The 57671-nt window shown below is 50.5% G+C and carries 50 protein-coding genes (2 of these 50 cut by a window edge); 42 read left to right on the top strand and 8 right to left on the bottom strand.

Annotation, left to right across the window (positions count from 1 at the left end; genetic code table 11):
- The 7 genes from AC3RCL_RS17140 to AC3RCL_RS17110 form a co-directional block, all read left to right on the top strand.
- Positions 1-911, top strand: partial view of a response regulator gene (locus tag AC3RCL_RS17140; RefSeq protein WP_492530927.1) — the 3' portion only. 736 nt of this gene lie to the left of the window's left edge; only the last 911 of its 1647 coding nucleotides appear in the window; its start codon lies beyond the left edge, outside the window; its stop codon occupies positions 909-911.
- 185 nt (positions 912-1096) lie between these two features.
- On the top strand, positions 1097-2467 hold the full coding sequence (locus AC3RCL_RS17135; protein ID WP_015734992.1) for an ABC transporter substrate-binding protein: 1371 nt from the start codon (positions 1097-1099) through the stop codon (positions 2465-2467).
- 73 nt (positions 2468-2540) lie between these two features.
- Positions 2541-3443, top strand: coding sequence for a carbohydrate ABC transporter permease (locus AC3RCL_RS17130; RefSeq protein WP_015734993.1), 903 nt, complete (start codon positions 2541-2543; stop codon positions 3441-3443).
- A gap of 13 nt (positions 3444-3456) precedes the next feature.
- A complete protein-coding gene (locus tag AC3RCL_RS17125) occupies positions 3457-4284 on the top strand; it encodes a carbohydrate ABC transporter permease (RefSeq protein WP_015734994.1) in 828 nt (275 codons plus the stop codon).
- Between the two features lie 32 nt (positions 4285-4316).
- Positions 4317-5318, top strand: a complete 1002-nt coding sequence (locus tag AC3RCL_RS17120; RefSeq protein WP_015734995.1) for a glycoside hydrolase family 130 protein — start codon at positions 4317-4319, stop codon at positions 5316-5318.
- A gap of 19 nt (positions 5319-5337) precedes the next feature.
- Positions 5338-8412 carry a glycosyl hydrolase gene (locus AC3RCL_RS17115; RefSeq protein ID WP_492530923.1) on the top strand — a complete coding sequence of 1025 codons (3075 nt, stop codon included), beginning with the start codon at positions 5338-5340 and terminating at the stop codon, positions 8410-8412.
- Positions 8413-8555: 143 nt separating this feature from the next.
- The gene (locus AC3RCL_RS17110) at positions 8556-10673 is read left to right on the top strand and encodes a galactose-binding domain-containing protein (RefSeq protein WP_492530921.1); all 2118 of its coding nucleotides are present in this window, start codon (positions 8556-8558) and stop codon (positions 10671-10673) included.
- Between the two features lie 97 nt (positions 10674-10770).
- Here the strand turns inward: AC3RCL_RS17110 and AC3RCL_RS17105 are convergent, their stop codons facing one another.
- Entirely contained in the window at positions 10771-11421 is a 651-nt protein-coding gene (locus tag AC3RCL_RS17105; protein WP_015734998.1) for a hypothetical protein, read from the bottom strand.
- 194 nt (positions 11422-11615) lie between these two features.
- On the opposite strand from AC3RCL_RS17105, the gene AC3RCL_RS17100 reads away from it, so the two are divergent.
- Both AC3RCL_RS17100 and AC3RCL_RS17095 read left to right on the top strand, forming a co-directional pair.
- Positions 11616-12107: a hypothetical protein gene (locus AC3RCL_RS17100; protein ID WP_492530918.1), complete on the top strand. Its 492-nt coding sequence runs from the start codon at positions 11616-11618 to the stop codon at positions 12105-12107.
- Between the two features lie 7 nt (positions 12108-12114).
- Complete coding sequence (locus tag AC3RCL_RS17095; protein ID WP_340966297.1) at positions 12115-12870, top strand: siderophore biosynthesis protein; 756 nt, start codon at positions 12115-12117, stop codon at positions 12868-12870.
- Positions 12871-12884: 14 nt separating this feature from the next.
- Here AC3RCL_RS17095 and AC3RCL_RS17090 read toward each other — a convergent pair whose 3' ends face one another.
- Positions 12885-13766, bottom strand: coding sequence for a helix-turn-helix domain-containing protein (locus AC3RCL_RS17090; RefSeq protein ID WP_340966299.1), 882 nt, complete (start codon positions 13764-13766; stop codon positions 12885-12887).
- A gap of 125 nt (positions 13767-13891) precedes the next feature.
- On the opposite strand from AC3RCL_RS17090, the gene AC3RCL_RS17085 reads away from it, so the two are divergent.
- The 13 genes from AC3RCL_RS17085 (at position 13892) to AC3RCL_RS17025 (ending at position 28713) form a co-directional block, all read left to right on the top strand.
- On the top strand, positions 13892-14674 hold the full coding sequence (locus AC3RCL_RS17085) for a phytanoyl-CoA dioxygenase family protein (protein ID WP_015735002.1): 783 nt from the start codon (positions 13892-13894) through the stop codon (positions 14672-14674).
- Positions 14675-14866: 192 nt separating this feature from the next.
- Positions 14867-16615, top strand: a complete 1749-nt coding sequence (locus AC3RCL_RS17080) for a histidine kinase (protein ID WP_492530915.1) — start codon at positions 14867-14869, stop codon at positions 16613-16615.
- Complete coding sequence (locus AC3RCL_RS17075) at positions 16615-17958, top strand: response regulator (protein ID WP_492530913.1); 1344 nt, start codon at positions 16615-16617, stop codon at positions 17956-17958. The genes AC3RCL_RS17080 and AC3RCL_RS17075 overlap by 1 nt, the downstream gene beginning before the upstream one ends.
- Before the next feature lie 121 nt (positions 17959-18079).
- Positions 18080-19801, top strand: coding sequence for an extracellular solute-binding protein (locus AC3RCL_RS17070; RefSeq protein ID WP_492530911.1), 1722 nt, complete (start codon positions 18080-18082; stop codon positions 19799-19801).
- An 84-nt stretch (positions 19802-19885) separates the two neighbouring features.
- Positions 19886-20776: an ABC transporter permease gene (locus AC3RCL_RS17065; RefSeq protein ID WP_015735006.1), complete on the top strand. Its 891-nt coding sequence runs from the start codon at positions 19886-19888 to the stop codon at positions 20774-20776.
- A 20-nt stretch (positions 20777-20796) separates the two neighbouring features.
- Positions 20797-21684, top strand: a complete 888-nt coding sequence (locus AC3RCL_RS17060; protein ID WP_015735007.1) for a carbohydrate ABC transporter permease — start codon at positions 20797-20799, stop codon at positions 21682-21684.
- Positions 21685-21708: 24 nt separating this feature from the next.
- Complete coding sequence (locus AC3RCL_RS17055) at positions 21709-22995, top strand: Gfo/Idh/MocA family protein (protein WP_340966305.1); 1287 nt, start codon at positions 21709-21711, stop codon at positions 22993-22995.
- Positions 22996-23264: 269 nt separating this feature from the next.
- Complete coding sequence (locus AC3RCL_RS17050) at positions 23265-23798, top strand: hypothetical protein (protein ID WP_036663307.1); 534 nt, start codon at positions 23265-23267, stop codon at positions 23796-23798.
- A 262-nt stretch (positions 23799-24060) separates the two neighbouring features.
- Positions 24061-25218 carry a type III polyketide synthase gene (locus AC3RCL_RS17045; protein ID WP_452520559.1) on the top strand — a complete coding sequence of 386 codons (1158 nt, stop codon included), beginning with the start codon at positions 24061-24063 and terminating at the stop codon, positions 25216-25218.
- Positions 25205-25927 carry a methyltransferase domain-containing protein gene (locus tag AC3RCL_RS17040; RefSeq protein WP_192572104.1) on the top strand — a complete coding sequence of 241 codons (723 nt, stop codon included), beginning with the start codon at positions 25205-25207 and terminating at the stop codon, positions 25925-25927. Before AC3RCL_RS17045 ends, AC3RCL_RS17040 begins: the two co-directional genes overlap by 14 nt.
- A 59-nt stretch (positions 25928-25986) precedes the next feature.
- On the top strand, positions 25987-27138 hold the full coding sequence (locus AC3RCL_RS17035; protein ID WP_492530906.1) for an NAD(P)/FAD-dependent oxidoreductase: 1152 nt from the start codon (positions 25987-25989) through the stop codon (positions 27136-27138).
- A gap of 146 nt (positions 27139-27284) precedes the next feature.
- A complete protein-coding gene (locus AC3RCL_RS17030; RefSeq protein WP_492530904.1) occupies positions 27285-27830 on the top strand; it encodes a DinB family protein in 546 nt (181 codons plus the stop codon).
- An 85-nt stretch (positions 27831-27915) separates the two neighbouring features.
- Positions 27916-28713, top strand: a complete 798-nt coding sequence (locus AC3RCL_RS17025; protein WP_492530902.1) for a polysaccharide deacetylase family protein — start codon at positions 27916-27918, stop codon at positions 28711-28713.
- 105 nt (positions 28714-28818) lie between these two features.
- Here AC3RCL_RS17025 and AC3RCL_RS17020 read toward each other — a convergent pair whose 3' ends face one another.
- Positions 28819-29265: an OsmC family protein gene (locus AC3RCL_RS17020; protein WP_015735015.1), complete on the bottom strand. Its 447-nt coding sequence runs from the start codon at positions 29263-29265 to the stop codon at positions 28819-28821.
- Positions 29266-29473: 208 nt separating this feature from the next.
- A complete protein-coding gene (mscL, locus tag AC3RCL_RS17015; protein ID WP_015735016.1) occupies positions 29474-29872 on the bottom strand; it encodes a large conductance mechanosensitive channel protein MscL in 399 nt (132 codons plus the stop codon).
- 491 nt (positions 29873-30363) lie between these two features.
- On the opposite strand from mscL, the gene AC3RCL_RS17010 reads away from it, so the two are divergent.
- From AC3RCL_RS17010 to AC3RCL_RS17000, 3 genes are all read left to right on the top strand, one after another.
- A complete protein-coding gene (locus AC3RCL_RS17010) occupies positions 30364-31860 on the top strand; it encodes an Lsa family ABC-F type ribosomal protection protein (RefSeq protein WP_492530899.1) in 1497 nt (498 codons plus the stop codon).
- 167 nt (positions 31861-32027) lie between these two features.
- Positions 32028-32402, top strand: a complete 375-nt coding sequence (locus AC3RCL_RS17005) for a VOC family protein (RefSeq protein ID WP_375119678.1) — start codon at positions 32028-32030, stop codon at positions 32400-32402.
- Positions 32403-32601: 199 nt separating this feature from the next.
- Positions 32602-33735, top strand: a complete 1134-nt coding sequence (locus tag AC3RCL_RS17000; protein WP_492530896.1) for an NAD(P)/FAD-dependent oxidoreductase — start codon at positions 32602-32604, stop codon at positions 33733-33735.
- Positions 33736-33862: 127 nt separating this feature from the next.
- Here AC3RCL_RS17000 and AC3RCL_RS16995 read toward each other — a convergent pair whose 3' ends face one another.
- The gene (locus AC3RCL_RS16995) at positions 33863-34354 is read right to left on the bottom strand and encodes a DUF2798 domain-containing protein (protein ID WP_015735023.1); all 492 of its coding nucleotides are present in this window, start codon (positions 34352-34354) and stop codon (positions 33863-33865) included.
- 286 nt (positions 34355-34640) lie between these two features.
- Between AC3RCL_RS16995 and AC3RCL_RS16990 the strand changes: the two genes are divergently transcribed.
- From AC3RCL_RS16990 to AC3RCL_RS16975, 4 genes are all read left to right on the top strand, one after another.
- Positions 34641-35249 (top strand): TetR/AcrR family transcriptional regulator, encoded by a 609-nt coding sequence (locus tag AC3RCL_RS16990; protein WP_492530894.1) that lies wholly within the window; start codon positions 34641-34643, stop codon positions 35247-35249.
- Positions 35250-35251: 2 nt separating this feature from the next.
- Positions 35252-35845, top strand: a complete 594-nt coding sequence (locus AC3RCL_RS16985; protein WP_492536395.1) for a GNAT family N-acetyltransferase — start codon at positions 35252-35254, stop codon at positions 35843-35845.
- A 397-nt stretch (positions 35846-36242) separates the two neighbouring features.
- Positions 36243-39428: a bifunctional cytochrome P450/NADPH--P450 reductase gene (locus AC3RCL_RS16980; RefSeq protein ID WP_492530892.1), complete on the top strand. Its 3186-nt coding sequence runs from the start codon at positions 36243-36245 to the stop codon at positions 39426-39428.
- Positions 39429-39531: 103 nt separating this feature from the next.
- Positions 39532-39903, top strand: a complete 372-nt coding sequence (locus AC3RCL_RS16975) for a winged helix-turn-helix transcriptional regulator (RefSeq protein ID WP_145036095.1) — start codon at positions 39532-39534, stop codon at positions 39901-39903.
- A gap of 75 nt (positions 39904-39978) precedes the next feature.
- Here AC3RCL_RS16975 and AC3RCL_RS16970 read toward each other — a convergent pair whose 3' ends face one another.
- Positions 39979-40542 (bottom strand): NAD(P)H-dependent oxidoreductase, encoded by a 564-nt coding sequence (locus AC3RCL_RS16970; protein ID WP_145036097.1) that lies wholly within the window; start codon positions 40540-40542, stop codon positions 39979-39981.
- A 328-nt stretch (positions 40543-40870) separates the two neighbouring features.
- On the opposite strand from AC3RCL_RS16970, the gene AC3RCL_RS16965 reads away from it, so the two are divergent.
- The 4 genes from AC3RCL_RS16965 to AC3RCL_RS16950 all read left to right on the top strand — a co-directional run bounded on the left by AC3RCL_RS16965 (position 40871) and on the right by AC3RCL_RS16950 (position 43661).
- The gene (locus tag AC3RCL_RS16965) at positions 40871-41686 is read left to right on the top strand and encodes a ZIP family metal transporter (RefSeq protein ID WP_492530889.1); all 816 of its coding nucleotides are present in this window, start codon (positions 40871-40873) and stop codon (positions 41684-41686) included.
- Between the two features lie 304 nt (positions 41687-41990).
- The gene (locus AC3RCL_RS16960; protein WP_492530887.1) at positions 41991-42956 is read left to right on the top strand and encodes a DUF4097 family beta strand repeat-containing protein; all 966 of its coding nucleotides are present in this window, start codon (positions 41991-41993) and stop codon (positions 42954-42956) included.
- A gap of 170 nt (positions 42957-43126) precedes the next feature.
- Entirely contained in the window at positions 43127-43429 is a 303-nt protein-coding gene (locus AC3RCL_RS16955; protein WP_492530885.1) for a hypothetical protein, read from the top strand.
- A 19-nt stretch (positions 43430-43448) separates the two neighbouring features.
- Complete coding sequence (locus AC3RCL_RS16950) at positions 43449-43661, top strand: phosphotransferase family protein (RefSeq protein WP_347177543.1); 213 nt, start codon at positions 43449-43451, stop codon at positions 43659-43661.
- Between the two features lie 134 nt (positions 43662-43795).
- On the opposite strand, the gene AC3RCL_RS16945 is transcribed toward AC3RCL_RS16950, so the two are convergent.
- A complete protein-coding gene (locus AC3RCL_RS16945) occupies positions 43796-45841 on the bottom strand; it encodes a serine hydrolase domain-containing protein (protein ID WP_492530883.1) in 2046 nt (681 codons plus the stop codon).
- Positions 45842-46119: 278 nt separating this feature from the next.
- Here AC3RCL_RS16945 and AC3RCL_RS16940 point away from each other — a divergent pair, with 278 nt between their 5' ends.
- The 4 genes from AC3RCL_RS16940 (at position 46120) to AC3RCL_RS16925 (ending at position 50330) form a co-directional block, all read left to right on the top strand.
- Positions 46120-46899, top strand: a complete 780-nt coding sequence (locus AC3RCL_RS16940; protein WP_492530881.1) for an alpha/beta fold hydrolase — start codon at positions 46120-46122, stop codon at positions 46897-46899.
- A 117-nt stretch (positions 46900-47016) separates the two neighbouring features.
- Positions 47017-47859, top strand: a complete 843-nt coding sequence (locus AC3RCL_RS16935; RefSeq protein ID WP_492530879.1) for a MerR family transcriptional regulator — start codon at positions 47017-47019, stop codon at positions 47857-47859.
- Positions 47860-47970: 111 nt separating this feature from the next.
- Positions 47971-49164: a transposase gene (locus AC3RCL_RS16930; protein WP_487717185.1), complete on the top strand. Its 1194-nt coding sequence runs from the start codon at positions 47971-47973 to the stop codon at positions 49162-49164.
- Between the two features lie 143 nt (positions 49165-49307).
- Positions 49308-50330 carry a serine hydrolase domain-containing protein gene (locus AC3RCL_RS16925; RefSeq protein WP_492530876.1) on the top strand — a complete coding sequence of 341 codons (1023 nt, stop codon included), beginning with the start codon at positions 49308-49310 and terminating at the stop codon, positions 50328-50330.
- Between the two features lie 293 nt (positions 50331-50623).
- On the opposite strand, the gene AC3RCL_RS16920 is transcribed toward AC3RCL_RS16925, so the two are convergent.
- A complete protein-coding gene (locus AC3RCL_RS16920; protein ID WP_492530874.1) occupies positions 50624-52609 on the bottom strand; it encodes a beta-galactosidase in 1986 nt (661 codons plus the stop codon).
- A gap of 135 nt (positions 52610-52744) precedes the next feature.
- Here AC3RCL_RS16920 and AC3RCL_RS16915 point away from each other — a divergent pair, with 135 nt between their 5' ends.
- The 5 genes from AC3RCL_RS16915 to AC3RCL_RS16895 all read left to right on the top strand — a co-directional run.
- On the top strand, positions 52745-53641 hold the full coding sequence (locus AC3RCL_RS16915) for a helix-turn-helix domain-containing protein (RefSeq protein WP_492530873.1): 897 nt from the start codon (positions 52745-52747) through the stop codon (positions 53639-53641).
- Positions 53642-53781: 140 nt separating this feature from the next.
- On the top strand, positions 53782-53919 hold the full coding sequence (locus tag AC3RCL_RS16910; protein WP_492530871.1) for a hypothetical protein: 138 nt from the start codon (positions 53782-53784) through the stop codon (positions 53917-53919).
- 51 nt (positions 53920-53970) lie between these two features.
- The gene (locus AC3RCL_RS16905) at positions 53971-56091 is read left to right on the top strand and encodes a helix-turn-helix transcriptional regulator (protein WP_492530869.1); all 2121 of its coding nucleotides are present in this window, start codon (positions 53971-53973) and stop codon (positions 56089-56091) included.
- A 434-nt stretch (positions 56092-56525) separates the two neighbouring features.
- Entirely contained in the window at positions 56526-57551 is a 1026-nt protein-coding gene (locus tag AC3RCL_RS16900; protein WP_492530867.1) for an ABC transporter permease, read from the top strand.
- Between the two features lie 15 nt (positions 57552-57566).
- A protein-coding gene (locus AC3RCL_RS16895; RefSeq protein ID WP_090913611.1) for a carbohydrate ABC transporter permease crosses the window boundary here: on the top strand, positions 57567-57671 show its beginning. The gene runs 780 nt beyond the window's last position; 105 of the gene's 885 nt are visible here — the first part of the coding sequence; the start codon lies at positions 57567-57569; its stop codon lies off the right edge, out of view.

Here is a 57671-nt window from a genome sequence, read left to right as displayed (position 1 = left end):
GCGAGGATATGGGGATGGCGGAGCAAATATCGGAGGCTTGCCGGCTGAACATTTTTCAATTTACGCATTCGACTATTTCCATCGGGATCGGCATGTGCGTTCATTCAATCGATGAGCTGCCCGATTCCTATCAGCAGGCTCTGAATGCGCTGGATTATCATTTTTATACAGACGGCAATGGTGTAAGCAGTTATTCCGGCACTTCTGCCGAAGAGAAGACCCTCTTGAATTATACGGCTTCGACGGAACAAGAGTTTCTGTTTGCCTTACGATCCGGGCACAGGGAAAAATGCCAGCTGATTCTGGAGCAGATATTTAATGACTTGCTGCAGCGTGACCCGCTGCCCAAGCCGCAGCATGTTGAAAACTTATGTTATGAGCTGTCATCCAAGATCTGCAGAGTCATGTCGGAGCTGTTCCCTCACGAGCGGGTGAAGAGGCTTGAAGGACAATGGAACACGGTGAAGAGTTCCGGCCATGGTTCATTCCAGATCATGCGGGATACGGTAAAAGGGATATGCCTTGAAGCTTGCTCTTGGGTCGAGCAGGAGCGCTCGGACGAATCAACCAAATTAATCTATCAGGCAAAGGATTATATATGTGCGCATCTACATACGAACTTATCGTTGGATACATGTGCGAAGCAGTTTAATATCAGTCCAGGGTATTTCTCGAATCTGTTCAAAAAAGTGCTGAATATCTCCTTCCAACAATTCGTGATCCATCAGCGAATGGAAAAAGCCAAAGAAATGCTGATCGATGATTATCAGGTACAGGAGATCGCACAGAAGCTTGGATACGAGCATCGCCGTTATTTTAGCGAAATCTTCAAGAAGCATACTAACATGACCCCGTCCGAGTTCAAGCTGTATAGTACGGGGAAGCTCAGCACTCCTATGGATTTGGATTGAGGATCATCCTATAGAATACAGCCTTGTTTCCCGTAATTCTGGATGCAAGGCTTGTTTTGTGAAGAACGGATTCATGGGGAAACCTGCCCTCGATGTGTGGTTACCCGCATTATGCGAGTGAGAGGGGCCCTTTATAATGAGAGAGAAAGAAAGAGGTTCCGTAGATAAAAAGGGAGGTAACACGGATGAAAATAAGCAAGAGATTCTTCATGTCCGCGATATGCCTGATGCTTTCTGGAAGTCTGGCAGCTTGCGGCAGCTCGACGTCCACAGATCAAGGGGCGGAAGCCGGATCCAATGACAAGACAAAAATCACCTATTGGACCGGAGATCGCCATGATTCCGAGTTTGTCAAAGAGACCATCGATACATTCAACAAGACGAACAAGGATAACATCGAGGTGGAACTGGTCATCAAAGGTGACGATTTCGATCAAGCACTGGATATGTCCTTCCAGACTTCAGAGCCACCGGATATCATCCGCGTGAAAGAGAACACCATCCAGACCTTCTATAAAAAAGGGTTTCTTGCACCGATCGACGAGTTTCTGACGGATGAAATGAAGGAAAAGTTTCCATTGATGGAGGATCTGAACAGCTTTGAGGGAAAACGCTACAGTCTGCCGAACTACGGCACGACCATGCGACTGATTTACAATAAAGAGCTTTTTGCCAAAGCTGGCATTGAGCAGCCGCCAACCACTTTGGATGAGCTGGTCGAAACCGCCAAGAAAATAACGGAGGCAGGAAAGGCAAGCGGAGCCTATGGATTCGCCCAGAATTTCAAAAATCCTTCCAGTGCGTTAGGGCGTTCTGCGCGCGTCATCGCAGAGGTAAGCGGTTTCGGAGGCTTTGGCTATGATTTTAAGACGGCCCGATATGACTTTAGCGGCTTTAAGCCGATCATGGAGGCGTTCAAGCAAATCAAGGACGACGGAAGCATGCTGCCGGGTGTCGAATCGCTTGATATCGATCCATTGCGTGCTCAATTCGCTGAGGGAAAAATCGGCATGTACTTATCTTTTTCCGCTGAGGCGGGAGTCTACCAATCCCAATTCCCGGCCAAAATCGAATGGGCTGCGGCACCCGTTCCTTCCATAGACGGTCAATTCAATGGCGCTTCCGGTTTCCTTGGCGGTCAGTGGCTGGCCATTAGCTCGGAGTCGGAGCACAAGGAAGCCGCATGGAAGTTCCTAACGTACATGTACGATGAGTCGATCCTCCAACAGTACCAAGAGAAGGGATTCGGCATATCGATGGTTCCTTCGGTTAGCGCTGTTGCCGCGAAGCCTGAAGTGAAAGGGATCGACGGGTTCCTGCCTAATCAATACGACGGTGTTTGGCCGGTCTATCCGACCGTGCCGGTACAAGGAATGAAGTCGGACGACGCCTTCTTCAAATACATCCTCAGCGGAGGCGATCTGGATTCCATCATCGACGATTTGAATACCCGCTATAATGCCGCCTTGGATGCTGCCATTGCGAGCGGGGAAGTGAAGGCGGAGCCGATGGCAGATTTTAATCCGCTGGATCTTGCCGGACAATACGCTAAATAGAAAGTGTCACAGGGGATGGGGCATGCCCCATCCTTTCTTAAATTCTAAAGAGACCGCAAGGAGTTGAGAGGATATGAATAAAGCGAAGAGTGTTGCTTTTTCATACAGCTTTCTGTTGCCGAGCTTTATTCTGACCATGGTTCTTGGCATTTACCCGATCATGTGGGCGATGAGGTATATGTTTTACGATTATAAAGGATTTGGCGCCGAACGATTCGTAGGATTGGCCAATTTCGAACGTGTCGTGAAGGATCATCAGTTCTGGGAATCCGTAGCCAACACGTTCATATACGCCGGAGGCAAACTCCTGCTCTCGATACCGCTTGCCCTGATCTTGGCCGTTATTCTGAACTGGAGGATCAAAGGCAGAAATTTGCTCAGAGCGATTTTCTTTATGCCGACGATCATAAGCACCGCCGTAATGGCGGTCGTATTTTTTACGATCTTTAACTCCTATAATGGCATTCTCAATCAGTTTCTGCTGAAATATCAAATCATCGGAAATGCCATCGATTGGCTGGGCGTGGATTATGCCATGCTGACCGTCATTCTCGTGGCCGTATGGGGGGCGATTGGCAATTACATGCTACTCTTTCTGGCGGGGCTCCAAAACATTCCCGAGGATGTTTATGAGAGCTCTGCATTGGACGGGGCAAGCAAATTTCAGCAATTCCGATACATTACCATCCCTATGCTTGGACCCGTGATGCAAATGATCATCATGTTGGCCATTATCAATGCCCTAAAAGGTTATGAGAGCATCATGGTCATGACCGATGGCGGTCCGATCGGAAAAACCAATGTCATGTTCCTATACGTATATAAATTGTTCTTCCCTCCGGCAGGCTCCACGGCATCCACGCAAATCCAGGAGTTCGGCTATGGCAGCGCGGTAGCTTTTGTTACGGCCGTGATTGTCGGCGTCATTACGATACTGTACTTCTATGGCTCGAAACGCATGAGTCATAACGAATAAGGGGGAAACGTTCATGAGAATCGCATGGAATACTATACTGTGGGCGTTTCTGATCGTCGTCGCATTTTTAACGCTGTTTCCCGTCGTGATTACCTTGCTCGGTTCCTTCAAAACCAATGCCGAACTTACGGCGGGAGCCACATTTCTGCCGGCTGATTGGCAGTTCTCCAACTATATCGAAGCTTGGGAGCAAGCGAATTTCTCAACGTACACGCTGAACAGCCTGTTCGTTGCCGGAGCCGCGACCATCGGAACGTTATTGGTGGCTTCCATGGCGGCTTACGTCGTGAATCGGATGGACTTTATCGGTAAAAAGCTATACGTCGGTCTCCAGGCATTTACGATGTTTGTCGCCATCGGCGCCGTGGTGCTGCGTCCTCAATTCGACCTCATGATTCGCCTTCATCTTCATAACTCGCTGTGGGGCGTAATCCTGATATTAATCAGCGCCCATGCTTCAGCATTCTTCATCCTGCTCAGCTTTATGAACGGGATCCCCAGAGAGTTGGATGAAGCCGCGCGCATCGACGGTTGCTCGCCGGGCAGAACGTTCTGGCGAATCATCATTCCCTTGCTGACGCCCGGGCTTGGCGTGTGTGCTCTGTTTGCTTTTCGCGGGGCATGGAATGAGTATCTGCTCCCGTTTGTGTTTACGCTCAGCAAACCGGAGCTGCAGACGTTGACCGTGGGCCTTGCCAATCTGAAGTACGGTGTTGCTGCCGCTTCCCAGACTCACTTCATGATGGCCGGAGCTTGCCTTTCCATACTCCCGATTCTTATCGCTTATATTTTTGCCAACAAATCTTTTATGCAAATGACCGCCGGCTCTTTAAAGGGTTAGCGGCAACTTACCATAACAGGAGGCTTTTTGCCATGAACTCACTTCATATCGGAAATCTCATCTCAAGTTCCGTGATTCGGCGTCATCCGGATAACCCGATTCTGGATGCGTCCCGCGTTCCATATCCGACAGCGCTTGTATTTAATGCCGGTGTGACCAAATTCAACGGGAAATACGTGATGGTGTTTCGTAACGACTACGGAAGTGTAGAACGCCGGACGCTCGAGCCCCATCATACCACCGACCTTGGCGTCGCCTTTAGCGATGACGGAGTTCATTGGGAGGTGCAGCCAAAGCCGTGCTTTAAGCTGCATGACCAAGAGATCATTCGGGCGTATGACCCTCGGCTCACCGTTATCGATGGTCGATGTTACATGTGTTTTGCTGTGGACACGCAGCATGGCATTCGCGGAGGCGTAGCGGTTACTGACGATTTTGTGAGCTTTGAAATATTGAGTCTATCAACGCCGGATTTGCGCAACATGGTGCTGTTTCCCGAGAAGATTGGCGGCAACTATGTACGGCTGGAGCGGCCATTCACGGTGTACAGCCGAGGGGGAGTCGATCGGTTTGATATGTGGATATCGGAATCGCCGGACCTGAAGTACTGGGGAAATTCCGGTTTGCTGCTCGCTGTCGAAGACGTCGCGTTTGCCAATGACAAGATTGGTCCCGCGGCTCCTCCAATAAAGACGAAGTTTGGCTGGCTTACGTCTTTTCATGCGGTGGATCTTGATCCTGCAAGAGGCAAGAACGGGTGGGAACCCTCCTGGAAAAAACGTTATACCGCCGGATTGATGATGCTGGATTTGGATAACCCCAAAAAAATCATCGGTATGTATAAGGAGCCCTTGCTGACGCCAGAGGTTAGTTACGAGACCGAAGGAGGCTTTCGGAACAACGTGATCTTCCCTGGCGGCATGATACTTGAAGAGGATGGCGAGGTTAAAATTTATTACGGTGCAGCGGACGCGGTGGAATGTTTGGCTACGGCACATATTGATGAATTGATCCAATTATGTCTCAACGATTAGAGCGAGGTGGGATAAGAAAATGACGGTATGGAACCTTCTGCAGCATCCTCCAACCCGTTATCGAACGGTGCCGTTTTGGTCCTGGAACGACGATCTGAATAAGAACGAACTCTTACGGCAGATCGAAGAAATGCACGGGGCTGGCATCGGCGGTTTTTTCATACATGCCCGCGGGGGACTTACGGTACCGTACATGGGTGAGGAATGGATGGAGGCCATCCAGGCCTGCATCGAAAAAAGCCAGGAGCTCGGGCTTGAGGTATGGCTGTATGACGAAAACGGCTGGCCCAGCGGTTTCGCCGACGGTAAGGTGCCTGCGCTTGGCCCTGCTTATCAGCAGAAGCGGCTGGCTTATGAATGGGCTCCGTTTACGGACGGAGAAAACGTGACGTTAGCCTATTATGTTCAGAGCGGTGAAGAGCTGCTGTTACTCACTCCGGATGATCCTTGCAGTCCTGACTTTCGTGTATATTACGAGGTCAATCCGTACTATATCGACACGCTAAGCAAACAGGCCGTGAAGGCGTTCATTACGACCATCTATGAAGCTTACTGGGCACATTTCGGCAATGAATACGGCACTGTGCTCAAAGGAATATTCACGGATGAACCGCAGTTTGGACGGGGGGATTTTCCGTGGTCGCTGGAGCTGGAAGAAGCCTTTGAAACCCGGTTTGGGTATTGCTTGTTGGAAGCACTTCCGTCACTGTTTCTGGAGACGAAGAATTGTCGCAGGACAAGATACGATTATTGGGCGTGTGTTACCACGATGTTCACGGAAGCCTACGCCAAGCAGATCGGAGCGTGGTGCGGGGAGCGGGGGTGGTCTTCCGCCGGACATGTCGTGGACGAGCAGACGCTTATGAGCCAAGCGACTTCAGTAGGCGATCCGTTGCTCTTCTATGAGTACCTTCAAATTCCCGGTTGCGACTGGCTCGGCCGATCCGTTAGCGAAGAGCCGCTTGTTCCCAAACAAGTCAGCTCCGTTGTGCGTCAACTCGGTAAAAAACAAGCCATCACCGAGAGCTATGGCTGCACCGGATGGAATATCAGCTTTCAGGATCTAAAGCGGATTGGGGAGTGGCAATTCGTTCACGGCATGAATCTCATGTGTCAGCACTTGCAGGCCTATTCCTTAAGAGGGCTGCGCAAAAGGGACTATCCGCCATCCTTGTTCTATCAGCAGCCTTGGTGGGAGCACTATCACCGGTTTAACGATTATTTTGCCCGTTTGTCCATGCTGCTTATGGAGGGAGAGCGACAGGCCGAGGTACTCCTGATGCATCCTATTCGGACTGCTTGGGTGGAGCAAGCGGGCTCGGACTCATGCAGGATAGAGCCTTACCATCAAGCGTTTGCCCAGTTGTCCCGTTGGATGTGTCAATCGTTCATCGAGCATGATTACGGCAGCGAGGGAATCATGGAACGTCATGGTAAGGTAGCAGGCGGACGATTCATTGTAGGAGAGGTCGGTTATCGGGTCGTTGTCATCCCTCCTTGTGTTACCTTAAATAAGGTAACCGTGAAATTGCTGCATCAGTTTATCCTTCAAGGAGGAACATTGATCGCTTTTGAACCTTACCCTTACTTGATCAATGGGGAACGTTGCGAGGACATCATGCGTGTCGTAGACGCTGCAATGAAACCTGATATGAGTCGATTATCTTTGGTGAAGATGCTTACGGATACGGTTTCACCTCCCATTTCTGTAACTGACGGAATCGGGAATCCCATTATCTCGGACATGGTTAACGTTCAGACACTTGAGCTGGACGGCTCTTATCTTTATTACCTGGTGAATTCCGGAGAAGAGCGCTATCCGGATACGGTGGTGACTATTCATCGAAAGGGTTCGCCTTTTCTTATTCATTTGGAGAGCGGCGCGATCGAGCCGCTGAACCATAAAGCAATGCCCGACGGCATTCGGTTGAACTTGACGCTGCATCCAGCTCAATCCTATATGATTCGGGTTGTCCCGGATCATGAGGAGCTAAACGATTCTGTTACGGTAACAGAACAGCATGCCGAAGGGCAGATTCTACCATTGGGTGAGCGGTGGAGAATCGATTATATCGATAAGAACAGTTTAACGCTGGATACGTGCAGGTATCGGGTGGAACAAGGCGAGTGGTCAAAACCACGGCCCCTTATTTTTATCCAGGAAGAGCTGCTGAAGATCGGAGCACCGGTGCAAATCGAATTGGAATTCGAGGTTGCCGTTGCATTTGATCCCTTGATGAAACGGGAATTGTATCTTGTCTTAGAGAATCCGGAGAAAACGAAAATCCAGGTGAACGGAAACGAAGTAGCATCCCATAGTTGTGGCTGGTGGAGAGACGTTGCTTTCAAAAAATTAGATATTACAGGCTGCCTTCAGCACGGACGAAATACCATCAGGCTTGCGCTCAATTTTTGGAACTCGCCCGAAACGTATACGGCTATAAAGCGTGCCAATCAATTTGAATCTGAGGCAAATAAGCTTACGTTTGATTCGGAGCTCGAGAGCGTGTATATCATAGGAGATTTTGCGGTAACCTCGGAATCGCCGTTTGTTGATGGAGGGGATGGTGTCCTTTTTTCGGACGGCCCGTTCATTCTTTCCGAACGTCCGCACGAATGTTCGCTGGCAGAAGATTTGGTCAGTCAGGGCTTGCCGTTCTTCGCAGGAAGCCTCCGCCTGGCGCAGACGGTTTCCATCTGTCTGGATAACCGTGCTAAATGGCTGTGGCGGTTTGACGCTAGGCCGAATGCAATTGTCACGCGATTAACCATAAACGGACAAGAAATCCACACTTTCTTATGGGAGCCGTACGAAGTTGATATCTCTGAATATCTCATTTCAGGAGAGAACCTGATTGAACTAGAGTTAATCGGAAGCTGCAGAAACTTGCTAGGTCCGCACCATCATGTGAAAGGGGAACCCCTTAAGGTCGGCCCGGACAGCTTTAAGAATAAACCCGGATGGACGGATAAGGACCTTGATCAGGACAGCCCGATCTATCAAAACCGCTATGCTTTCGTTCGTTACGGTTTGTCACATGTTCCAAGCTTGGTTCCCCAGAATATGAAACCGGAGAGGGTACGTCCCGAATGAATTAGCATATAGGATCTGCCCTTTTTGTGGAATTACCCTCATTAATCGTCCTATCCATGAAGTCTATAATGAAGAGGCGCCATATGGAAGCAGACAGGTATGAAAGGGTTTTTGAAAAACGAACGAAAAGGAGGCAATATGTAATGTCATTCGTCAAAACATGGTTTCGTGCGGCACTTGGATTTACGCTTGCTGCTGCCTTGCTGGCACCATCCGTGAATCTACAAGCGGAAGCATCGGAGGGAGGGGCTGCATTTACTCCAGCTACAATCGTAGCCTACGAGCCATCGGAAAGGTATGAAAGCTCCGTCAATTATACGCTCAAAGCGAACGGAGTACCCGTCCCGGTGGTGAAGGGGTTCAGCGATTATGACTATGCGCATTTTTCCATGTCCGACGGTCCTGTCACTTACGAGTTAACGATCCTGAATACGGACAAGGTACACGAATACTCCATAAGTCCCAAGAAGCTGGGCATCCAAGCCGATAAGATTGAAGGACGAACCATCACTTTCACGACCCAATCGGACGAGTATTTGATTGTGATGATGAATAACCGCAAGACGCGTATGGTCATCGCGGCGGATCCGCTCGAAACGGATGCACCCGCCTCAACCGGCGAGGGCATTTTCAATATTACATCCGCTCCTTATCATGTTGTATCCTCAGGTTCTTCAGCGGCCGAAGTTTCGGTAAGAACCGGGGCCATTCAGCAGGCGATTGACGATGCCAGTCATTACGGTACCGCTCGAGGAGACGGTGCGCAGGGTATTGTCTACATTCCGGCGGGAACCTATGAAATCGGCAATTTGGTATTAAAAAGTAATACGGCCCTCTACATGGAGCCGGGAGCCACCTTGGTCGGTACAGGACGAACCAGCGATTACACCGAGCACTGGTTTAAGGATTCCATGGGACGACCGGCTACCTGGTGGATCTCAACCGCATTTCAATCCGAGAATATCCGGATCTATGGACGGGGCACGATCGATGGCAACGGGCAAGCGCTGCACGACGACAAAGGAACCAATGGCAAGGGAATGATCAATAACCTCGTTGTTCCGATAGCTACCTCCCATTTTGTAATGGAAGGGATCGTGATTAGAGAATCATCGGGCTGGGCGGTGGTCACGGTACGTTCTAACGATCTTGCCTTCAGAAATCTGAAGCTGTTCAACAGTTTGGGGATGGGGGAAAATGACGGGATCGATATTTGCGAATCCCAAGACGTCGTAGTACAAAATGCGATCGGCATTTCGCTGGATGACCCGTTCTCCACGAAAGCCTGGAAAGAGGATACCGATATCGCCTCGGGCAAAGTGCCATGGCCGGGCAATCCGGAGCCCGTTCGCAATGTGTTATTCGAGGATACGATCGCTTGGACCTTATGCTACGGTTATAAGATCGGTCAAGGCGTCATGCAGGATCAATCCAATATCGTATTCCGAAACGGAGTCGTTTATAAAGCGGCTGTGGGATTCGCCATTCATCATAAATACGGCACCGGTGCGGTGAGTGACGTAACATTCGAATCGATGGACGTCGAAGATATCAGCGGCAAGAACGAGGACAATAGCGCATGGATGACCATGTTCACGGTAAATGGAAGCAATAACGGCGTGGGACCCGTCAGAGACGTTAAAGTGAAGGATATTACGGTGCGCGACGCAGGTGAAAGTTTTGCCAAGATCAAGGGTATGGAAGGTGCCGAGATTACGGATCTGATGTTCGAGAATGTTTATATGCCAGGATCAAGCTTGCCGGCAACTACACTGCACGAGATGAACTTCTTGAGCAAAGAGCATTACGGCGATGTCACGATCAGACCCGTTCAGAATGAGGAACCTCTGCCAAAAACCAATTTGGCGCTGCACCGTCCAGCCATGGCTTCGTCCAATGATGGATTGGAGGATACCGCGCCGTACGTTAACGACGGAAGTTTAACTACGCGCTTCGGTTCGAAGCGGGGCGTGGACCCCGGCTGGATCTATGTGGATCTCGGAGAGACGCGAACGATAAACGAAGTCAGGCTCTATTGGGAGGCCGCTTATGGGAAGAGCTACCGGATACAGGTAGCCGACGATCCAAGCGATGAGGCGAATTGGAGAGATGTATACAGCACCACGACAGGCAAGGGCGGTCTTGAGACGATAACTTTTGACGAAGCGGACGCGCGGTATGTACGGATGTACGGAACAGTCCGGGCTACAATATACGGATACTCCATTTGGGAATTTGAGGTATATGGGCCAGAAGAGTGAAGACTAGGGGGACGGTGGGCAGTTGATTAATAAGCAAAGGACACATTCTCTTAATGAGGTGTGTCCTTTGCTTATGTTGGCAGGCAGCCCTCTTCGTTTATCGAAGCGATAAATATTCCAGCAGGGCATCCATTTGCTCGCTTCCCAAAAGATCCGACAGTGGCGGCATCACATGGGCGAGAAAATCAGGCTTCGTCTCATAAGTTTCTTCGTCGCTGGTTTCACCTTGAAAAAGCAGAGCGCCTTCAATGAGGATGGACAGCGCGTGAAAGCAATCCGCAAGCGAATTCGCGATCAGTTTAGGCTCGCCACCTTCGAAAGCGGCATATACGGGTGAACCACTGGCTTGAACATCTACAATCAGCGGATCATCGTTCACATTGGCAATGACAACGTGATGAGCTGGCCAATTGCTCGATTCTATGGTTTCCCCCCTATCGCTAATCCAGCGATAGCCCATTTGCTGCCGGACCAGATGCTCGGGAGAAACAAAGTAAATGACAGCCGATTCGCCGATCTCAACCGCCGCGTTTTTCATTTTATGGGTTCCTTCGGCCATAGCGTCAATCATCTCATAATGGCTATATAGATAGGTCAGCTCAGGGGACAGCGTGATACGGTCATCCACGGGCGGCAGCCGGACCTCGGACCGCTGCCGTATTTCATGATCGGTGAAGAGCCCGAAACCCCGATTATACAAGTCCTGTTGTTCTATGAATCTAGTTAAAGCCGCTTCCAGTTTCAGCATTCATTTCATCCCTTCCAGCATGTTAACCGAATTATAACACGCCGAGTCATCGCGGTTAAGCGCGAGAAATTCTATCTCTGATTTGATATATGGTAGAATATCCCGTATGTAGAGAATCTATTAAACGAACGGAAGATGGTATCACGAATACGAATAGGACGTTGATTCTGCAGCAAGCAAGGAGGCGGCAAGGGATGAAATATGAATTCAATATAACGGCTTCGATCTCCGAGCTTGTATGGTATCCGGATGAGCTGTCTGACGAGTATAGGGTACACCCTAACTTTAAAGCCGTGATGGATCGGCTTGGCATAGCGGTTCCCGTAAAGGAGATCTATGAGCGGTATTTCGATAGTCCGGTGAACACCGGTCATGTTCTGGTATTCCAGGAGACGGAGGGCCCGGCTTCCTGCATCGTGCTGGACACGTATCGCGACCCGTTCGATCAGCTGGATATGATCCAGATGGGTTGGCGAAGCCAAGGCGAAGATCACGAGCTTCGCCGGCTTTCCCGCAAATTCTATGATGAATGTGAATTTGCGGTCCGTTATCAGGAAGGTCAATCGGTATTGTCCGAGAAGCTTCGCGAAGATCGATATCCACGGACCTTCCGGTATCATGCGGTATTCGAACAGAGAATGAAGCGATACGTCAATTACGCGGATTCCCCTAATTTGAAGGAGTGAGCAAGCTATGAATATATCGGAATCTCATATTCGTCCTTTTCCGGCTTACGAGGATGTATTCGAAGGCGACGTGGAGCGGTACAGGAAGCATTTTCTTCCGATTCTTTCCCTGAATCTGAAGTGCCTGTTTCCGGGCGAGGATCAGTGGCTGCACTTTGTGTCCGTCAAAGAAATATACGACGGCAGCGTTGGCGAAGAAACCGCGTCCGAACACCGGCCGTATACCAAGGAGGATATGCTTGGTTTTGATGTAGTGAACGGAAAATACCGCTTTGAAGCGGATTGGAACTACTTTTTGCTCGAGCAGGAACCGGAGCATGAGACGCTGGCAGAAGCGTACGCCGACAATGAGCGGGACTTTATGGCCCGCAAGCGGTTCTATGAAGAGAAGGGGCATATTTTCCCTTACTCGTCTTTTGGTCGTGCTGCGGAATCTGCGGACGCGCTGATTCAAGAATTCAAGGAAAAGCAGGAGAAGGGCTGGGGATTAAGCTTCCCGGAGATCCATGGTCTGCTGGATGACATTGGCTTTATGTCAGAAGAGGTACAGCGGGATCTGCAGGAAGAGGGGGAATCTCTTGAGGACTGGCTGCGCTTCGAGCAGACCAATCTGTCGCATGTGCCGCGTACGCCGGAAGGAGAGACTTTTACCTATGTCGGCCGGTTGACGGGATATTATTTTCAGGCGTACGGAGCAGACGCGCTGTATTTGTTCTATTCGAAGAAGCTGGGCAAGGCCGTCGTTTGTTTGGAATATACTTGAGCTGCGGCTCTCGCTCAATGATCTGTCCCTAAGAACCATTTGGCACGATAAGCCGCAGGAGAGATGCCTTTGAATTGGGTGAACAGCCTTGTGAAGTAATGAACGGAAGAGAATCCGGTTCGTTCCGCAATCAGCTTGATGGGATCATGGGTTTGCTGCAGCAGAAGCTCGGCTGCCCGGATCCGTTCGGTGCGAACCATGGACGAAAAGGATTCATGGATGCTGCCCGCAAGCAAGCGGGACAACTGCCGCTCCGACACGTTGAGGTATGTCGCCACTTCCGGCAAGGATAACGGTCCGCTCAGATTATCTCGAATGTACAGTTTTGCCCTTTGGACAAGCTGCACCGTGGTTGAGTAGCTCGGAGCCGCATCGAGGTTGCGGGCAGCCCCGAACAGGGCAGGGAAGGATTCGAGCAGCGCATGCGCAAGTTTGGGCAGAAGCGAAGCAGGCAGCGAGTCTTCGGCTTCCGAACGAACCAGCATGGATTTCCATAATTGGATGGCCGGCGATTCGCTGGCAAACTCGGTCCAAACGGTACATCGACGAAGCGCTTCCAAATATGCCGCCGTAACATCAGTGGCTGATGGTTTCTCCATTGCGTCATATGCCACGAACAACAGATTCAGATCGTGAACGTCCTTGATCTGATGGAGCTGACCTGGACGTGTACAGAAAGCGACCCCAGGATATAAGGGGTAAGTCCTGTCGCCTTCGAGATACACGCCGGTTCCGCCGTTTACATAACAAATTTCAACGAAAGAATGCCGATGCAAGGAATTGGCCGTCAAATGACGAACGGTTCCCCAGTAATGGACAAGGAACGAGAGGCTCTCGCCTTCTAACCGGCCTGCAAAACGATTAAGCCGTTCCTCGCTTTTGCTCCAATGGTACAAGGCAATAACAGCTCCCTTCTGGCGTAATTTTGCAAAACGTCGTCTTTCCCGTGCAAATACGATCCCGCTTGCCCTCACTATAATTAAACTAGATATTCCATAAAATATCGAGAGGGTGCATGGCGATGATTGACGAGAAGGATGTGCAATTTTACAAAGAGAATGGGTATTTGCTGGTCCGAGGCGTTTATAATCAACAGGAAGTCGAAGATATGCGAACGGCCGTTGAAGGGATTATCCAAAGGGCGGCACGCGCCAAATCGGATCAAAACCATGCATGGCAGGGCGATTTCCTGCCGCCTGAACAGCTTAAGAAGCTGGTTCTGAAAGGATTTCACGACGTGCAATATCATGATGCCGCTTTCATGCGTGCCGCGATCCATCCTCGAATGACCGAAGTGCTGAACGGGATCATCGGACCGAACGTGCAGCTGCATCACTCCAAAATGCTGGTTAAGCCGCCTTCTAACGGGGCCGCATTCCCCATGCATCAGGATTATCCGTATTTCCCTCATCGGGATCACACGATGCTTGCTGCCAGCGTTCATCTCGACGACGCCGATATGGAGAACGGCTGCCTCTGCGTTGTTCCCGGCTCTCATAAGCAGGGCGTATTGCCGCATGTCGGCGCTTACTATTTGAACCATAAAGAGCATCCTTTATCTTCGGGGACTCCATGTCCGGCCAAGGCAGGCGATGTATTGTTCTTCAATTACTTGACCATCCATGGGTCGGACGTGAACCGGAGCGAGCGTACGCGCCGAAACATCCTGTTCCAATATCGCGATGCTTCGGATGTGCCGACCGCGGATGTTCACTTCGATTGGGGCATGGGCTTAATGGTCAGCGGAACCAACCCGGATTTTAACAATGTGAAGCCGAAGTATGAAATCATCAGTGCGAAATGACCACATAACAGCACCGATCCCTGTGCTGAATGATAAACCAGCTTAAAAGCCCCTTACGGGGCTTTTTTTTATGCCTGGAACTCATGACTGTCATGTTTGCACCTAATATGTAAAAATAATTCGTTGTAATGTCAGCCGGCCCCCCTATACTAGATGATAATGGATGGAGTGATAACGAATTGGGGGAAAAGCATGAAACTTCAGGCTGCGGGCAAAGCATCGAAATGGTTTGTTTATCAAAAAATCGTCATCGTATTTATCGTATTGTTACTTCCTCTCATCTCGATGAATATTTGGTTGAATTATAAGGGAATGTCCGTCACCAAGGAGTCTATCTTGAACTCCGCGGCCGCGGGTGCGTCCTTCTATTCCACGCAGCTCGATAAAGAAATGTATTTTATCCGGAATTTGCAGCTGCAGCTGTTAAATGACAAGGATCTGCAGAAGCTTAGTTTCCGAGGCAGCATGCTGGAGGATTACGAAGAGGTGGAGCTCATCGACCAGGTCAGGGATCGGCTGGCAACCTTGATGGTTTCCAGCGAATATGTCGTGAGTGCCGGCGTGTACGTGAAGGATGTCGGGAAAACGATCTCGACCACGACGGGGGTGACCAATACCCCGAACAAGGAAATGGAACGGATATCGTCCATGATGGCGGTGATGCCCAAGCCTTCATTCTATAGGAGCGGTGACCGGATCTTTCTGATCGAAACCGAAAACAACGGGGCTGTCTGGTCATACATCGAGATTTCCCGGCCCAAGCTGCTCGGGGCTTTAAGCGAAATCGCCAAGCTGTATCCGGAATCCGAAGTCCTTCTGGGGAGTAGAGAAGGCAGCACCATCTTGACGACGGCGCCTGCGGCCGATGAGTCAACAGAGATCTTGAATCATGTCCTGGACAAGCCGGATACGGATCGAAATGCGCCGGAGACGGGGGAATTGGGAGGCGTAGATTATTTTATCATTCAGAATGAAGTCGGCTCGCTGGATCTGTCCTTGGTCATGTACGTGAATCAGAATGAAATTACCCGCCCCATAAGCCAATTCATTACCTGGTTCTATACGCTGTTTATCCTTGCCGTGATTGTGATGGTGCTCTATTCGTTCTCGGTCAATCTGATGATCCACAGGCCTTTGTCCAAGCTCGTTAAAGCCTTTCATATGATCGAAACCGATAATTTGAATATCCTGATCGAGTCCAGAACCAAGGATGAGTTTCATTACGTGTTTAACGGTTTCAACAGGATGGCCTTGAAGCTTAAACAGTCGATCGAAGAAAACTATGAACAAAAAATAGCACTGCAGCACTCGCAGCTGAAGCAGCTGCAATCCCAGATTAACCCGCATTTTTTATATAACAGCTTTTTTAATGTGTATATGATGTGCAAGGTCGGAGATTCGGATAGTGCGGCGGAGCTCTCGCAAAAGCTCGGCAGCTATTATCAGTACATCACGAGAAGCGGCTCCGACGAAGTGCCTTTTTATACGGAATACAGGCATGCTCTGGATTACTGCGACATACAGGGCATTCGCTTCTCGAACCGGATTTCATATGAGCATAGGGAATTTGCGGACATTCCCCAAGGTATCACCGTACCGAGACTTATTGTTCAGCCGATCGTGGAGAATGCGTTTGAGCATGCATTCGAGGATGGCATGGAGGAAGGCATGCTGTACGTCAGCGCTGATTATCGGGAGGGCAGACTGCGTATCACGGTGGAGGACAACGGGAATTTGCTTACGAATGAGATGCTGCAGCGTCTGCGCGGCAAGCTTGCCATGGATTCGAAGCATGTGGAGCAGACCGGATTGGTCAACGTGAACAACCGGCTTCAGCTCAAGTATGGGCCCGGCAGCGGATTATCCGTCTCGCGCAGCGTCCATGGCGGTTTAAAGGTGGATTTGATCATTATGATTCATGAATCAGAGGAGGCATCGTGATGTACAGACTGTTGATCGTGGACGACGAGCCCGTCATCGTGAACGGCTTGGTTCAGCTTTTTCAGGAGCAAACGCAATACGACCTGGATGTATGGAAAGCCTATTCCGCCAAGGAAGCGGTGGAGATCGCCATGAGAGTGAAGCTGGACATCTTGGTCAGCGATATACGAATGCCCCATAAGAACGGGCTTCAGCTGATTGACGAAATTACGTATTATTGGCCGCACTGCCGAATCATTTTTCTGACCGGTTACAGCGAGTTTGAATATGTGCACGAAGCCCTGCGCAAGAACGTGGATAACTACATCCTGAAAACCGAAGGAATCGATCCGATCTTTCAAGCCGTCCAAGAGGCTTCCTCCAGGCTGGATGAAGAGAACCGACGCAGAATCCAGGCAGAAAAGGCTAAGATGCATTTTCAAATGGCCGAGCCTCTGCTCAAGCGCGAACTCATACAAAAGGCATTGAAGGGGGAAGACCTGGGTTCCCTGTTGTCGCAGCCCCGTTATGAAGAGGTGGGGTTCGGTATCGACGCAGATCGGCCGGCATTCCTTCTCGTTGGAAGGGTCGGAATGGCCCCGGAGGCCAAGACGAAGAATGCGGTGCAAGCCGTTCAGATGATGTTCATCAACGACCTGCCCAGCTCGTTTGCCTGCGAGCATGCCGTACTGGATGAAGACTTGCTGGTATGGCTGCTGCAGCCGGGCGAGGAGCTTCTGGACCGTTATCGGAGGTTTGAGCCGGAGGACTTGCTTCATTGGCAGGGCATGATGTCGTATATGAGGGGCATCCTGGAGCAGGTGCAAAATGAGTGCGAAGAGCTGCTTGGCGTTCAGGTTTCTTTCGGGATATCGGGCAATCTTCTGCATCAATGGAACACGGCGGGAGAGCAGCTTCATGCTTTGCGGACCATGCTGCACAGCAGGGCGGCGCTGGGACAAGAGATGGTCGTTGCCGATATCGAAAAGGCCAAGGAACACGAAGCGATGATACATGGAAACAGCCAGTTGAGGCAGGATGACATGAAATTCGATGTGATCGACCGGATTCACAGATACATACTGGAGCATATATCCGGGGACGTTTCGTTGACCGCCATAGCGGAGGAAGTGCATTTTAACCCATCCTATCTTTCGCGCTACTACAAGCAGCTGACAGGTCAAAATCTGCTGGAGTATATTCAGGCGAAAAAGATGGAAGGGGCGCTTCATCTGATGCAGCATACGAACATGAAATTACAAGAGATTGCCGTGCGGCTCGGGTTCGAATCCCCGTCGTATTTCACGACGTTTTTTAAGAAAAAGATGGGCGTAACCCCGCAGGAATACCGAAATACACAATAAGTAAAAAAAGTGAAAGGGATGTAAAAAACTTAAAATTGATAGCGCTTTCGTGCGGAATCTATAATGATATCTAAGCAGCACGGATATCAAGAATATGCCAGATAAAGGGGATATAGCCATCATGAAATGGACCAAACTAGCGAAAATGATGTTGATTAGCACGATGACGCTTTCGGTAATGGCGGCATGCTCGAATCAGGGGAACGAATCGGAGGGGACACCGAACAAAACCTCTGCCGAGGAGACGAACTCCAATACGCCGCCGGATCCTCTTGGCAAATATCCTGAAACGGTAACGGTCACGCAAGTGCTTGGCTACAATCCGCCCGAGGACCCGCGGACGCCGCAAGGGATTACGCCCGAACAGAATGCTTACTTCAAAGATCTCAAAGACATGCTGAACATTGAAGTCCAGTACAAATGGACGGTGCCTTCCAGCCAGTTCGAGCAAAAGTTTTCATTAGCCATGGCTTCGGCGGATCTGCCGGACATTATGGAGCTGGACCAGAAGAACTTCGAGAAGCTGAAGAAGCAGGACATGCTTGCCGATCTCACCCAAGCTTATAACGACTTCGCTTCGCCGGCATTGAAAAAATACATGGAATCCGACGGCGGTTTTGCGATGAAGACGTTTACCTCAGACGGAAAGCTGCTCGCGATTCCCGGTTTCGAGGATCCGTTCCTGTCCACCCAGCTGCTCTGGATCCGGAAGGACTGGCTCGATAACCTGAATCTGCAGGCGCCGAAAACGATGGATGAGCTGGAGCAGGTTGCTAAAGCCTTTGTGCAGCAGGATCCCGATCAAAACGGCAAAAACGACACCTACGGTATCGCCATGCAAAAGAATCTGTTCTTTTGGGGCTTTGACCTGAGGGGCTTCTTCAATGGATTTGGCGCTTACCCTTCCATCGGGGACAATCAATCGGCCTGGATCAAGGACGACAGCGGCAAGCTGATCCCCGGGCTCATACAACCGGAAGTCAAGACCGCGCTGGGCAAGCTGCAGTCCTGGTACAAGGAGGGAATTCTGGACAAAGAATTCGCCTTGAAGGACGAGAACAAGTCCGTTGAAGATATTACGGCAGGCAAGGTGGGCATTTCTTACGGGGAATGGTGGTATCCGAACTGGCCGTTGAATCTGAATGTTGACAAGGATCCCAAGGCAGACTGGATTGCCCTTCAGATTCCCGGACTCGACGGGCCGGGCAAGTCCATGGTTCCCAAAATCCGCAGCAACAAACTCGTGGTCGTGAACAAAAAAATGAAGAATCCGGAAGCCGCCATCAAAATGATCAACTTCTACATCGAGATGGGCAACAAGAAATACATGGACCAGAACAAAGCGGAAAAAGGATACGTCTATAATTGGTTCAACCCACGGATCTATAATCCGGCACAAATCGAAACGATCTATACGGAAGTAAACAAGGCTCTCGATGCAAACCAAACGGAAATCACGCTGGATGACGAGAACTACAAAAATGTGGCGGACGTCTTCAAGGCGACAAAGGATTATCTTGCAGGCAATACCGCGAATGCCTCGAAAGGCGTAAACTGGGGCCAATATTTCAGCCGGGCGGCGAAAGACGGCGGCTGGGGCATGACGCGGCAAATCAAAGAGAATCATGCTTACGTAAATAACGAGTTCTACGGACTGCCAACGGCAACTCAAGTCGAGAAGGGCTCCCAGCTTGATAAGCTGATGCAGGAAACCTTCACCAAGATCGTCATGGGGGCTTCGCTGGACGAATTCGATAAATTCGTTCAGAGCTGGAAATCGCTGGGCGGGGATCAGATCACCCAGGAAGTCAATGATTGGTACGGCCAGCAGGGCGCCAAATAATCTTGGATTGATAAAGCGGGAGGAGAAGCCCTTGAGGAAGCCGGCAGACTCCTCCCGTTTGAAATGGACGGGGAGGTTTCATCTGTGAGAACGCTGAAAAAAGAATATTTGCTGCATTTGATGCTGGTGCCGGGAGTCATTGTCACGTTGATTTATGCATACGGGCCCATGGCCGGCCTTGTGATGGCCTTTCAGCAATTCGAGCCGCTGGCTGGGTTCTTCCGCTCGGATTACGTCGGATTCGATAATTTCCGCTATGTCTTCGAACTGCCCGATTTCAAGCAGGTTCTGTGGAATACCATCGTGATTTCCGTATTTAAAATGGTTTTGTTTTTACTGGTGCCCCTGATATTGGCACTGCTCCTCAACGAAGTCACGCGAAGATGGTTTTCGCGCTTTATCCAATCCGCCATCTTCCTGCCGTTCTTTCTGTCCTGGACCGTGCTCGGCGGCGTCATCATCGAATTGTTCTCCTTGAATGGTCCGGTGAACGGCCTTCTGGGCGCGCTCCATATGGAACCGATCATGTTCATGCTGGATAATAACTGGTTCCGCGGGATCGTCATCGGATCGGATGTATGGAAAGGGATGGGTTACAACATGATCGTCATGCTTGCAGCCATCACCGGAATCCATGCGACGCTGTATGAGGCAGCAGAAGTAGACGGAGCCGGAAGATGGAAGCAGATGATTCACATCACGCTGCCGGGCATGGCGCCGATTCTCATTTTGCTTGGCGTGTTGAGCCTTGGCGGCATTCTTAACGCAGGTTTCGAGCAGATCTTGATCATGTACAACCCGACGGTTTATGAAGGGGCGGATATCATTGATACCTTCGTTTATCGACTGGGCATGTTCAGCCAGCAGTTCGGTCCTGCCGCCGCCGTCGGTTTCTTTAAATCCGTCATCTCTCTGGCGCTCGTGGCCGTGACGTACTATGCGGCTTACAAATATAACAATTATCGGATCTTTTAGGCCGGAGTGGAGGTAGGAAGATGCATAAACCAACGATCAGCAGAAGACTGTTTGTAATCACGAATACGCTGGTGCTGTCCCTCATCACCTTGCTCGGTATCATTCCGTTCGTTCATTTGCTCTCGATTTCGCTAAGCTCGAATACAGCCGCAATGGCGGGAGAGGTGAGACTCTGGCCCGTGGGCTTTAACCTGGACGCTTACCGGTACTTGGGCGAAAAGGTAGAGTTTTTCCGTTCGTTCCGCGTCTCGCTTACCCGGGTCGTGTTGGGGACGGCGGTGAATATGCTTCTTGTATTCATAACGGCGTATCCATTATCGAAATCGAATCATCAATTTAAGTTCCGTACGCCGTATGTGTGGTTTTTTGCCATAACGATGTTTTTCGGCGGGGGATTGATTCCCACGTACATGGTCGTGAAGAATACCGGACTCATCGACTCCGTGTGGGCTTTGATTCTGCCCGGAGCGCTTAACGTATGGAACATGGTTCTGATGCTGAACTTCTTCAGGACAATCCCGAAGGAGCTGGAAGAAGCGGCAACGATTGACGGTGCGGGACACTGGAGAATACTATGGCGAATTTACCTGCCGGTTTCGCTGCCGTCCATTGCGACGATCGGTCTGTTCACCATCGTGGGGCACTGGAATGCTTGGTTTGACGGTATCCTGTACTTGAATTCGCCGGAAAAATACCCGCTGCAAACCTATTTGTCCACCCTCATTATGTCGATCAATTCCCAAATGACCTCGATTTCGATCGAACAGATCAAGGCGATGGAGAATTTGAGCGAAAAAACGCTTCGAACGGCCCAAATCTTCATGGGCGCACTGCCGATCATGGTCGTGTATCCGTTCCTGCAGAAGTATTTTGTCAAAGGGATGACGGTCGGAAGCGTGAAAGAATAAGACCTACGGAGGGAGAGGAAACGGATGAATAAAGTGAAGGTCGCCCTGATCGGAGCCGGACTGCGGGGGATCAATTATATGGACTATGCCCTGCAGCATCCCCATGAGATGGAGGTGGTCGCCGTCGCAGAACCGAATCGGCAGCGGAGGGAACAGTTTCAAGTAAGGCATGGGCTTAAAGACGCGGCATGCTTCGAGAACTGGAATGATTTTTTTACAGCACCCAAGGTCGCGGACGCCGTGTTCATATGTACCCAGGATAAGCAGCATTTCGAGCCGACAATGCGGGCGCTTGCGGCCGGCTACCATGTGCTTTTGGAAAAACCGATGTCTCCGGATCCCGAAGAATGCATCCGGATGGGTGAGATGGCTTCGCAGGCCGGTTTGGTATTTTCGATCTGTCATGTGCTTCGGTACGCGCCGTTTTTTTCCACCATCAAGGAGCTGCTGGAGCGAGAGGCTATCGGCCGATTGATGTCGATTCAGCATAACGAGAACGTGGGTTATTGGCATCAGGCGCACAGCTTTGTGCGGGGGAATTGGCGGCGGACGGAAGATTCCAGCCCAATGATACTGGCCAAGTCCTGCCATGATCTGGATATGCTGCTCTGGCTTGCCGATTCGGATTGCGTCCGGGTGTCCTCCTTCGGCTCCTTGAGCCATTTTACGGCTGCACAGGCACCGGCAGGCGCACCCAAGCGCTGCTTGGACGGATGTCCGGTCTCGGATGAGTGCCTCTATTATGCACCTGATCATTATTTGACCGAGGACACGAATTGGCCGACCTCGGCGATCAGCGACGATATGAGTTATGATGCCCGATATCAAGCGCTGCTGGAGGGGCCGTACGGCAGATGCGTATACCATTGCGACAATGACGTGGTGGATCATCAGGTCGTCAATATGGAGTTTGCCAACAGCGTGACGGTCGCCTTCACGATGAGCGCGTTTACGCGAGATGTCAGCCGCACGATCAAGCTGATGGGAACCCGCGGGGAGATCCGCGGAGCCATGGAGAAGAACGAAATAGAGATCATTCACTTTGGCAGCGGGAAGGTCGAGCGAATTTCTTTTGCGGACCGGGGCGGCCATGTCGGCCACGGCGGCGGAGATATGGGTCTGATCAAGGATTTTCTGAGATTGGTGCAAACGGGAGGAAACAATCAAGGACTTACATCGGCAAGCCGTTCCGTTCAAAGCCACCTTATGGCATTCGCGGCTGAGCAGTCGAGAGTGGATGGAAGGATCATCTATCTAAATGAGTTTGCGCAGCAGTTCAGTACGCCTATCAGAACGATGTCGGGGAAATAATGTTTAGATCTTGAAGCCTGATTGCAGTCGCAATCAGGCTTGTTTGATATAGTAAAGAAAAGACGCCGCGCCCAAGCACCTGGATATGGTAAAATAAACCGGGTGCCATATCAAAAAACAATCTACGGTGCATAAACCTGAACTTGGAATGGAAGAGGCACTCCGAAACACGGATGATCATCGATGGCATACGACCAGCCGGCCAAGAGCCGCTAACGGAACTTGGCCGAATTTCTTGAACGGTTGTTCAGCTGATAGGAGGACGATTTTTGAAATATCTGAAAGATGTTCAGGAACCGGGAATGGGGACCTGGTATTTTGAAGTGGATCACGACGGAACGGCTTACAGGCAGATGGTTCATGATGAGGACGGCAGCTGGATCACGTCGAACAGAAAGCATGACTCCCGTCATTTTTTGCTGGCGGAGCATCCGCTTGATCCGAAAGAACCCTATTATGAAGAAATCAGTCAAGCTGCATTCGAAGAGCTCTGGCAGAAACAGCTTTTGGTCTGGATGGAGGACTGGCAGCGGATCCAGCGCATGTTTCCTATCGGCGCACGAGTAGAAGGCTGGATCGAGGCCTTTTTTCCGCAAGGCACTTTGATTCATTTGCTAGAGCCGCATGCGGTCGGTTTGACGGACACCTCCGCTCTGGAAGCCGGTACCCCTCCCGAATGGATGTACCCTCGATATCGTGTGGTTGCCGAGGTATCCGGTTACGACCAATCCAACCAATGGGTTCTTCTTGCCCATGCGGAAGTTCTGGGAAGTCAGGATGACGAAGCTGAACCCGGCAAGTAATATAACCGTAGATCCATTGCGTTCATCCGTTCAGGATCAACAGCCATTGCTTTTCCTTTGATGACAAGGATCGTCGAGTCTGAAAAACCACGTGATCGTGGTTTTTTTTTGTTTGCGGATGCGATTTTACAAGTGATTTGGTTTGAATTGGATATGATTTGCCATGTTCGGGTTATCCTAACCTCAAATAGAAGTTAAACGAATTCAAAAAGCCCCCGGGTGGGTAATCATGTATAATTCCAAGACTGCAGGAGGTTTGAGCATGAAGCAAACAAACGGTAGATCCGATGTCGCGATTCTCGGGATGGGCACGGCATTGCCGGTGCATTCCGTAGCTCAGTCGGATATCGCAGAATTAATCGCATCCACGCTGCAGGACAGACCCGATCTGGCCCGCTTTGCCCGAAGAGTATTTCGATCCTGCGGTGTCGAAACTCGTTATACTTGCGAATCCAACTATCTGGATCCCTTGGAGAAGTGCCGATATTTGAACTCCCATGACGCGTCCGTCATTCCGACAACCGAAGAGCGTATGGATACATATAAGAGAGAGGCCCTTCCGCTTGGCGTGGAAGCTGCCGAGAAGGCATTGAAAGATGCCGGCATGTCTCCGGATCGAATTACGCATCTCATAACGGTCAGCTGCACGGGTCAATACCAGCCGGGGATGGATGTTCTGTTGATCCGGAAGCTGGGGCTTTCTCCGCGGGTCAATCGCTTGCCGTTAATCTTCCAAGGCTGTGCCGCTGGTCTTAAAGCGATCCAAATGGCGCGGGATGTTGTGAGCGGGGCGCCGGGTTCGCAGGTGCTGGTCGTGTGCGTCGAGCTTTGCACGCTTCACTTCCAGCCGGTTCGGGAGAGGGAAGCATTGTTTGCGGCCTCATTCTTCGGCGATGGTGCCTCGTCCTGTGTCATCGGTCAGCCGGAAGCAGAGCATCGGCATTATGTGGAGCTCGGCACGGGATATTCCGTCCTGCTCCCGGATTCAACGGAGGATATGACGTGGGAGGTAGGCAATACGGGCTTTGATCTTTTCCTGTCGCCGCGTATTCCCAAATTGCTCGGTACTCATCTGGAGGATGAGCTTCGTGTTCTGCTGGGAGGCGACAAGCTTCCGGAATTATGGGCGATCCATCCGGGCGGCCGGGGCATCGTAGATTCGGTGCAGGAAGTAATGCGCTTGACCGACGAGCAAACCCACTACAGCCGGGAGATTCTAAGAACGGCAGGCAATCTCTCCTCCGTGACGATTATGTTCGTGCTGAACGCGATGCGCCAGAAGATGAAAGAACGTAATGAAGCTTCGACGGAAGGAGTAGCCATGGCTTTCGGACCTGGCTTAACGGCGGAGCTTATGCGTTTTACCTATGTAAAGGCTTATGCGCCATCGGTAAAGGAGCAGGACCATGTCCTTCTTTAGAACACTGTCGATCCGGGCACAAGAAGATGAGCTTATGGATGACTTCACCATGGGCGGAGAAGAGCTGAGCGAAGCGCTCCGGCATTTAAGGCGGTTGAATCGCATATTCGCGGCACCGGGCCCGACCTTGGACGGCGTGGTGAAGCTCTGGAAATCGATCGGCTGTCCGTATACCCTTAGCATCATGGATGTTGGCGCGGGTTCCGGCGATGTGAACCGGAAGCTGCTGCAATGGTCGGATCAAATGGGCGTGGAGCTGAGCATTACCTTAGTCGATGTGACGGAAGAAGCTTGCGAAGAGGCGAGACGGCTGTTTCGTCATGAACCGAGGGTTCATGTACGCCGCGCGGACGTTAAGGAACTGCCCGATGCGTCGGCTGATATCGTGACCGGATCCCAGTTCATCCACCATTTTCAGGGACAACAGCTCATGGAGATCGTGTCGCATATGCTGCGAACCTCCGTTCATGGCGTCGTCATTAACGATATCCATCGGCATCCTGTGCCTTACGCGGCCGTCTGGATCACAACGCGTCTCATCTCACGCAATCGTTATATTCGTCACGATGGGCCGTTATCGGTTGCCAAGGGGTTTAAAGGGAGAGATTGGAGAGAGCTGAAAGAGCAGCTTAATCACGCCACTTTGACCTATCGATGGAAGCCATTGTTCCGCTATTCCGTTGTTATCCCGAACGATAGGAAGACATAATCGGTTGCCGAAACCGATGATTAAATTCTTCATGCAAGCAAAAAGGCGGGTGTTCACATATGTCAAAGCAAGCCGATGTGATGGTCATCGGCGCGGGAGTTGCCGGCACGAGCTGTGCCCTGCAGCTTGCCAAGCAGGGGCATCGTACGATCCTGCTGGATCGCCAATCCTTTCCGCGCCACAAAACCTGCGGTGAATTCATGTCCCCAGAGACTCGAGAGATGCTGGAATATCTGGGTGTCCATCTTCAAGTCCAAGAGGTGAATCCCGCTGCGATGAATCATGCCTCTATCGTGATGCCTCATGGCGGCGTCATCACCGCTCCGTTACCGGGTAAAGCTACCGGCATCAGCCGTTACGAGCTGGATCGCCTATTGCATGAGAATGCCTTGAGCGCGGGTGCGGAGATTGTAACGGGGTCTACCGTGACCGAGATCCGGAAGCGGGGCGATCATCGATATGAAGTCGAAACGAGGCAAGGGAACGAGCAGATTCGGTATGAGGCAAGAGCCGTCATTGGAGCCTACGGCACTAAGAAGCCGCGCGGTGTTGCTTCAGCCGAAACATATCGCGATGATACCGTATATGTCGGTGTCAAATCGCACTTTGCCGGCATCACAGTGCCTTCCAGGGTGGAGTTGTATTTTTGCGATGGCGGTTATGTCGGGATATCGCCGGTCGAGAATGGGAAGGTCAACGTGGCTGCATTGCTGACCTTGAAATCGGTACAAGGAAGCGGCAAATCGGTACCCGAAATTCTCAAAGCCGCATCGCGCTCGAACAATAGGTTAACTGAACGATTGGCTGAAGGAGAGGCGGTTGAGGGCACCCAGGTATCGATTGCCCCGCTTCGTTTATCCGACAAACCGGAACCTTGGTCGCAATATCCGCACATCGGCGATGCCATGCTGATGCTTCCGCCGCTTTGCGGAGACGGAATGTCGGTTGCCCTGCGTTCATCACTGCTGTGCTCCGGCTGGACCGACAAATATTTAAACGGAGAAATCAACTTCGCTCAATGGCAAAATCAGTACACGCACGACGCCAATCGCACCTTTGCGCAGCTGCTTCGAAGGGCGAGAAGAATTCAGAATCTGGCTTTTGCCAAAAGCAATCGCTTCTATCCCGGCATCGTCCGAATGATCCCCGGACTGGCATCCTATGTCGTCAAAGCCACCCGTTTATCCGAATCGGGCATGGGCACCAGATAAGCCGCATCCTTGCGGCTTTTTTGTTTGCTAATGTTCAGACCCATGGATTGACTGGTGATAAACAATAGCTTATTATATCCCTATATTAATAGACGAATATTAATAACGTCTACATTAATGTTAAATCGATAGAGGAGGGATGTAATATGCAGGACGAAAATAAGGCTAACCCGCCTTGTATCCTTCGAAACACCCTTGATTTCCAGTTCCAAATCGCTTGGCAGTTGCTTGATCTGCATCTCACGGGCCTTCAAGACGAGGAGTTTTTTTGGCGGCCTGCCTCGATAGGGCTTCATGTTTATCGCGAATCTGGAATCTGGCGCGCGGAATGGCCGGAATCCGAGGAGTATGACATCGGCCCGCCCAGCATATCCTGGCTGACATGGCATATCACCTATTGGTGGACGATGGTGCTGAACCATTCGTTTGGCAAAGGGACGATGACCCGCAACGATATCCATTCTGCTGGGAGCGTTCAAGAGGCCAGAGAGCGGATTAACGATTTGAGACTGCGGTGGGAACGTGAAGCGGCGGCGTTGACGGACGATGCTTTTCTTTCGACGGAACGAACCCGGTGGCCTTTCACGGATCAACCCTTTCATAAGCTGGCGGCCTGGCTTAATATCGAGCTGATGAAAAATGCGGCTGAGATCGGCTATGGTCGCTTCCTATATGCCGTAAACAGGAAATAATAGATGTATCCCCGGTGTCAATCATCGTATAATGAAACTTAATAGGATATGATGCGAGTCAATATCTTAAATGGGAGGAACTTGAATGCGCATACAATATGACCGTTTTCCGAATGGCGCCAAGAAGGCACTGACGCTTAGCTTTGATGATGGCCGCGAACATGATCGAAAATTGGTCAAGAAGCTGAATGAGTACGGAATACGGGGCACGTTTCATTTGAACAGCGGAACGCTTGGCAAAGACGGATACATCGACCCTTCGGAGGTGGCATCCTTGTACCGGGGGCATGAGGTATCCGCGCATACCGTGGATCATCCCTTCCTGGAGCAAATACCTACCGAACAAGTGGTGGAGCAGGTCGTAGAGGACCGGAAAACGTTAGAAGCTTTGGTTCATTACCCCATTAAGGGAATGAGTTATCCGTTCGGCACTTACAGTGAACAAGTGGTCGGCCTTTTAAGATATGTCGGCATGGAATACGCTCGCACGGTAAACAGCCATGGCTCGTTTCATAAGCCGGATGATTGGCTTCGTTGGCATCCGACTTGTCATCATAAAGAAATGGTGGAATACGCGGAGAAGTTCGTGGATATGCAGCAGATTTTCTCCAGGATGGCCATCCTGTACGTGTGGGGCCACAGTTACGAGTTCGAGAACGACCGGAATTGGGATCTCGTGGATCGATTCGGGGACATGATCGGCGGCCGGAATGATATCTGGTATGCCACGAATGCCGAGATCTATGCATACTGCAGTGCCTTGGACCAACTTCGCTTCTCGGCAGATAGCCGAATGATCCATAACCCCAGTGCCTTAAACGTGTGGATTAGCGTAGACGGCGAGCCTTTAGAGATCAAAGGTGGTCAGATGGCGCGATTGTAGATTTGGAAAGTAGAGCCCAGCATAGACTCAAGTTCTTAAGCATAAGATAAAAGAGGGATGCAGGACTGCTGTGTGCAAGTCTTGCATCCCTCTATGTACATGAGTTCAGTTTTCGATGACGATGCGATTCAGCTTAAGATTCACCGGCGCAGCAATCGTATCGCCCACAGGGCATTTACTCTCCAGGAATGCCACGAACGACTCCACCTTATCGGCGGGCGATGGTGTCTTGATGTAAAACGTATATCGAATGTCGGAGTATCCGGGGCGCACCTCGGAGCGGTTAAAAAATCCGTCCAGATCCAAGTCGCCTTCGACGTCTACCCTGAAATCCTCGAGCACTACATCGAATTTCGGCGCATAAACGCGGGCCACGATCGATTGGCATGCACCCAAGGAAGCAAGCAAGGCTTCGACGGGATTCATTCCGGTATCCGTACCGCCGAGACTTTGAGGCTCATCGATGACCAGCTCGAATTGTCTTGCTTTCGTTATGACTTTTACCCCTTCTTGCAATTGAGCGGTAGCTTTAAACGTTTGAACATTTGGCATGTGGAATCTCTCCTTTTCCGGGCAGCCCAAGGTTGGACGGTTAATTGCCATTTAAAACATACTATATTAGTAGGGTTAGTATGAATTATAATTCTAGCGATTCGGATCTGTCAATATCATATAAGGTCGGGATCGCCATGTTATCCGTAGTGGATCAAAAAAAAGAACGTGTTTTCATCTTGAAAACACGTTCTAGTGGAATCCTGTTTTATTTTTCGGAGGCCTGGTTTTGCTGTTTCAGCAAATCGCGAATCTCAGCTAACAAAACTTCTTCCTTCGACGGAGCCGGCGGTTCTTCGGCTTTGGTCTCTTCTTTGCGTTTGAAGCGGTTGAGCGTGCGGATGAACATGAATATCGAGAAGGAGACGATCAGGAAGTCCACGACGGTTTGAAGGAAGACTCCGTAAGTCAGCGTTGCGTCCCCGATGGTAGCCTTCAGCCCTGATAAATCCACACCGCCAAGAAGCAAGCCAATCACCGGCATAATGATATCGCTCACGAGCGAGGATACGATCTTGCCGAAGGCTGCCCCTATGATCACCCCAATGGCCAAATCCAGCACATTACCCTTGAGTGCGAAGGTTTTAAATTCTTTTAACAAATTCATAATCGGTCACCTGCTTTTCGATCCATATGATTAGGCAGCTAGCTGCCACTCGAATTATCCTAACAGCAACCCGCTATTTGCGCAAGATCGGAAAGTCGGATATGATCCATGGCCTTCGTTCAGAATTTAGATATGGCGAGACTCCCGAGCAGGTTGACCAATGGGAGGTTTTCATGTTAAATTTTTTTATATTCGGACTATAATGAGTGATTATACAGAGGAGGGATAAAGCGATGACTGAATTAGAGGTTGTAGATGTTTATGTGAACCTGTCGAAACGGGGAACACTAGACAAGGTTCACATCATAAACAATCAGATACCGGAACTTTATCCTTCTATATTCATATACAGGCATGCTTAGCGATGACTTGATCAATCGCTTGGTTTCTTTATGGTATAGTTAGGTTAACGTTAGCGTGGATAGCACCGGGGATCTGGTGTTATTCGCGCTTTTTTCGTTCTGAAATATCGCCATAGAGGAATGAGTAAAATGTCATTAATTAATGTAACGAACCTAACCTTTGCTTATGAAAGCAGTTATGATCCTATATTCGAGAATGTGAGCTTTCAAATCGATACCGATTGGAAATTAGGATTTACCGGAAGAAACGGCAGAGGGAAAACCACGTTCTTGAACCTGCTGCAGGGCAAGTATGAATACAGCGGGAATATTTCGTCCGCCGTGAGCTTCGACTATTTTCCTTACCATGTCGAGCACAAGGATTATCTTACCCAGGATGTAATCGAAGAGATTTATCCGGAGTATGTTCATTGGCAAATCGTGCGCGAGCTTAACCTGCTGAAGGTATCGGAAGATGTTATGTACCGGCCTTACGCATCATTGTCGAACGGAGAACAAACCAAAGTGATGTTGGCGGCGCTCTTTACCAAAGAGAACCGCTTCCTGTTGATTGACGAGCCGACCAATCATCTTGACATGCATGCGAGAAAATCGGTCAGCGACTATCTCAACAAAAAAAGCGGGTACATTCTGGTATCTCACGATCGAGCATTCCTGGATGACTGTGTCGACCACATCCTGTCCATCAATAAAACCAATATCGAGATTCAAAAGGGCAATTTCTCCGCATGGTGGGAAAATAAAAAGCGACAGGATCAATTTGAGCTCGCCAGTGACGAGAAACTCAGGAAAGACATTAAACGAATAACCGATTCTGCCAAAAGAACGGGAAATTGGTCGCATGAAGTAGAAAAAACGAAAAACGGCACCAGAAATTCCGGCTCCAAAGTCGATAAAGGCTATATTGGCCACAAGGCAGCAAAAATGATGAAACGCTCGAAAAACCTGGAGCAGCGGCAACAATCCGCTATTGAAGAAAAATCGAAGCTCCTTAAAAACATCGAGAGCTCCGAGAGTCTTGCGATTTCCCAGCTCGAGTATCACAAAAAGCAGCTGGCCGAGCTGGAGAATGTATCCATCTCGTATGGCTCCAAGACGGTGTGTGAGAACGTAAGTTTCACGATCGAACAAGGGGAGCGAATTGCCCTTTCGGGTAAAAACGGATCAGGAAAATCCAGCATCCTGAAATTAATATGCGGAGAAGATCTGCAGTACACGGGACATCTCAGCAGGGATCGTCAGCTGAAAATATCCTACGTATCCCAGGACACCTCCCATCTTCGGGGCAGTTTGTCGGATTATGCCACCAGCAGCGGAATTGACGAGAGCCTGTTTAAATCCATATTGCGGAAGCTCGATTTCTCGAGGCTCCAATTCGAAAAGGATATTTCGACTTATAGCGGGGGACAGAAGAAAAAGGTCCTGATCGCCAAAAGTCTTAGTGAGCAGGCTCATTTGCATATTTGGGATGAACCGCTAAATTTTATTGACGTTATTTCCCGTATGCAAATAGAAGAGCTATTGCTGGAATATGCACCGACCATTCTGTTTGTGGAGCATGATCGTGCATTTTGCGAAAATGTCGCAACGAAAATCGTTGAGCTTGAAGGCAATCAAGAAGCATAATTTCAAAAAAAGCTGTCCGCTCATTAGCGGCAGCTTTTTTTAGATTAATTCGCAATTGAAAAGAAATATGTATACATCTGGCATGTTATGATCTGAAGAGACAAGGAAGTCATAGAAGCAAGCTGGTTTTAACATTTCATTTACTTATACGAGGGAGTGTAGAATCGATGATTAGCAAAGTTGGTCAAATTATGGTGTATGTATACAATCAGGATCAAGCCGTGAAGTTTTGGACTGAGATGCTGGGATTTGAAGTTATCGCTGAAGAGAACAACGGTGAAATGAGATGGATTGAAATCGCTCCAACGAAGGAAGCAGAAACAAGCATCATTCTGCATGATAAGGAGCTCGTAGCCAAAATGTCGCCAGAATTACATTTGGGCACACCGTCTTTAATGTTGTTCACGGAAAATTTCGATGCGCTGCATCGTCATTTAACCAGCCACAATATCACGGTCGGCGAAGTGGTACATTTGCCTTCCGGCAGAGTTTTCAATTTTGCGGATGTGGAAGACAACTATTTTGCTGTCATGGAAAAATAAGATGAACCGTTCCAGCAGATCAACCATTGATCATATGGATGTAAAGTCGCCTATTTGGCGGCTTTTTTGTATGAAAGAAATATCCCTGCTGAACTATGCATTAGCGGCCTGATCTAATCGGCTAGATGGCCGGCGCGTTATACTTTCTCCCAATATTCGCTATAATGGATACAGTGCTTTGAGGAAGGGAATGTCATACATGAGGAAAGTCATCGTCATAGGGTCTGGAATTCTGGGGGCATCGACCGCTTATCAGTTAGCCAAAATGGGAGCGGAAGTCCTCGTTATAGACCGTAAAGATCAAGGGCAGGCTACCGATGCCGCGGCAGGAATTATATGTCCCTGGCTGTCGCAAAGGCGGAATCAGGCATGGTACCGATTGGCCAAAGCCGGCGCACGCTTTTATCCTGAATTAATAAACGAGCTTATCAGCGAGGGCGAGACAGACACGGGTTACGCTCAAGTCGGCGCTCTTAGCATTCATGAAGATGTGAACAAAATCAGTAAGATGGAGGAGCTGGCGCATACGAGAAAAGCGGATGCTCCGGAAATCGGCGAGATCACACGGCTGAATCAGGAAGAAACCCGTGAACGGTTTCCTTTGCTCCAGGAAGGCTATCATTCCGTTCATATCAGCGGTGCAGCCCGTGTCGATGGTCGGGCGCTGCGAGATGCGTTGATCCGATCAGCGCAAAGGCACGGAGCCGAGCTAATAAACGGGAATGCCGAGCTGCAGTATCAGGCGACCCGCGTAACTGGAGCCCAAGTCGGATCCAAGCGCTACTCGACTGATGAAGTCATCGTCTGTGCCGGCGCCTGGGCAAAACAACTGCTGCAGCCTTTAGGCATTCATTTTGGGGTTCACTATCAGAAAGCGCAAATCATGCATGTAGAGGTGTCCGATCATCCAGATACAGGAGACTGGCCGGTGATCATGCCGCCTTCGGATCAATATTTGCTTGCTTTCGATAACCGAAGGATCGTAATCGGGGCGACTCACGAAAATGATATCAAGGACTACGATACGAGGGTGACTCCTGGCGGCATGCAGGAAATCCTGAATAAAGGATTGGCATTGGCGCCTGATTTAGCAGACAGCAAGTTTCAGGAAGTGCGAGTTGGTTTTCGTCCGTTTACGCCCGGTTTTCTTCCCGTCATCGGCCCAGTTCCCGAGTGGGAAGGGCTGATTACGGCAAACGGGCTGGGAGCGTCCGGACTAACGATGGGCCCATTTCTAGGGTATCAGCTGGCAAAGCTGGCGCTCCGCATGCCGCTGGATATCGACATCCGCGATTATGATGTTCGTAAAGCCATGGAAGAAGCTCAAGTTTGAAGCTTCGGCTGATCAGAGACAGGAATGGATCACAGAAATATCCTCCATGCAGAAGAATATTGGATATCAAAAGAGCCGCGATCATATCGCGGCTTTTATTGATGAGTATGGCGAAGACTCCGACATTCTAGACGGTCGTGAGGGATTCGTTCATGCGGTTGGCTTTCAGCTTGCCAAACAGGAACCGCACGATCGGGCCTATAATGAGAAGTTGAAGCGGCAGCGCAAACACAAAATTTTTAATGAAAATGGAGAAGTAGCTTCCAAGCAGCGATTCACCAGGCAGGCCGTCGGCAAAGTAAGAGGACGCCAGACCGTACATGGACATAAAAGTCACCATCCCAATCACCATAAAAAAGGCCATTGCCACGATCATGATAATTTTGCTGGATTTGTTGCGCGTTATGGAAAATACGATTTTTTTGGCTGCAGGGCCGACAACAAACAGCTCCAGAAGGAAGGCAATCATAAAGCCCAGAACAAACTGCGTGAGTACGGCTGCAAGCGATATGTTTCCGATCAATCCGTTCGTGATCAGATTGTAGGTTGTCATCATGATGACCATCCCTACACACATCATCATACCGAAATAGAAATTTTCTTTCTTTGTAGTTGGCACTTTCATCATCCTTTCTAGTTACCTTTGTAATTATAGGGATGGGGAAAAGCTCCTCGTAAGTGAAAATTCTGTGAACATTTACAGAAAAGTTTCTAATGCAACAAAAAACTGTGACTTATTATATTGCGAAACTGCAACCGCTTGTTACGATTATCATCTTGAAATCATGCGGTTTGATTTACTGCTCTTGGGGGCCAATTTGCTAATTCCATCGTTTATGGATTGATTATCCAATACCAGCATTTTATAATGAGTAAAAACTCACTCAATAAAAAGGAGGGGCAAATTGCCACGTACAAAGGAACAATACGAAGAAATGCGTAACGCAACCAGACAAAAAATACAATCCGCCGGAATGCGGCTTTTTGTTCAAAAAGGGTTCGGCTCCACGAATGTGCAGGACATAGCGGATGCAGCCGGTATCAGCATCGGGCTTTTATACCGGCATTACAAAACAAAAGACAGCTTGTTTAATGAACTTGTTGAATTTGCGCTTGACAGCTTGACCCAAATCATCCAAACCTTCGAAGACGCTGATTCGCCGAAAAAACTCATGACGCAGTTTGTTGACGAAATTTATCACGATATGCAAGAAGGGGAAGAGCTTGCCAATTTGCTGATTCTCATGAATCAGTTGTTTTTCTCCGGTGATGGAGCCAATCGGAAACAAGCTGAGGTTTTAGAGGTAAATGGTCGGCTGTTGCGTTCTACCGCCGCACTTATTAAGAAGGGACAGGAGTCAGGCGATTTCCGTTCCGGAGATCCCCATGAAATGGCCGTGTTGTTTTATTCGTCATTGCAGGGCCTGGCTGATATGAAAGCGATATTGAAAAACAACTTCGTTATGCCATCACCGAGCGTACTCACATTATTCCTGTTCAAGGAGGGAGAGTGACTATGTTTACAGTTAGGAAAGCCGATCAATTAGAAATGGGTGCAAGAGTTCAAATGTCCCGTATTTTTGCAGATGGGTTCTCGCAATGGCTTGGATATTTCTCGAAAGATAAGGAGCAAATCGCCAGAGCCTTTGCGCACATGTTTAACCTGGACCAATTTTATGTTGCCGTTGCCGGCGACAAAGTGGCTGGAATGGCTGCATGTTCGGACGGCACCTCTTTATCCGTGAAACTCAACAAAAAAGAGCTGCGGAAGCATTTGGGATTATATAAGGGCAGCCTTGCGCACATGTTTTTGAAAAAGGAATTTGAAACGCCACTTGCGAATCCGTCTCCGATGAAGTGTTCGATTGAGTTTGTGGGAACGGCCGCGGAATATCGAGGACAAGGGGTAGGCTCGCTGATCATAGGCCATATTCTTGAAGCTGCTCCATACCGTGAGTTTTTAATAGAAGAGGTAGCCGATACGAATGTACCAGCGATGAGACTCTACGAAAAGATGGGTTTTAAGGAATACAAACGTACCACCATTCCTCGAAAGAAAGCAGGAAAAATAGGCATTAATCATATCGTATCTCTAAAGCAAGTAAAATGAGGAACACGGCTAGGATTCACCCAGCATAAATCTGTGAATGTGAATGTCAGCTAGCATGTAGGGTTATGGCCATATCGGTTCAAACGATATTCTGGATTCATAGTCCAAAAGTTGTAATAACGGGTCACTTCCTGGTTGAAAAGTAATAAACGAATAACAGCGGACCTATACGATATTACGGACCTCCGGCAGATGTGCGGATATCCATATCATGATAGGGTAAAGGCAGGATCAGGCAGCCATTGTAAGTGAAAACAAACGATGCCGCGTCGAATCCTCCTTTTTTACATGAAAATGACCGTATTACGAAATTGGTCAATTGGTTCTGTAACAAGAATTATTCTGCCCGAATATGGGCAAATACAAAGAGATGACAGGGATGATGGAGGGAGATCGCATGACACAAACCAAGGAAGTGCCTCAGCCTAAAACCTACGGTCCGCTCGGCAATCTGCCGCTGCTGGATTCCGCCGCACCGGTCCAATCGCTTGTGAAAGTTGCCTCCGAGCTCGGACCGATTTTTCAATTTCAATATCCAGGCGGACGCAAGGAACTGTACGTTTCGGGACATGAATATGTCAAGGATGCTTGTGACGAGAAGCGGTTTGATAAACGAATCTGGGCACCGCTGCAGAATGTCCGCCCATTCGCGGGGGATGGATTGTTTACGAGCGCCACGCAGGAGCCAAACTGGAAAAAAGCCCATAACATTTTGCTCTCCAGCTTCAGCCAGCGCGCGATGCAAGGCTACCACACGAAAATGGTCGATATCGCCATGCAGCTGATCCAGAAATGGGCTCGACTCAATCCGGACGAAACCGTGGACGTTCCTGCCGACATGACGCGCTTGACGCTGGATACAATCGGCCTCTGCGGATTTAATTACCGGTTTAACAGCTTCTACCGCGAAGACAACCATCCATTTATCGATAGTATGGTGCGGGCGCTGGATGAGGGCATGAACCAGTTTCATCGTCTGGGCATCCAGGACATGTTTATGATTAAAAAGAAACGGCAGTTTCAGGATGATATCCAGTTCATGTTCTCCCTCGTGGATGAGCTCATCCAAGATCGCAGAAAGCACGGCGGTGAAGAAGGGGATTTGCTCGCGCATATGCTGGAAGGCGTCGATCCCGATACAGGCGAGTCTCTCGATCATGAGAACATCCGTTACCAGATCATCACCTTTCTGATCGCCGGACATGAGACGACAAGCGGCTTGTTGTCCTTTGCCATTTATTATTTGATGAAAAATCCGGAAGCCTTGTTTAAGGCAGTCAGCGAAGTGGACCGCGTACTGAAAGATCCCGTTCCGACCTATAACCAGGTGAGGGAACTCAAATACGTCCGCATGGTACTCAACGAGTCGCTGCGCTTATGGCCAACGGCGCCTGCTTTCTCCTTGTATGCGAAGGAAGATACGGCGATCGGGGGAACCTATCCCATGAAGAAAGGGGACAGCGTGACCGTCCTGATCCCAGCGCTCCATCGGGACTCGCGGGTGTGGGGGGACGACGCGGAAACGTTCAGACCTGAACGCTTCGAGGATCCGAGCCGGGTGCCGCATGACGCTTACAAACCGTTTGGTAACGGCCAACGCGCCTGCATCGGGCAGCAGTTTGCGCTGCAGGAAGCAACCCTGGTGCTTGGTTTGGTTCTCAAATATTTCGAACTGATCGATAACCAGCCTTATGAGCTGCAAGTGAAGGAAACACTCACTCTGAAGCCGGAAGGGTTCCGTATTCAGGTTCGAAGCCGTCAAGGCGGGACGGCTCTCCTGGTACCGGGTGGCGGTCAAGTTGCTTCGCTCGAATCGAAGAAGCGGGATGATGCCAAGTCCGATCCTTCGGCGGCATTTGCCCATCATACGCCGCTGCTCGCATTGTACGGTTCCAATCTGGGCACGGCTGAGGGAATTGCCAGAGAGGTGGCGGATGCTGCGAAGCACCAAGGGTTCGACAGCCAGGTGGGCACACTGGACGAATATGCAGGAAAACTTCCGAAGGAAGGCGTTGTAGTCATCGTTACTGCATCGTACAACGGACAACCGCCTTCCAATGCCAAGGCTTTCATGGAATGGCTTGAGAACGCGAACGAATCCGAAATTGAGGGCGTTCGTTACGCGGTATTCGGGTGCGGAGACCATAACTGGGCAAGCACGTATCAGCGCATTCCCCGCCTCATCGACGAGCAGCTTTCACTCAAAGGGGGGCAGCGTTTGATCCAGCGCGGCGAAAGTGATGCAAGCGGCGATTTTGAGCGGGAAGTCGATGAGTGGACGGAGCATTTATGGCCGGATTTGATGCAAGCGCTCGGATTGCCGGTTACGGCGGTCCATGGACAGAAACGCAGCGCCTTGTCCGTTCAGTTCGTCCAGGGTGCGGCAGCCGTTCCGTTGACGGAAACCTATCGCGCCGTGACGGGGCATATCGTATTTAGCCGCAATCTGCAGCATGAGGGCAGCGGAAGGATCACGCAGCATATCGAAATCTCGCTCCCGCCGGGAACAGAATACCGCGAAGGCGATCATCTGGGGGTGCTTCCTGTCAATCCAAAGACACTGGTTCAGCGAGTACTTCGAAGATTCAAACTGAACGCGGGCGCCCATCTTATTTTGTCTGCAGAAGGAAGAAGCGGTGCGCATTTGCCGACCGGCATACCTGTCCGCCTCGACGATCTGTTGTCCCGCAGCGTGGAACTGCAGGAACCGGCTACAAGGGCGCAGTTACGGGAAATGGCCGCTTGCACGGTATGTCCGCCGCATGCCAAAGAGCTCCAAGAACTGATAGAGGAAGCGAGCTATCAGGCCGAAGTTCGGACCAAACGGATCACCATGCTCGACCTGCTGGAGCGGTATGAAGCCTGCGAACTGCCGTTTGAACGGTTTCTTGAGCTTCTGCCGCCATTGAAGCCGAGATATTATTCGATTTCCAGCTCACCGAAAGTTAGCCGGAATACGGCAAGCATCACGGTTAGCGTCGTTCGGGACCGGGCATGGAGCGGCAAGGGAGAATATCGGGGCATTGCTTCGAACTATTTGGCCGAATTGGAAACGGGCGCGGAGGTCTTGATGTTTATACGCTCTCCCGAGTCGGGTTTTGCGCTGCCGGAGGATCCAGCGACGCCTATGATCATGATCGGACCAGGCACGGGCGTTGCACCGTTCAGGGGATTTATCCAAGCGAGACAAGCGCTTCGGGAGGCAGGTCAAGAGCTGGGCGCCGCGCATCTGTACTTCGGCTGCCGGAATCCGGAGCAGGACTTCCTGTATCGCGAGGAGCTTGAGCGGGCAGAGCAGGAAGGACTGGTCACGTTGCATACGGCTTTCTCGAGGGTAAGCGGAGCGGAGAAATGCTATGTTCAGCATTTGATGAAACAAGACGGAATGTTATTGCTGTCGCTGCTTGATGGCGGAGCGCAAATGTACATTTGCGGCGACGGCTCCCGGATGGCTCCGGAGGTGGAACAAACGCTGATTCAATCCTATCAGGAGCGTCATGGCGTGAAAGCTGAAGATGCTGCTGCCTGGCTGTCGGGTTTGGAATCGACAGGACAATATGTAAAAGACGTCTGGGCTGGTTGAATCTCATGCCGGAAGGGAATCTCCGGAGTTTCCAGGATCGTATTTGTGATAAAATGATCCTGATATCGAGCCTTGGAAACAGATCGGAAGGAGAGTGTGGCTTGTGCGGGAAAGCGAAACCTGTGTACCGACCGGCGTGAAACCCCAAGACACCGGCTTTGGATATACATTGTCCTTAATCGGCGGCAAGTATAAAATGATCATCCTGTACTGGCTGTCAGAAAAAAAGATCATGCGGCATAACGAGCTGAAACGAAGCATCGGCTCCATATCCTTTAAAACGCTTAGCATCATGTTAAAGGAGCTGGAAACGGATGATCTTATCGTTCGGACGGAATATCCCCAGGTTCCCCCGAAAGTGGAATACACTTTATCCGAACGCGGACTTTCTCTCATACCTGTATTACACATGATGTGCGAATGGGGAGAGAAGAACAGTTTGCTTGCTTCAGAAGGCGTACAGCGTGAAGCTTGACGACGGCCGATGTAACTAAAGAAGTATTTCCTACAGCAGGAAATACTTCTTTTTTTACTTTGTTGCAGCAACTCATCATAGGTTGTCTAAGAACTTCAAATACTGCCGGGCGCTTATATCCAATGTGCTTTGGGGCGGCCAGGGCTCCATGTCGGGCGCGTTTCCGCCAGGTTCCTTCTCCTGCCCGTAGAAAGCATAGAACGAACGATAATCGGCATCGCAGTATAGGAACGTTGTCTCCAATGGAGCCAGCAGCTGCCCCAAGGTGTGGCGGTACCTTCCGTCTTCCCGATAATCTTCCTCTTTAATGCCGGCGGATACGGCTAATGCGACCTTGCGTTTCTTTAGTTTATCGCCTCCATTCGAACCATAAGCCCAACCATAAGTCATAACATCATCCAGCCATTTTTTAAGGAGCGGCGGGCAGCTAAACCAATAAACGGGGAATTGCAAAACTAAATTTTGATGCGATTCTATGAGCTGCTGCTCTTTTTTCACGTCTATGATTCCGTTCGGATACGCTTTGTGCAATTCGTGAACGGTATACTTATCCGGGTATTGCCGGAGTTCTTCTACCCAGCGCTTATTGATGATCGATGTTTCTATGTTCGGATGCGTTACGATAACGAGAGTTTTCAAAAGATGATTCCTCCTTGGATATGATGTATGTTCTAGAGTATAAAGGGCTTGCCGGATTGATGTAAGTATGCACTTTTTTTACAGGTACTTACCTAAAGGTGAGCGTTCAGGGGAAACGGCAGGTCCGATCCGGTGCCACGGAAAAACAATCTATCAACTTTATGAAATTTATGATATATAATTATTTGCATTGAAATGCATCGGAATGGACGCGTGCGGGTACATATTCTCTAGATCGATTTCATTATCACCGACAAATGCATGTAAGGCTCGCATTAGGAAATAGTATCAGTATCATATTAATTTCATCGAAGGAGTTCTTTGTTGCATGGTAGACTTTTTTATGAATTTCAATCCCATTATCCAAGCATTGCTGGCCACCTTGTTTACCTGGGGGATGACGGCGTTAGGTGCGGCTCTTGTTTTTGTTACAAAAACATTGAACCAGCGCTTGCTGGATAGTATGTTGGGGTTTGCCGGTGGCGTCATGATTGCGGCCAGCTACTGGTCATTATTGGCACCGGCCATCGAACTGTCGGAAGGCAATCCGATCGGGAACTGGTTTCCGGCTGCGCTCGGATTTTTATTAGGCGGAGTATTCATATGGGGAATCGATAAGATTCTACCCCATCTTCACCCCAATTCTCCGATGGGAGGAGCGGAGGGATATAATCCGAGAGTGAGGAAAAGAAGCACCTTGCTGGTTCTGGCCATCACGCTGCACAACATTCCGGAAGGATTAGCGGTGGGGATCGCATTTGGGGCTCTTGCGAACGGGGGAACGGAGGCATCTCTGGTGGGAGCTTTGACGCTGGCCCTAGGTATCGGCATTCAGAACTTCCCGGAGGGCGTAGCGGTTTCGATGCCGCTCCGCGGTGACGGAATGTCGCGGAGAAAAAGCTTTTTCTATGGACAGTTCTCGGGAATGGTCGAACCTATTGCCGCGGTGATAGGCGCGGTCGCCGTAGCCTTCATTGAACCCATGCTGCCTTATGCCTTGAGCTTTGCGGCCGGAGCGATGATCTTTGTCGTAGCCGAAGAGGTGATTCCAAGCTCACAGGAAAAAGGCAACAAGGATTTGGCTTCGATGAGTTTGATGTTCGGTTTCGTGCTGATGATGATTCTTGATGTGGCATTGGGATAGGTAAGGATGGATTTTTATTAAAGAAAAGTCGCGGAATTGGCGGCTTTTTTTGTTTTCAAGCATAGTCTGAGGTTTATTTCCGGCGAGCTGGCTTCCCTTGCCAGGATTGAAGTTGTAACGATTTGTTCTCCCATAGGTTGTGAGGTATCTCAGCATTACTAGACTTAAGTCGGGGTTCCAATCTCATTCGCGGGGCCAATGCTCATTTCCCGAAGGGATGGTATACTGAACAGGACTTCAGATATTGGAAAAACAAACCAGAGAACTCATAAAGGGATGATACGGAAGGAATGAGGAACACGTTATGAAGAAGAGAACAGGATATTTGATCGTGGCAGTCGGTGTGCTGCTGTTGATCTTTACGATGAACCCAAGGAACATTTTTTCGGATATTCAATTCGGCTTTTCCTTTGACACCAAGAAGATAAATGAAGAGCAAACGCTTGATGCGGATATCTACCGGGATTTGACGGTGAATACCGGAAGCATCGACATATATGTCGTCCCAGGAGCAACGAATCAAATCACAGCCCGGCTGAATGGAAAGGTAAGTTCGAAATATGCGGACCAAGTAAAATTGAAGGTTGAGCCGAACGGCGATTCGATGACGGTTGGCGTCGAAGAAGATCATGGCATTAATCTGGGTATAAGCATTATGGATCTACAGTTAACAGTGGAGTTACCGGAAAAGAACTGGGAAACGGCCAAGATCGAAAGCGGGAGCGGTAATATCGAAATAGAGAGCATACTGGGAGACGAGGTTACCGTCAAGGCAGGCAGCGGCAATGTCAATGTCCAGCAGGTGAATGCCGGGGAGCTGGCTATGCATACCGGCAGCGGCAATATCGAAGTTGAGGAGATTGAAGCAGAATCGGTGGCGCTACAATCGGGGTCCGGTGAAATCTCGGCAGACGGCTATCGTGCCGAACAGCTGAGCTTTCAAAACGGCAGCGGCAACGTTGAGCTGAGTGATGGAGAAGCGGCTTTGCAAGGCAAGACGGGATCCGGCAATATCCGCGTGGATGCGGAACGATTGGTCCATGATGCCGATCTGCGAACCGGCAGCGGCAACGTGAGCATTGATCTGGCTCAAGAACCTACTTCGTTGGAAGTCGATTACCAGGGAAGTTCCGGTGAGGGAAATATTCGGTTGGATGGAATGCGTTACGAGGTGAAGGACGAAGACAAAGGAAGACTGAAGGGAACGCTTGGCAGCGGCGACGTGCTGTTGAAGGTTCGCACGGGCTCCGGAAACTTCAAGCTGGAATAATTCTGTGAATAAAAGAGACGAGAAGACATCCTAACGGGGATGTCTTTTTTGTTGTGCATGAAGTCAACAAGGTGCAAAAGCCAAGGTGAAAATTTATCGATTGAAGGCGAATGCAGTGTGTATAATGAGGAAGATTATTTGCTTCCAATTTGTAGGTGAGGTGAAATGATATGCTTCCGATTCAATTGCATGAAATACCCGAGTCGATTATAGATGAAGTAGGTACGGTATCCAAGCTGGAATTTCCAAGACAGGGTCATACATCGGATGTAGGAATACTGGAAAACGAGCAGGAGCGATTTATTCTAAAGCGAACGAAGGGAGAGCAGTACAGCTCGTGGCTGGCACAAGAAATCCGCGTTCTGCATTCTCTGCAAAAGACATCGTTGCTGGTCCCTTCGGTTTACAGGTTCGTGGAAGATAAAGAAAACAATCAATCGTGGGCGCTTAACAAACACCTTAATACATGGTGATTTCACGATTGATAATGTTTTGGTTCGCGACGGAAACATTACGGGCATCATAGATTGGAGCGGTGGAGCGCTTGGTGATCCAAGGTATGATGTGTCTTTGGCGATACGCCCTAAACCGAACGCGATTGAAACCGAATCGGAAATCGACGTTTTCTTTGAAGGATATGGGAGAGGAAGGATTAGCGAGTCGGAGTACAAGTACTTTGAAGAAGGATTATATGCATTTTTCTAGATAGGAACGGGGGGCTAATCACCATCACCTGATTATGATTCGTACTAGAACAGCTGACGATTCGAAACCGTCAGCTGTTCTTATTCATATTAAGCTATGAGTGCCAAGCTTCCACTAGTAAGCAGCGGACCAAATTAAAAACCAAAAGCCTGCTGAATCAGTTTCGCGTAGATGGCCGCCGCTTCCTTCCGCAGAAGATTGTCCGTTGGCCGGTAATCGGCCGCACCGTTTGCATCCTTGGTCACTTCGGGACCATGTATGCCGGTTCCGACCATAAACTGCACCGCTTCATCCGCCCACGCGGCCGGTTTCGTACGGAGTTTGGACGGGACGGCCTTCGCGCCAAGCGCATGATGTGCAGTCCGCCATATGATAACTGCAGCCTCTTGGCGCGTGATCGGCTGATCGGGTTCGAAATTCTGGTTCGTCTTGCCGATCACGGCGCCCATATCCGCAGCATTCTGCACATAACCAGCAAGCGGGTGCCCTTGCATATCTTTGAATATGCTTACGCTTTCGCTAGGCTTCATGCCGGCCAGCCTGCTGATGACGCTGACAAACTCGGCCCGGGTAATCGGTTCATCCGGCCGGAAGCTGGATTGTCCTTTATCCCCGAAAGCCTGGAGAGACTGAGCGAAGTAAATGTCCTTGGCATAAGGATTTTCTTCAGGGACGTCGTTGTAAGGAGCAGGATTCGGGAGCTTCTCGGACATACTGTCGATGGCCGTGTAATACATGTACGCAACATCACCGTTATCATCTTCCTTAAACGCGGCGGGTACACCGTTCTCATCCACAAACCGCAGCGGTCCGACCGGTTTGAGTTTATGCTCGCCCATGGCATCGTTAACCAGCAGCTCGCCTTGTCCGGCAGTCACCTGGGTGGCGATAATCGGAGTCCTCAGGCTTCTGTATAGGCCCTCGAATTTCTGCAGCTGCTCCTGATGGAGTGGGAATGAATTCTCTGAGCCCTGCTTTTTCGGATAGAAATGATCCATGAACGCGACGAAAAATTCGCTGCGGATCGAAGCGCTCTTGTCGCTGTTAACAACGATCAGACCACCGACATTCTGGTCGGGAAGCAGCCAAAGCCAGGAATGGTAGCCCTCCAAATCGCCGCCTTTGCCAATCACCGTTTGGCCGTTATGGCTGTTGTGCATGAACGACTCGAAGCCGTAAGACGTCAACGGAATGCCAGCGGCATCATAATGCGTCTTGTGCATCAATCGCGTCGTTTCCTCCTTCAGGATGCGAGCCGATCCGAATCGGCCCTCGTTCAGATGGGCAGTAATGAAATTGGCCATATCGGTACCGCTGGCGAACATGCCGCCTTCAGGTGCGATGGTAGGCACGTTCTCGTAAGGCTTTATCGGTTGTTGATCGACATTGTACCCCGTGGCAAGATTCGCGATGATATCGTCATTCATTCGAAATGCGGCATGCTTCATGTTCAGCGGGTCGAATATTTGCTTTTTGATATAGTTCTCAAACGGCTCTCCGGATACGCTCTGGACAATATATCCCTGCATGGAGGATGCCAGATTGTCATACCGGTAAACTTCACCAGGCGTACGAACCACAGCCGGAGCATTCACCCGGATAAAATCGGCGAGCGGAATCTCGCCCTTCTGAATGATGTGAGGAGGAACCGAGTAGCTGTCCGTAAAATCGAAGCCCGTCGTATGCGTCAGCAAATGCTCAACGGTGACGGGGGCGCCGGTATGGTTAGGGATCTTCACATCCGGCATGTATTCGGTTATGTTTTGCTTCAGGTCGATTTTCCCGTTCTCGACCAGCTGCATGACCGCCGTTGCGGTAACCGATTTCGATATCGATGCCATGCGGAACAATGTACGATCCGGATCAATCTTCTTCTTGGATTCAAGATCGGCGTAACCGTAGCCCGTATTCAACAGCACCTTGTCGTCTTGTACGACCACTACTAGTGCGCCTGCCAGCATGTCCGAAACCTGGGGATCGGCAAAATAAGCGTCAGCGAAAGCCTTGACTTCGTTGGAGCTTAGTACCGGTGCCCCCGCATGCCGGGATTCGACTGCGACTTCTGCGGATTTGGCCGCTGCCGCATGAATATCGACGGGGAAAGCCAGCAGACTGGCGGACAGCACGGAGGCTGCCAATACACGAATGGTTCTTGACTTGCTTTGTCTCTTCGGCTTCATGTGTTCCTCTCCTTATCACATATGCATTGGATTTCCACTTAATGGTAGACCATGCAGGGAGGAGGAAGAACAGTCCCAAGAAGGAGTTTGAACTGGATCCGCGGCAGGAAACCAGACTCGACTTTGGTCCAGGGAATTGTATTGGCAAGCCGTGCAATGCATAATTTATACCAAAAATCTTTTAAAAGTATAATAAAATTCTAAAAAGTCTGTTAAATCTTCGGATTAATATACTATAATTGTATTAATAGTAAATGTTATATATTGGGGATGATACAATGAACTTATTCATGAAGGAGAGCGGAAACATTCATGCGTCAAGGATGATCGTATTTTTGCATGGGGGCGGGGTAAGCGGCTGGATGTGGAACAAGCAGCTTCCCTTTTTTAAAGACGATTACTGCCTGGTTCCCGATTTACCCGGACACGGCGGCAGCTCCGCCAACGGGCCCTTTTCTATAAAACGCACTGCAGCCCAGATCAATGAGGTCATCTCTAATAAGGCGGACGGAAGGGAAATTATTGTATTCGGTTTTTCCTTGGGGGCGCAGATTCTCGTGGAAATGATGTGCCAACGACCTCAACTCATCGATTACGCAATCGTAAACAGCGCTTTGCTTAGGCCGATGCCGGCTGCGCTGAAGCTGATCGAACCTTCTGTACGAATGACCTTTCCGCTGACCAAATACCGATGGTTCTCCAGATGGCAGGCAAGCACGCTGTACGTGAATCGGGATGATTTTGAACAGTATTATTCGGAATCCCTGCATATGCCCTCGGAGCTGCTGGTTTCGGTGCTCAAGGAAAACATGTCCTATGCAATCTCTCCAAGCATCAAAGAATCTTCGACGAAGGTATTGGTCACGGTCGGGGAGAAGGAAAGAGCCAGCGTTAAAAAATCAGCCAGGGACCTCGTGCAGCTATCCAACCTTGCGGAGGGGATCGTGTTTCCCGGTATCGGGCACGGCATACCGCTTGCCGATTCGGCATTATTCAACCGCGTAACGGGGAAGTGGCTGAACACCGGGGAACTGCCGGAAGATCTTCCTCAGGTGTAGTACGGAGGCGAGGAAGATCAGGGATTCCATTTTACAAATTAGCAGTGGACTTTGCCCTAAGGACAAGGTGTAAAGTGATCTTGAACCAAGAGTCTATATACGGAAAGAGGTGGATCCTTGCTGCCGATCGGGGAATTCTCCAAACTATGCGAAGTATCGACGAAGACGCTTCGGTATTACGATGAAATCGGATTAATTCATCCGGATCAGATCAATCCGGAAAACGGGTATAGGTATTATTCCATCGGTCAGCTAAAGAGAATGCTCTATATTAACCGGTTGAAGTCTTACCATTTTTCACTGGACGAAATCAAAGAAATCTTAGCGGGGGAACCGGGTCACTCGGATGAGAAGCTTTACACGGCCCTTCACCGCAAGCGTCGGGAAGTCCAGCACAAATTAGATATGTATCATCATGCCCTGAACCGAATGGACCAGGATATCCTGAGTCTGGAAAAGGGCATCGACGTGATGTCGTACCTGAATCGAATTGAAGTGCAGCTTGTGGATCGGGCGCCAATGCATCTTCTTTTCATTCGCCGGATGATGAGCAGGGAGGATTATGCTCTGGGTTATGGCAGGTATTTTAGCGGGTTATATGAACAGATTGCCAAGGAGAAGCTTACATTGGTTGGTACGCCCATGACGATTTATCACAGCTCCGAATACAATCCCGCAGGCAATGACACCGAGTTTGCCCTCCCGGTCAAGGAGAGGGTTATTGGAACGAGGGACCTGGAGGGAGGACGATGTGCCAAGTCTGTTTGGAAGGGTTCCTATTCGGATTTGACATCGGTATATGCCAGGCTCAGGGAATGGATAGAAGAAGAGGGATACGCATTGCGCCAATCCCCGTATGAAATCTATGTAACCGATCCGAATCAAGCCACGGCTGCCGAGCACTTGGTTACGGAGGTCTATTTTCCCGTGTCGAAAAAACAAATGAGCATTTTGCATTAATCTGAGCCCTTGATACACAAGGATTTTCAAACATAAAAAAGGGACTTCACCCCAATTTGGAGAAGTTTTCAAGTGACCAAACCCAAAAACTCCGAGAGGAAGTGAAGTCACTTGTATATTCTCCAAGAAAGTCTATTTTCCTTTGAGGATCTGTTAAAAATGCAATCAAAAGATCGATTGCCCATTTTTTTTAGCGTCTTGGATCTTCGCCCTTATGCCAAGCAATTGAGAAGTCGTTCACCCCGTGGCGCTGACGGGCACTGTAGAGAAGGAATTCTTCGTGCACTTTTGGCTGCGCCGCTTGAGCATATTCAAACGTTTACTGGCTTGCATCATCGATTGGAAACAGATCTTCGATTTCGCTATCAGTGTGGACTTTCATTAGATCGCAAAGCACCGTCTATTTCTACGCTAAGCCGGGTCTTCGCCGAACTGACAAAGAAAAAATTGGCACAGCAGCTATTCGAGAATCTGGTCAACCTCTGTCAGCAAGAGGGCATCATCGACGGCAGCCACATTGCGATCGACAGCGCCGCCATCCATGCTTATGAGAAGAAGCAACCCAAGCGCAAAAGTGAGCAGACCGGCGATGCCAACTGGGGCGCAAAGTTCGATTCATTCGGCCACAAAGTCACTTGGTTCGGATACAAACTCCACCTAGCTGTTGACACGAAAAGCGAACTTCCGCTAGCACTAGAAGTCACGCCCGCACATGTCAATGACGGAGAAATGGCACCTGGTCTGATTGCGAAGGTAGCTGCCAAAACGAGCGCGAAATTCTTTATGCTCGATGCGGGCTACGATCAAATGAAAGTTTACGAAGCCGCTCGAAACGTGAAAGCGCAAGCCATCATCCCTCTGAACCCCCGAGGAGAGAAAGAACCTCCTGCCGGGATGACAGCAACCGGAACGCCATGTTGCTCGATGGGGTTCGCCATGACTTACTGGGGTGCTGACGGCGATTACTTGAAGTTCCGTTGTCCTCATGCCACGGGCAAAGTCGACTGCCCATTAGGCATGGCGGCTTGCTCGACTTCCAACTATGGTATGGTCGTCAAGGTGGATGCGAAGGACGATCTTCGGCGATACTGCAGCCCTCATCGAGATACAAAACGCTGGAAGGAGCTTTACAACAAGCGTACAAGTGTGGAACGATGCAACTCCAGAATGAAAACCTATCTTTCGGCTGATGGCATGCATGTCTGGGGCATCCAGAAAGTAACGACTCACCAGTATTTGAATGCCATCGTGCTGCTTGTATCCGCTCTTTCCATTGTTTCTAGAAAACAACAAACGGCAGCTTAAAAATTGAAACTGATGAAATTCTGCTGGTCTGCCCATTTTTAGAATCGAGTCACTTAGTAGTCTGGGGCTATTGATTTCTGCTGTCTGTTACACAAAAACGGAATTATGCAAAATGCTCAAATAAAAAATGCGAGGTATCTCTAATGAAGAGAGAGTATTGGCCAACGAAGGCATGGCAAGCCGCTGCCCCTGAAGCCTTGAGTTTGGATGCCGGCAAGCTTTCGGACCTTGATGCTTTGATCCCATCCGAATACGGCAACATCAAGGGTATGGTCGTGGTGAGAAACGGATATATCGCATATGAAAAATACGATCATGGTTGCGGCCCGGAGGATACCCACCATGTGGCATCGGTCACCAAGAGCGTTTTATCCGCCCTCATAGGCATTGCCATCGGTGCCGGTTATATTGACAATTCGGATCAAAAGGTGCTGGATTTCTTCCCCGAATATGAACACAAGTCCGCTGATCGGCAAATACAAGACATTACGCTTCGCCATCTTCTTACGATGACGGCTCCGTATCCCTTTGAGGACTGGCGCGAGCCATTGGACAAAATGTGCATGCAGCCTGATTGGGCAGCATATACGCTTGATATGCTGGGGGAAGGCGGAACCCTGGGAGCGTTCAAATATTCCACCGCAGGAGTGCACCTGCTGTCAGCCATTATCACCCGCACCACCGGAAAAAGCGCACGCGCCTTTGCGAACGAACACTTGTTTAAACCGATTGGCATGACCGAAATCCCGGATCATGACATGGGATCATTCGGATTTGATCATTTATTCGGTAAAGACGTCAGGGGATGGGTCAAAGACCCCGGCGGCAACACCACGGGTGGATGGGGCCTTACGTTAAGCCCGCGCGATATGGCGCGTTTCGGTTTTCTGTACCTGAACCGCGGCCTATGGGACGGACAACCGATTATACCGGGAGATTGGATAGACCAATCAACGGCGATGAACGCTAACCAATACGGTTATTTGTGGTGGCTGAGGGATGAGGACGGAATTTATACATATTCGGCCGTAGGCGATGGAGGCAATATCATCTGCTGCATTCCGGATAAAGATATGGTTGTAGCGATTGCATCGTCCTTTATCGCCAATCCGCGGGATCGATGGACCTTGATAAAGGAAGGCGTGCTTTCCGCTGTCATAGAATAAATCGAGGAACGTAAACGCCATTCGCGCTATCTTCTTTCCTTGTTACGTACCTGGTTCTCATCGCAATTCCGTTCTGCTAGAATATGTATAATCCGATTACTAAGCAAATGCACCCAGCTTCAGAACGGCTTAGCAGCTGACATTCGTTCGCCACATGACGAAAGAAAGGTGAGCAGGCAACATGAAAGACCTGCAAATGAACCGATATGATGCGAACAGCCGCAGTCTCCAGACTGCGGCTGCTTGTATCATATGGAAGAACTGTTCCCTCATCATGAAGGCAAGCATGTTGTTTACGCCAGTTCCAGCACAACCATTTGATGATTATCCAGATTGGGAACCGTATAGTTGATCTCCCCCTGACTCCCAATGGTATAAGGAAGCTCTTCCATCGAGGGGGCCAGATAGACCCGCCGGATCGAAGGCGCCGCAGGGAGGCGCAAGCGGACGGAAACATCCCGCAGCGGTACGATGTCCTCGATGACTTCAATGCGCCCCTTCAGGACAGGAGAAGCATAGAGAAGGTGATTGATATAGCGGTTTTCTTCCTGCTGATACTGCAGCGTTGCGATGCCCCGTGCCGGCAAATCGCAGCGTAGAGTAGGCTTTGGCAGGAGCCGGTCGATCGCATGCAATACCATCTCCTTCAGAATGAGATGGCCGTTGTCCGCATAGTCGCCGAACACATTCCAAGCGATGTAGATGCCGTTTGTGCTCTCGATCATGCCCGGGCCGCCGTCTTCTCCGTCGCTTGGCGTGTGCTGATGTGAGCAGAACGTGAACACATCGCGGTTGAAGTACGGGTTCTCCCGGCTGCCAAGCGTTCGGCCGCCGTTCAATTCAACCAGCTGACCTTCACCGTACATTACGTACGATGCAGGCATGAGAGGTCCTGGAACAAAGTCCGGGCGGAAATAAGACGGACGGTATGGGCTCTGGCCCTGCCAGTTCAATCCGAGATCCAGCGCAAACGCGTCGCCTGCTGCATTCAAACCCGAACGACCCGAGGCTAGAACTTTTCCTCCGCCCGCGGTGAATGCACGGATGTCCTCTTCCAATTCGGGCCATATCGGTACCTCGTCCGGCAGAATCAGCACGTTGTAGAGGCTAAAATCAGCACTTGCATCCACGATGTCGTAAAGGTAATGCCCTTCGGTCAGGATACGTACCGCACCGGCATCCGCCAGGTTGTTCCGGTCATTCGACTTCCGTGCTTCCGGGCAAGCCTCCCAAGCAGCCTCCAGGGACAGGACGGCGATGTCCGCCACGGAAGAGGTTGCGCTGCACCAAGGCTCTTTCGCTTCCACCTCCGCATAGGCTGTGCCGATCAAGGCGTAGGTTGCTTCATCCATAAGACCCGAAGGATGAAGCTGGTCACCGATCGAGCACTTGGCGCCATGGGCGAGACTGAGCGCCGTTTCGAAGCGCAGTGCGTTCGGATGCTTGTAACCGCCGAATTCGCCCCAGGAGGTATGGAATTTGCCCGTCATGCCGAGATAGTCCATGCCTAGCGTCTGTGCATAGCGTGCGGACAGCGGAAAGTGATCGTAACCCCAGCCTCCGGTAGGAAGCGATTCGAGTTCCAAATGGCTGTTGACTTGAGCAAGGTCGCGGCGGCCGCGACGTTGATGGCCGCTGTTATGGAATACCGGCAGACCGGGTTTAATCTCATCGATCGTTTCTCTTACGCGGCGGGCATAGTTCAGGTAGGTGGATTCGCCTAACGCGGCAACGGCAGCTTCATCGCGAGGGTCATGACCCGCTGATCGCAGCGCGGCCACGCAATGCTGGCACCGGCATTGACGGATTCCGACGATGTCAAGGAAAATGCCGTCCGCATCATACCTGGAAACTACCTCGCGGATTTGCGCCAGCAAGATGTCCAGGTAAGGCGTGTTGAAGCAAAATTCATGGTAACCTGGCGTCATGAAATCTTCTGCCCAGCGCGTACGGTCTTTCGCGTCGCGGATCAGCCATTCGGGATGGCGCCGCGCCAGCTTTTCGTCCAGCCCCGCGGATAAGTACACCGGCGTCTTGACGCCGATTTCATGGGCAGCCGAGATCATTTCGCCCAGCAGATCGAATGAGAGATGCGGGTGCGTTTCATTGGCTTCGCTCGGATGGTAAGCCCAGCCGTGATGGCATTTAGAAAACACGGTGATGGAATCGACATGCCCAGCGCGCAGCATGTTCTGAAACTGGGGTATTGAAAACCGGCTACCGATGCCGGGAATGGCCTCGGATGTATGGAAGTCGAGATGAACCTGACGAAAACGCATGCGTAAACAGCCTCCTTAGTCGCTATATGAGAGCGGTTTCTCGTGATCAAATGTACCTCTTTTTCATGCGGGCAACCAGTGATAATATAGACTTTGATTAGCACAAAATGAACTTGCGAAAAGGAGGGGATGGCTGTGCTGTGCTTAGAATTCGCCATACCGCCGCTGCCGCAATTCGTTACGGCCGGACATGCCGTATGGAAGCCGGGAGACAGGCATTTCGCCCGCACCTTCGGCGTTTATGACCTGCTTCTGGTCACGAAAGGAACGCTCTATATGACGGAAGAACAGACGGAGTATGAGGTCGGCGCGGGAAAGCTGCTGGTGCTGGAAGCGGGACTGCCGCATGTCGGACACCGAGCCTGCTCGGAGCATACGGAGATTTATTGGGTGCATTTCATTCATGGTCATCCGGCCGCGCGCATCCGTCGGGAAGATATTCCCTGGTCGAACCTGCTGTCCAAAGGCACGGTAGAAGACGTTGAGCCTTCTCCGCAGCAGCGCATGTACTTGCCGAAGTTTGCGCCCTTCGAGGTGCAAACCTTGGAGCCGATGCTGCGCGGATTGAACGATACCCACAACAGACTGAACGGGGAAAATGCGCTCCAGCTCCACCTTTTGCTGACCGAGCTGTTTGCCGTGCTGCAGGCTGGCTGCGTCCGGACATCCGAGCCGGAGCCTTCCGTCCGGCTGGCCCAGGCCGCCGCAGCCTATTTGAACGAACATTGGAAGGAGCCGTTTGAACGGGCCGCGCTGGAGGAAAAGCTCCACTTCCAAGCGAGTTATGTCGCAAGATGCATGAAGAGGCATATCGGCAAAACGCCGCTGCAGTACGTGCTGCACCTGCGCCTGGAGGAGGCCAAGAAACTGCTTGGCGGCACGGTGCTTGGCATTTCCGAGATCGCGGAACGCGTGGGAATCCGCGATTCGAACTACATGACGCGCCTGTTTACCGCCAAGGTTGGCATGACGCCAGGTGCTTATCGGCAAATGCTTCGGCAGAAGAGGGATGGCGAGGGGCGGGTCACCTGAGCAGACCTGATCATACGACAATACCCAGAGATACGGTCAGTGCGTATCCCGTACAGGGTAATATTTCGAAAATGCAGATTGACAATGAAAATCCCGGCGGCTTATAGTAAAGCCACCTAAACTTGCAGGAGAGTGGTCCCATGAACTTGCTGCAAACCCTCCGCTCTCGCAAATATTTGCAGCGGATTATCCTGAGCTTTATGCTCGTCGTCGCCATGCTCGCCATAGCCTCCCTCTTTCTGAACGCCGCCGCCCGTGACAAAGTGTTGAGCCTCTAGCATGAGGCCGACGTCAAGCTGCTCACCCAAATCAACTACAACATCGAGAACATGAACGGGATCGTGAAGGATTTGGCGGTATCGCTGTATAACGACGAAGAGCTCATCGCACTGAAATCCGGGGCGGATTATAAGCAGAGCATCCTGAAGATCGAACGTTTGAACCGCACGGTTGCTGCTTCCCCGTACTTGCACGCCGCCGTTTTTTATAACGGCAAACAGGGCCGTTTTTTCTCGTCGCTGAGCCATGATATGGATACGCGCGTCCTTTACGGCGCATTGGAAGATTACATGGACGCTCGTGCGGACCTGCCGAAGCTGCAGCTCATTCCGCTCGATCTCGACGGGGAGAACGAAGGCATCGACGTGTTCGCATTTTTCATATATGATGGGCCGAGCCTCGGTTCCGTCAATCGGAACGCGCTGATCTTGACCGTGAAGCCGGGGTGGATGCTGGACAATGTGAAAGCGCTTAATCGGGTCGCCGAACGGGAAAACGACGTCCTGTTCGTTACGGACGGCAATGGTCAAGTACTGATGGCGGGCGACCGCAAGCTACCGCCCGGGCTGGACATCAAGAGAGATTTACTCGGACGGATGGGCTCGGCAAACCATGCACCGGACTCCTTCATCCATCAACAAGGCGATAAGAAATATAAGGTCACCTATTTAAGCAAAGGTTTAAACGACTGGCAGATCATCAGCCTTCAAGACTATGACGACGTGCTGGGCAGCGTCCGCCAGATGCGGTGGACGGAGATGGCCGTGACTTTGTCCGTGGCCGTGCTGGCTTTGCTGCTGTCCGTACTGATTTCGCTCCGGCTATACAAACCGGTAGGACGCCTGCTTACGCTGGTGCCCTACGATGGACGTGGAGACGCCAAAGCAAAGGATGAGCTGTCCCTGATCACGGAGAACGTAACGGAAATGATCGGCAAGCTCAGAGGATTGGAACAGGAGCGGGCCACGCAATGGAATATCGCCAAGTTATATCATCTGCGGAGCCTGATCGGCACAAGCGACAGCATGGACGAAGCAGCGTTTATGCGGATGAAGGAGCAGTACGGGATCGATATCGTGCATCCTTCGCCGCTTCGACTTGCGCTTGTGCAGCTCGACGACCTGCAAAGCCAGGTCCTGCAGCCGGTTCCCCGGGCGGAAGAGCTTTATTCCTTCGCCATCGCGAATATCGGCCAGGAACTGCTGCGCCATGGCGGCTCCTGCGAAGCGGCGGATATGAAGAGCGGCCATCTCGTTTTTGTTGTCGGGGGCGATTCCGGTCACCTCGAGTCCTTGCACGAACGCTTCCGTGAACTTCAGCAAACCATTCTCCGCTTCTATCGGATTACGTTCACCGTAACGCTAAGCGATACCTTCGAGGATTATCGCCAGCTTACGAAACATTACAATCTGGCGCTGCGGCATTCCAACTATCGCATGATATTCGGTAAGGGCGCCGTGATCCGGCCGGAGATGATCCGAAGGAACGAGCGAAACGAATCGCTTACCATTCCGAAGGAACTGGAACGCCGGCTGACGGAGGGCTTAAAGGGCGGCAATCCGGACGAGACGGAGCAAGCGATTCGGAGCTGGAGGGAGCATCTTGCCGAGTTTAGCTTTGACGGCATGTTTTCGGCGCTGCTGCATTTGACCATGACGCTGAGCCATACGCTTGGTGAAATGAATAATAACAACTTGAACCCGGTGTCGGTCAATCTGCAGGCAATTAACCGCCGCATTCTCGAAAAAGAGACGCTGGACGAGATTGAGTGCGTGCTCCTGGACGTCGTGCGGGAAGTGTTCGAGCAGCGCAGGAGCGGGCGCGAGGATAAAAACCGGCTGCTTGCGGATACCGTCAAGGAAATGATCGATAAGCATTATGCCGATCCGGACCTCAACGTACAGAAGATCGCCGATATGCTGAAGATGAGTTCCGTCTATTTGGGGCAAGTGTTCAAGGCGCAGGAAGGTGCGACGGTAGTCGACCAGATCAACGCGACTCGGCTTGCCCATGCCCAGCAGTATCTGGAGCAGCAGCAATTGACCGTGGCCGAAATCATGGAGAAGGTAGGCTTCGGCAATGAAAGCTATTTCTATCGGCTGTTCAAGCGCCGGTATGGAACGACCCCGAAAGAGTACCGCCTGAAGTGCGCCATCGAGCGCAGTACTTAAATCGCACAGGTTCCATCAGACCCGCAGGCGAGTGTTGCCGTTTGCGGGTTTTTGCCATGCCGTGCTCCGACAATGATATCCATTCGAATGCGGGCGAACCGGCAGATTCGATACAATCTGAGAGCCCCCGTCGACCAGTTGGATCAACGCTTAACTGAAAAGTACTGTCTCCACTGCTCCTGCACCTTGGGCATCGCATCGATGATGGGAGAATGGTAGCCCCTTAGTGTCGGCAGAGGCCCTGAAATTTTGCAAGTGCAACAATCTTGGATCTATACAGCCGGCTGTACAGCATTCCGAAATCCCTACAGTCCGCCTGTACAGCAATCCTGAAATTGTACAGTAACGGAAAGTACCGCGTTTGAGCTATCGTTAAACGTGCAAAGCCTGGAACGCAGGCAAGAAGTGCACAAGGAAAGGAAGGGGCTTTCGCTATGTTGAAGAAGATTACACGATCGGGCTCTATGGGCGCGGAACCGGCGAACCGATCGGGAACCGGGCCCGACCCGGATTCAGAACCAGCCGGCACTCGCCCAAAAAAATCGGCGCTTCGCAGGGAGCTTCGCCACTTTCGAAACAACCGCGAGCTGTTTCTCTTATCCCTGCCGGGGATTCTGTACAAGCTGATTTTTGCCTATATTCCATTGGTGGGATTGATCATCGCCTTCAAGCATTATCGCTACGATCTCGGCATATTCGGCAGCGAATGGGTAGGTCTGGAAAACTTCCGTTATTTGTTCTCGACCGATACGGCTTGGCGGATCACGCGCAATACGGTGCTGTATAATGCCGCTTACATTGCAGTTACCACGGCCGCTGCGCTGTTGTTGGCCATTCTGATGAACGAGCTCAGGGCGAAATGGAGCAAATTTTATCAGACCGCGCTGTTTCTGCCCCACTTTCTATCCTGGGTGCTGGTCGGATACGTGGCATATGCCTTCCTGAACCATTCCGACGGTTTCATTAACCGCACCTTGCAAATGTTCGGCATGGATCCGATCAGTTGGTACCAGACGGCCGAGGCATGGCCGGCCATTCTCATTCTTGTTCATTTATGGAAGGCAGTCGGCTTCAACACGCTTATTTATTTTGCGGGCATTATCGGCATTAACAGCGAGTATTACGAGGCAGCCCGGATCGATGGTGCGACGAAATGGCAGATGGCCATGAGAATTACGGTCCCGCTGCTGGCTCCGCTGGTCATCATTCTGCTGATTTTGTCCATCGGCAACATGTTCCGCGGCGACTTCGGACTGCATTATTTCATTCCGAACAACTCCGGCTTCCTGTACGGATCCACGGATATTATCGATACGTACGTATACCGCGCACTCCGAGAGATCGGTAATGTCAGCATGTCGGCCGCCACGGGCTTCTATCAGTCGCTTGTCGGTTTCGTGCTCGTGCTGGCGGCGAACGGAATCGTGCGCAAAATCAATCCAGAGCATTCCCTGTGGTAAGAAGGAGGATATCCGATGCCGAAGAAGTTCGAACTATCCAAAATGTTGATCCATCTGCTGTTCATCCTGCTATCGCTGGCCATCGTCCTGCCGTTTCTGCTCGTTGTCGCGGTCTCGCTG

The sequence above is a fragment of the Paenibacillus sp. MT86 genome, assembly GCF_058792535.1.
Note: the sequence above shows the minus strand (reverse complement) of the source record. Positions and strands in the feature narration are given on the sequence as shown.

Excerpts from the sequence above, each read along its gene's own strand:
- AC3RCL_RS17005 (WP_375119678.1), top strand. The coding sequence starts at position 32,028 with ATGATTAGCAAAGTTGGTCAAATTATGGTGTATGTATACAATCAGGAT.
- AC3RCL_RS16980 (WP_492530892.1), top strand. The coding sequence starts at position 36,243 with ATGACACAAACCAAGGAAGTGCCTCAGCCTAAAACCTACGGTCCGCTC.
- AC3RCL_RS16985 (WP_492536395.1), top strand. The coding sequence starts at position 35,252 with ATGTTTACAGTTAGGAAAGCCGATCAATTAGAAATGGGTGCAAGAGTT.
- AC3RCL_RS17020 (WP_015735015.1), bottom strand. The coding sequence starts at position 29,265 with ATGCCAAATGTTCAAACGTTTAAAGCTACCGCTCAATTGCAAGAAGGG.
- AC3RCL_RS17120 (WP_015734995.1), top strand. The coding sequence starts at position 4,317 with ATGAACTCACTTCATATCGGAAATCTCATCTCAAGTTCCGTGATTCGG.
- AC3RCL_RS16965 (WP_492530889.1), top strand. The coding sequence starts at position 40,871 with ATGGTAGACTTTTTTATGAATTTCAATCCCATTATCCAAGCATTGCTG.
- AC3RCL_RS16960 (WP_492530887.1), top strand. The coding sequence starts at position 41,991 with ATGAAGAAGAGAACAGGATATTTGATCGTGGCAGTCGGTGTGCTGCTG.
- AC3RCL_RS17070 (WP_492530911.1), top strand. The coding sequence starts at position 18,080 with ATGAAATGGACCAAACTAGCGAAAATGATGTTGATTAGCACGATGACG.
- AC3RCL_RS17010 (WP_492530899.1), top strand. The coding sequence starts at position 30,364 with ATGTCATTAATTAATGTAACGAACCTAACCTTTGCTTATGAAAGCAGT.
- AC3RCL_RS16920 (WP_492530874.1), bottom strand. The coding sequence starts at position 52,609 with ATGCGTTTTCGTCAGGTTCATCTCGACTTCCATACATCCGAGGCCATT.
- AC3RCL_RS17035 (WP_492530906.1), top strand. The coding sequence starts at position 25,987 with ATGTCAAAGCAAGCCGATGTGATGGTCATCGGCGCGGGAGTTGCCGGC.
- AC3RCL_RS17115 (WP_492530923.1), top strand. The coding sequence starts at position 5,338 with ATGACGGTATGGAACCTTCTGCAGCATCCTCCAACCCGTTATCGAACG.
- AC3RCL_RS17125 (WP_015734994.1), top strand. The coding sequence starts at position 3,457 with ATGAGAATCGCATGGAATACTATACTGTGGGCGTTTCTGATCGTCGTC.
- AC3RCL_RS16945 (WP_492530883.1), bottom strand. The coding sequence starts at position 45,841 with ATGAAGCCGAAGAGACAAAGCAAGTCAAGAACCATTCGTGTATTGGCA.
- AC3RCL_RS17100 (WP_492530918.1), top strand. The coding sequence starts at position 11,616 with ATGAAATATGAATTCAATATAACGGCTTCGATCTCCGAGCTTGTATGG.
- AC3RCL_RS16925 (WP_492530876.1), top strand. The coding sequence starts at position 49,308 with ATGAAGAGAGAGTATTGGCCAACGAAGGCATGGCAAGCCGCTGCCCCT.
- AC3RCL_RS17025 (WP_492530902.1), top strand. The coding sequence starts at position 27,916 with ATGCGCATACAATATGACCGTTTTCCGAATGGCGCCAAGAAGGCACTG.
- AC3RCL_RS16955 (WP_492530885.1), top strand. The coding sequence starts at position 43,127 with ATGCTTCCGATTCAATTGCATGAAATACCCGAGTCGATTATAGATGAA.
- AC3RCL_RS17075 (WP_492530913.1), top strand. The coding sequence starts at position 16,615 with ATGTACAGACTGTTGATCGTGGACGACGAGCCCGTCATCGTGAACGGC.
- AC3RCL_RS17040 (WP_192572104.1), top strand. The coding sequence starts at position 25,205 with ATGTCCTTCTTTAGAACACTGTCGATCCGGGCACAAGAAGATGAGCTT.
- AC3RCL_RS17045 (WP_452520559.1), top strand. The coding sequence starts at position 24,061 with ATGAAGCAAACAAACGGTAGATCCGATGTCGCGATTCTCGGGATGGGC.
- AC3RCL_RS16910 (WP_492530871.1), top strand. The coding sequence starts at position 53,782 with ATGAACTTGCTGCAAACCCTCCGCTCTCGCAAATATTTGCAGCGGATT.
- AC3RCL_RS17105 (WP_015734998.1), bottom strand. The coding sequence starts at position 11,421 with ATGCTGAAACTGGAAGCGGCTTTAACTAGATTCATAGAACAACAGGAC.
- AC3RCL_RS17030 (WP_492530904.1), top strand. The coding sequence starts at position 27,285 with ATGCAGGACGAAAATAAGGCTAACCCGCCTTGTATCCTTCGAAACACC.
- AC3RCL_RS16905 (WP_492530869.1), top strand. The coding sequence starts at position 53,971 with ATGAACGGGATCGTGAAGGATTTGGCGGTATCGCTGTATAACGACGAA.
- AC3RCL_RS16940 (WP_492530881.1), top strand. The coding sequence starts at position 46,120 with ATGAACTTATTCATGAAGGAGAGCGGAAACATTCATGCGTCAAGGATG.
- AC3RCL_RS17055 (WP_340966305.1), top strand. The coding sequence starts at position 21,709 with ATGAATAAAGTGAAGGTCGCCCTGATCGGAGCCGGACTGCGGGGGATC.
- AC3RCL_RS17130 (WP_015734993.1), top strand. The coding sequence starts at position 2,541 with ATGAATAAAGCGAAGAGTGTTGCTTTTTCATACAGCTTTCTGTTGCCG.
- AC3RCL_RS17095 (WP_340966297.1), top strand. The coding sequence starts at position 12,115 with ATGAATATATCGGAATCTCATATTCGTCCTTTTCCGGCTTACGAGGAT.
- AC3RCL_RS17060 (WP_015735007.1), top strand. The coding sequence starts at position 20,797 with ATGCATAAACCAACGATCAGCAGAAGACTGTTTGTAATCACGAATACG.
- AC3RCL_RS17080 (WP_492530915.1), top strand. The coding sequence starts at position 14,867 with ATGAAACTTCAGGCTGCGGGCAAAGCATCGAAATGGTTTGTTTATCAA.
- AC3RCL_RS17000 (WP_492530896.1), top strand. The coding sequence starts at position 32,602 with ATGAGGAAAGTCATCGTCATAGGGTCTGGAATTCTGGGGGCATCGACC.
- AC3RCL_RS16900 (WP_492530867.1), top strand. The coding sequence starts at position 56,526 with ATGTTGAAGAAGATTACACGATCGGGCTCTATGGGCGCGGAACCGGCG.
- mscL (WP_015735016.1), bottom strand. The coding sequence starts at position 29,872 with ATGAATTTGTTAAAAGAATTTAAAACCTTCGCACTCAAGGGTAATGTG.
- AC3RCL_RS17085 (WP_015735002.1), top strand. The coding sequence starts at position 13,892 with ATGATTGACGAGAAGGATGTGCAATTTTACAAAGAGAATGGGTATTTG.
- AC3RCL_RS17110 (WP_492530921.1), top strand. The coding sequence starts at position 8,556 with ATGTCATTCGTCAAAACATGGTTTCGTGCGGCACTTGGATTTACGCTT.
- AC3RCL_RS17135 (WP_015734992.1), top strand. The coding sequence starts at position 1,097 with ATGAAAATAAGCAAGAGATTCTTCATGTCCGCGATATGCCTGATGCTT.